This is a genomic window from Roseburia sp. AM23-20, assembly GCF_003470905.1.
Lineage (GTDB): Bacteria > Bacillota > Clostridia > Lachnospirales > Lachnospiraceae > Roseburia > Roseburia rectibacter.
In genome coordinates this window covers 114,292-163,152 of sequence record NZ_QRHS01000006.1, presented here as the reverse complement: position 1 = coordinate 163,152, position 48,861 = coordinate 114,292, and the positions used below count along the sequence as shown (strand labels likewise).

Here is a 48,861-nt window from a genome sequence, read left to right as displayed (position 1 = left end):
ATTCGCACCTACGCCCCCAGTTTTGAGATGAACCGCCCACCCAAATGGTGTTCATAACCTGGAGGCTGGCATCTTGCGCAAAGCCGGAGCTGATTTTGTGACTTTGGGAGAAAATTAGAAAATCTTAGTGTGTCTGTAGATACACAGTGATGTTCTGCCATGGATGGCAGAACAAGGCTTCACGAGCCACGGATGGCTCGTTGAACGCCGGTCACGTCACTCCGAGAAAATCTAACTCAGACACACTTAGACTTTTCTTATTTTCGTACAATGGAACCAAAATTAACTCCGGCTTTGCGCAAGATGCCACTCACAGACCTGCGACACACCATTGGGACGGGCGATTTATTTCATAAACAAACCAGCATTTGGTGAGCATTTTATATTGTTAGGTTATGGATGTTCTGCAGATAACGCTGTGGTGAAATAAGTAATTAGTTAAACAATCAAAAACATAGCTTAATATAAAAAATAATTAATTGTACAAATTAGGCTAAAATAAGCTAAATAACAAAAATAAATGAAAAATAAATGTGAAAAAGTGCACAAAAATCGATAAATAGAATTGTTTATAGTGCCGAAATGCACAATGAAAGCCTTAAAAAAGTTAAAAAACAAGAAAAAAGTGTTGACTAAAAAACAAAACAATATATAATTAAATTAAGTTACAAAACAAAGTAACAAACATCAAAAGGAGGAAAATTCTATGAAATTAAAAAAGGTTTTATCAGTTGCATTAGTAGCAGTTATGACCATGAGCATGGCAGCATGCGGCGGTTCAAACAATGCAGCAGATAATGGGGGAGCAACAAACGGAGCAGCTTCTGATAACAGTGCAGAAGCAACAAATGATGCAGCAGCTACCGAGAGCAGTGATGCAGCAGCATCCACAGACGGATCTTTATCCTATGCAGATATCAAACTTGGTGAGGATTATACAGATCTGACAGCAACAATTTCATTATTCAACCACAGAACAGATCTTGAATCTGACGATTATAACGGAACAACATGGAAAGAGTATTTAGCAGCATTCAATGAAATGTATCCAAATATTACAGTTGAACTTACAACCGATACCAACTATGCAGATGATGCTCTGATGCATTTACAGTCCGGTGACTATGAGACAGTCATGATGATTCCGGCGGTTGATAAGGCAGACTTAAGCAATTACTTTATTTCATATGGTGATCTTGATACCATGAAGACCCAGATCAATTATGCAACTACATGGGAGTATGGCGGACAGGTTTACGGTGTTCCTTCTACAGCAACTACACAGGGTATCGTATACAATAAAAAAGTATTTGAAGAAGCAGGAGTTGCAGAACTTCCAAAGACTCCGGAAGAATTTATCGATGCATTACAGAAAATCAAAGATAACACAGATGCAATCCCACTTTATACAAACTATGCAGCAGGCTGGACAATGGGAGCATGGGATGCTTACATCGGAAATAATGCAACAGGCGACAATACATATATGAACCAGAAGTTAGTTCATACAAAAGATCCATTCCAGAATTATGGCGATGATACACATGCTTATGCAGTTTACAAGATCCTCTATGATGCAGTTGCAGACGGACTGATCGAAGATGACTTTGCAACAACTGACTGGGAGGGCTGTAAAGGTATGATCAACAATGGTGAGATCGGTTGTATGGTACTTGGCTCATGGGCTTATCCTCAGATGGAAGCAGCTGGTGAAAATGGCGCAGATATCGGTTATATGCCATTCCCGATCACTGTAAATGGTGAGCAGTATGCATCAGCAGGTGCTGATTACTCTTATGGTATCAATGTAAATGCAACAGATGATGAAAAAGCAGCAGCTATGGTATTTGTTAAATGGATGACAGAAAAATCCGGTTTCTCATACAACGAGGATGGACTTCCAATCGTAGCCGGCAGCACAGATACAAAACTTTCCTTCGATGGCGTAACATTCTTAGAGGATGAACCTGCATTAGCTGGCGAGGAAGATTTCTTAAATGAGATGAATGCAGAGTCTGAGTTAAATATTAACGCAGGTGGAGACAGTAAAATCCAGGCAATCATTGAGCATGCATCCAATGGCGATAAGACATTTGATGAGATCATGGACGAATGGAACACAGCATGGTCTGATGCACAGGAATCAAACGGAATTGAAGTAACTGAGTAATATAGTTCCACAAAAGGGAAGGGGAGGTTCCCCTTCCCGGATAAAAGACAATGGATGGAGGAATTGTGGATATGGAAGGGAAAAAACCATTCAGTTTTACAAAATGGGCAAAAAGCAGAAAAGGACAGCAGGTGATCATCTGTGTGGCATTTATGACAATTCCGCTGTTATTGCTGTTTGTATTTACTTATCTGCCTTTTGCCGAGATGGTAAAATTCAGTTTTTATAAGATGAAATATTTAACTCCGGTAGATCAGAGAAAATTTGTCGGATTTAAAAATTATATTGACGTATTTCGCAGGGATGACTGCTTTGGAGCATTAAAGCTCAGTCTTTATTATATGGTAGGTGCGATTATTCAGCTTGTACTTGCACTTTATCTGGCTACTATTTTAAGTTTTAAGGTAAAGGGAGGAAACTTCTTCAAAGGATTAATGTTCTTCCCATATCTGATCAGTGGTATTGCAATCGGATTTATTTTTAAATTTTTCTACACCAGAGGATTTGTATTTGATACGATCTTACAGTGGTGCGGATTTGAACTTGACAATCTTCCATACTGGCTGAAAGATCAGTCAATCAACAACTGGTCTTTGGTAGCTACTTCGGTATGGCGTTATTTTGGACAGAACATGGTACTGTTTATCGGTGCAATCATGTCTGTAGATGCAGACCTTTACGAAGCAGCAGAGTTAGATGGTGCAAATAAATTTCAGCAGTTTAAACATATTATTCTGCCGAGTATCAAAACAATTATCACATTAAACGTAATTCTTTCCATTACAGGTTCCTTAAGTGCATTTGAACAGCCTTACGTTATCACAGATGGTGCAAACGGAACCGGAACATACTTTGTAATCATGAATGAGATCGCTCATGTAAGCCAGAAAGTCGGTCTTGCTTCTGCAATGGCAGTTGTACTTCTTCTTATCATTTTTGCATGTACGATTTTACAGAAATTATTCTTTAAATACATCTTCCGTGATGCTGAGAGTGAGGATGAGTCCTATAAAGCAAAACGTGCAAGATTAAAAGCAGAAAAACAGGCAAAGAAAGTCGGAAAGGGAGTGGCATAGGGCGATGAAAAAACATAATGTAAATGTGCAGAAAAGAAAAAAACATTATACCGTTGGTGCAATCCTCTGGCTGATCGTTGAATATGTATCGTTGATCTTCTTTGGACTTTGTGCAGTTGTTCCGGTTATCTCCTGTGTGATTACAGCATTTAAGACACAGGAAGAATATCAGGCGACCAATGTTATGACATTGCCGGAGAACTGGCTGAATTTTGATAATTTTATTAAAGCATTTCAGACAGCGGATATGGGAAGAGCTTTCTTAAATTCCGTGATCGTTATGGTATCTGTCCTGGTTGTTTCCATTATAATCGGAACACAGCTTGCTTATGTGTTAAACCGTTTTAAATTTCCGGGAAACGGACTGATCCGAAACCTGTTTTTGTTTGCTTCACTGCTTCCGGCAGTTGCAATGCAGGTAACTGTATATAATATCATGACAGCACTGCACTTTGTCAATCATTTATATGGATATATTATTCTGATGTGCGGAACGGATGTTATCTCAATTTACATTTTCATTCAGTTTATGGAAAATATACCAATATCTCTGGATGAATCGGCAATCATTGATGGCGCATCCTATTGGACAATTTACTGGAAGATTATGCTTCCATTATTAAAACCGGCAATCGTTACATCCTGTATTTTAAAGGGTGTGGGTGTTTATAACGAGTACTATATGGCAAACCTTTATCTGATGGATAAAAAGTTACATACGATCGCGACATCACTTTATACATTTGTTGGTCCGATGGGAAGTCAGTACAACCTGATCTGTGCAGGTGTTATCATTTCCCTGCTTCCGGCATTGATCGTATTTATCCTCTGTCAGAAACAGATTTACAGTGGAATTGCTGCAGGTGCAGTAAAAGGCTAAAGAGAGAAAGAGGAAACGGTTATGAGTGAGTTAAAAGAACTTGCAGCAGAAGCAAAACACGAACTGCTCACACATATCATTCCATTCTGGAGAGGTATGCGGGATGATAAGTTCGGCGGATATTACGGTTATCTTTCCTATGATCTTGCATTGGATGAAAAAGCAGAAAAAGGATGTATTTTAAACAGCCGTATTACCTGGTTTTTTGCAAATGCGTATTTACTTTATAAAGATGGCGGCATTTCGGAAGAGGAATGTGAGGAAGCAGGTTTTAAGGGAGAAGATCTGCTTGCAGAAGCAAAACATGGTTATGAATTTTTAAGGGATCATTGTATCGATAAAGAATATGGAGGAATCTTCTGGTCATTAAATTATGACGGAACACCGCTCGATACAACCAAGCATACTTACAATCAGGCGTTCTGCATTTATGCGTTGTCTTCTTATTATGATGCAGCCGGTGATAAAGAAGCGTTAGAACTTGCTTTTTCCCTGTTTGATATCATTGAGGAGCGCTGCACCGATGAGATTGGTTACTTAGAAGCTTTTACAAGAGATTTCAAACCGGAATCAAACGAAAAACTTTCTGAGAACGGTGTACTTGCAGACAAGACAATGAATACCCTGCTTCATGTTTTTGAAGCGTATACAGAATTGTACCGCGTGACAAAAAATGAAAAGGTTGGAAAGAGACTGATGTGGATCATGGATACCTTTGCAGATAAGGTATACAATCCGGCAAAACAGCGTCAGGAAGTATTTTTTGATGCAGACTATAACACAATCTTAGACCTTCATTCTTATGGTCATGACATTGAGACAGCATGGCTGATGGATCGCGGTGTCGATGTTTTAAACAATGAACATTACCGTGAGAAAATGACACCGATCACAAAGACACTGACCTCAAGAATTTATCAGGCAGCATTTGATGGTCATTCCCTTGCAAATGAATGTGACCGTGGAGTGGTCAATGCACACCGCGTCTGGTGGGTGCAGGCAGAGACCGTTGTTGGTTTCTTAAACGGTTATGAGAGAAACACAGAACATTCTGAGTACCGGGATGCGGCACTGGCAGAGTGGGAGTTCATCAAAACCTATGTGGTCGATAAGAGAAATGGTTCAGAGTGGTTCTGGGAGGTAAATGAGGATGGAAGTCCGATATTAGACAGACCGATCGTAGAGCCATGGAAATGTCCGTATCATAATGGAAGAATGTGTATAGAAGTCATCCGCAGAATCGGAGCATAAAACAGATTCATTTATTTTTAGAAAAAGAATGGAGATTCGACGAATGTTACATGAGAGATATTATGTAGAAAAAGAAAAGCAGGAAAAACTGCTTTCCCGCAAAAATGTAAAATCGGATTTTTACAATGGTGTATATGACCGTTACGAATATCCGGTACTGACAAGAGAGCACATCCCGCTTACATGGAGATATGACTTAAATCCGGAGACAAATCCATATTTTATGGAGCGCCTTGGCATCAATGCAGTGATGAATTCCGGTGCGATTGAGCTGAACGGAAAATATTATCTGGTTGCAAGAATCGAAGGAAACGACAGAAAATCTTTCTTTGGCGTAGCGGAAAGTGATAACGGAATCGATGGTTTCCGTTTCTGGGATTATCCGATCCTTTTACCGGATACCTGTCCAGAAGAGACAAATGTTTATGATATGCGTCTGACTAAACATGAGGATGGTTACATCTATGGTGTGTTCTGTTCTGAATCAAAAGACACAACCGTAAACGATCTTTCCGCAGCCGTAGCAGCAGCCGGAATCGTCCGTACCAAAGACTTAAAGAACTGGGAGAGACTGCCAAACCTTGTTACTTTAAATTCTCCGCAGCAGAGAAACGTGGTACTTCATCCGGAATTTGTAGATGGCAAATATGCATTCTACACAAGACCGATGGATGACTTTATTGAAACCGGATCAGGCGGAGGAATCGGATTTGGACTTTGCGAAGATATCACACATGCAGTGATCGACGAGGAGAAAATGACAAGTCTTCGTAAATACCACACAATCACAGAGGCAAAGAACGGTGCCGGTGCAACTCCGATCAAGACAGACAAAGGCTGGATCCACATTGCACATGGTGTCCGCAACACCGCAGCAGGACTCCGTTATGTCATCTATGCATTTGCAACAGACTTAAATGATCCTTCTAAAGTGATCGCAGAGCCGTCCGGACTTTTGATCGGACCGAGGGGCGAGGAACGTGTCGGAGATGTAAGCAATGTTGTATTTACCAACGGCGCGATCGTAAATGAGAACAACGAAGTATTTATCTACTATGCATCTTCTGATACAAGAATGCATGTAGCAACAACTACCGTGGATAAACTGGTTGATTATGTATTTAACACACCACAGGATCCGGGCAGAAGTGTTGAGTGTGTGGCACAGAGATGCGGACTGATCGAGAAGAATTTAGAGTTCCTTGCAAAGGAAGAAAAATAAGACAGTTACATAAAATTCTGCATGAAAAGAAAGAGGATTTCTTACATGTAAAATAAAAGCTGAAAAGAAAGAACGAAGAAAATCGGAAATATGCGTGCCAAAACGCAAGGATGGAGGAAGAAAATGAGCAAATATAAAATGATCAGCCAGCCGGTACCAAATGTACCATGGCAGGAAAGACCGGAAAACTTAACAGGAGCACCGGTATGGAGATACAATGAGAACCCGATCATCGGACGTAACCCGGTAAAAGGTGTTGCAAGAATTTTCAACAGTGCTGTTATGCCATATGAAGATGGATTTATCGGGGTGTTCCGTGGAGAGCAGACCAATGGCATCCCTTATATTTATCTTGGAAGAAGTAAAGATGCGATCCACTGGAATTTCGAAGAAAACAAGATCGATTTCGTAGACGAGGAAGGCAAACCATTTATGCCGCGCTACGCATATGATCCACGTCTTGTAAAAGTAGAAGATACCTACTACATTATCTGGTGTCAGGATTTTTACGGTGCAGCGATCGGTATGGCAAAGACAACAGATTTCAAGACATTCACAAGAATTGAGAATCCGTTCCTTCCGTTTAACAGAAATGCAGTATTATTCCCAAGAAAGATCAACGGAAACTTCATGTTATTATCCCGTCCATCTGACAGTGGACATACACCGTTTGGTGATATTTTCGTAAGTGAGAGCCCGGATCTTACCTATTGGGGCAAACACAGACATGTAATGGGCAAAGGCTCTGAGTGGTGGGAGTCCTTAAAGATCGGCGGCGGTGCTGCTCCGATCGAGACATCCGAAGGATGGCTGTTATTCTACCACGGAGTAAGCGGAACCTGCAATGGCTATGTATACTCTATCGGTGGAGCAATCTTAGACATTGACAATCCATCTATTGTAAAATATCGTTGTGAGACATTCTTACTTACACCGGAAGAATGGTATGAGGAGCGCGGATTTGTTCCGAACGTATGCTTCCCATGTGCAACAATCCATGATTCCGAATCCGGAAAAATTGCAATTTACTACGGTGCTGCAGACAGCTATGTTGGTCTTGCATTTACAGAACTTGATGATATCATTGATTACATCAAGGAAAACAGCGTTGTAACTCCGGAAGATACCGAGATCGGAAGACGCTAAAATTGCTGCTATTCATCCTTAATAGCATAAAATTAATTCATAACACAGGCTGCCAGATGCAATGAAAATTGCGGCAGCCTTGTTGCGTAATTCATGAAACGTGTGATGGAGTGTCCGCAGAACGTGCATTTTATCATAATGGAATGTCCGCGGAGCGGGCAGTCTGCTTACATATTTAATTTTTGGAGGGGAACTCAGAACATGATAATTAAACCAGATAATGAGATGTTATCTTACAGCGGAAGAATTGATTTTGATGACAGGCTTGCACCGGTTCTTGTCTATGCGTGCAGCTCAATTGGAATGAAATTTACCGGAACATCCTTAAAGGCAGTGATCGTAAACCACCGTTCCTGCTGGACGAATGAGCTGGGATATTTTATAGACGGGGAACAGAAGCGTTTTACCTTATCGTCCGATGAGGAGAAAAAGACCTATACTTTAGCGGAGAACCTGCCGGAAGGAACACATGAACTGCTTTTATTTAAGAGGATGGATTCCTGTCATACATTTACATTTTACGGATTTGAGATCGAGGATGGAGCTAAAGTGCTGGCACTGCCGGAAAAACCAAAACGTAAAATGGAATTTTTCGGTGACAGTGTTTCCTGCGGAGAGGTTTCAGAGGCTGTGGAATATGCCGGAAAACCGGACCCGGAGCATGATGGGCAATACTCAAACAGTTGGTATTCCTATGCATGGATGACGGCGCGCAAATTAAATGCACAGATCCATGATACGTCACAGGGTGGAATATCACTTTTAGATGATACCGGCTGGTTTGCCGCACCTCATTATAAAGGTGTTGAATCCTGCTATGATAAGATCGAATACCACCCGGATCTCGGACCGACAAAACAGTGGGATTTTTCCCAATATATCCCGAATGTAGTCGTTGTCGCGATCGGACAAAACGATAATCATCCGGTAGACTATATGGCAGAAGATTACGACAGTGAAAAATCCGAAAACTGGAGAAAACATTACCAGGCATTTATCGAAAAACTGATGGAACTATATCCAAAAGCACAGATCATTTTAGCTACCACGATCCTGTGTCATGATAAAAACTGGGACCGCTCCATCGATGAAGTCTGCACCCGTATTGGAAGCAGCAGAGTCCATCACTTCCTCTACACGAAAAATGGCTCCGGCACACCTGGACATATCCGTATCCCGGAGGCAGAGCAGATGTCGGACGAACTTGCAGCATATATTACATCACTCGGAGATGAAATCTGGGAATAAAAAGGAGAACATTAACATGGAATATCAGATCAAATACGAAAACGGCATTGCCAACCACGGCAACTTATACCGCTTAAAAAAAGTTATGGACCGCGCAAAAGCCGGCGAACCATTAAACATTGCATTCTTAGGAGGTTCAATCACCCAGGGAAGTCTTTCCACCAAACCGGAACTCTGTTATGCATATCATGTTTATGAGTGGTGGAAAAAGACATTCCCACAGACAGATTTTACTTATATTAATGCAGGAATCGGTGGAACGACATCACAATTTGGTGTGGCACGTGCAGAAGATGACCTGCTCTCGAAGGAGCCGGATTTTGTGATCATTGAGTTTTCTGTCAATGATGAGAGCACGGAGCATTTTATGGAAACATATGAGGGACTGGTGCGCAAGGTATATACCAGTAAAACAAAACCGGCAGTTCTTTTGGTGCATAATGTATTTTACAATAATGGTGGAAATGCCCAGCTGATGCACGGACGTATTGCAAGACATTATGATCTTCCGGCTGTCAGCATGCAGAGCACGATCTATCCGGAGGTTGTTAGCGGACATATTGAAAACCGTGATATCACACCGGATGACCTGCATCCGAATGATGCCGGACATGCACTTGTGGCATCAGTTATTACCTATTTTCTGGACACAGTAAGAACAGAAGATGTAAAGGAACTGAGTGAACCGGATTATCCGGCACCTCTTACAAAAAATACTTATGAAAAATCCATCCGTCATCGGAACAACGATGAAAAGGCAGTCTGCAGTGGATTTGTGGCAGATACATCTGCGCAGAGAGATATCACGGACTGTTTCAAACATGGATGGACTGCTTCAAAGAAAGGTGATTCGATCACATTTGATATTGAAGGCTGTAATGTTTCGGTGCAGTACCGGAAATCCGTAAAACTTCCGGCACCGGTCGCAGAGATCATCGTAGATGGGGAAACGGATCATGCAGTTCGTCTGGATGCAAACTTTGATGAAACATGGGGCGATAAATTAGAGCTTGACACTATCTTAGAACATGGAGAAAATAAAGTACATAAGGTGGAAGTCCGTCTGGTAGAGACACATGAGGATGATGCGGTGCCGTTTTATCTGGTTTCTGTCATTGGTTCCTCTGAAAAATAGCTCATTGGGAAAGGAAAAGAAAATATGTTTCGGGATGATTTTGTTTGGGGTGTTGCGAGCAGTTCTTATCAGGTAGAGGGAACTGACGCAAACGATGGAAGAGGAAAAAACGTCTGGGATGCATTTACGGAGGCAGGCAGGATATATGAAAATCAGAATGCGTATACGACCTGCGATCATATGCATCATTATAAGGAAGATTATGCGCTGATGAAAAATCTTGGCATCAAGGCATATCGTTTTTCATTAAACTGGGCACGTATTCTGCCGCAAGGAACCGGACGTGTCAATGAAAAAGCAATCCAGATGTACCGTGATATGATCACATGTATGAAAGAAAATGGGATCACGCCATATATTACCATGTTTCACTGGGAGTTTCCGCAGGCTCTTTATGAAAAAGGAGGCTGGTTAAATCCAGAGGTGATAGACTGGTTCGGGGAATATGCCAAAGTTGTTGCAGAGAACTTTTCCGATATCTGTGAGTATTTCATTACGATCAATGAACCGCAGTGTGTGGTAGGACTGGGACATTTAAGCGGTGTGCATGCACCGGGATTAAAGCTGTCGGCAAAAGATACATTCCAGATCGCGCACAACCTCATGAAAGCGCATGGTCAGGCGGTCATCAATCTTCGAAAATATGCAGTCCGTGATATCAAAGTCGGATATGCACCGACCGGAGGAGTTGCTTATCCATATACCGATAAGCCGGAAGATATCGAGGCTGCAAAGAAAGTTTATTTTGGTTTTTATAATCCGATGGATAACTGGACCTGGAATGTGGCATGGTTTTCCGATCCTGTATTTTTAGGACATTACCCGAAAGAAGGACTGGAAAAATTTGCAGAATATCTGCCGGAAATCACAGAAGAAGATATGGAGCTGATACATCAGCCACTTGATTTTATGGGACAGAATATATACAATGGCTATTATATCCGTGCAGGAAAAGACGGTGAGCCGGAATTTGTAGACCGTGCACCGGGATTTCCTAAGACAGGATCAGACTGGCCGGTAACGCCGGAAGCATTTTATTATGGAATCAGATTTCTGACAGAGCGTTATCCGCTGCCGCTTTATATTACAGAAAACGGTATGTCCTGCCATGATAACATCAGTGCAGACGGCAGAGTGCATGATCCGAACCGTATCACATTTTTAGATTCCTATATTGGTGCCATGCAGCGTGCCAGTGACGAGGGTGCGGATGTAAGAGGATATTTCCTGTGGACATTTCTTGATAATTTTGAGTGGTCTGACGGATATAAACAGCGTTTTGGTATCATTTATGTGGACTTTGCCACACAGCAGCGTATTGTCAAGGACTCTGCATTCTGGTATCAGAAAGTAATAGAGACAAATGGAGGAATCCTTAGTATGAATCAGGCAAATAAAGAGATTTTGTTTTTAGACCCGGTATGTACACATAATATCTGGGGCGGAACAAAGTTAAGAGAAGAGTTCAGTTATCCGGTAGAGGGAGATGACATCGGCGAATGTTGGGGTATTTCCGCTCATCCAAACGGAGATGGTACGATCCGCAACGGTGCATTTTCCGGTATGAAGTTATCTGCTGTATGGAAGGAGCATCCGGAAGTATTCGGTAACTATGACTGTGACCGTTTTCCACTTCTCACAAAGATCATTGATGCAAGGGATGATCTTAGTATTCAGGTACATCCAGATGATGATTATGCGAAAGTACATGAAAACGGTTCTTTTGGAAAGACAGAGTGCTGGTATATCATGGATGCGCCGGAAGGGGCAACACTTGTGATCGGTCATAATGCAAAGACGAAAGAAGAACTTTCCGATATGATCCATCAGGGAAAATGGAAAGAGTTTATCCGTGAGATCCCGGTTAAAAAAGGTGATTTTATCCAGATCGATCCGGGCACTGTTCACGCAATTAAGGGTGGTCTTTTGATCTTAGAGACACAGCAGAACAGTGATATCACGTACCGTGTGTACGATTATGACCGTCTCTCTAACGGAAAGCCGAGGGAACTGCATGTAGAAAAGAGTATTGATGTGATCACGGTTCCGGCTAAATCAGTGGATGACAGTGTAAAATCCGCATTGAATCTGCCGGAAAATCAGTTGAATGAACTGTATTCCTGCAAATATTATACGATCTTTAAGGCAGACGTAAATGGAAAGATGGAATTTGAGCAGAAGTATCCGTTCCTGTTAGTATCTGTTTTAGAGGGAGATGGAATCGTGGGCAGCAGCCCGGTGAAGAAGGGAGATCATTTTATCCTGCCGAATGGTTATGGAAAAGTTGAGATGCAGGGGAAGATGAGTCTGATCGTTTCTACTGTAAAATAATTATTTTGAGATGAAAAATCCGCAGGATGTGAGAGCGCACCTGCGGATTTTTTTGATGAACGGGGCAGACTTGGTGAATAGCAATGTTAAAAACGGGGCAAAATATAATTATATTAAATTTAAAAACGGGGCAAATTGCAATGATAATGATTGAAAAAACGGGGCAGATAGTGTATTGTGTAATTGGAGGTATGAATTTATGTACAGAAAAGATTCAATTGCAATTGGCGAATGGATTAAAAATTCAAATAAGGCATTATTAGTGACAGGAGCAAGACAGATAGGAAAAACATGGCTCATAAGAGATGAAATTGAAAAGAGCGGATATACTAAGTTTGAAGTGAATTTTATTGATCAGCCGGATATGGTTTCCTACTTAAATGCAGAGATGAGTGCGGAAGATTTTTTGATTAAATTAAAAATGATCATGCCAGAAGATTGCAAATCGCATGAAACGGTTGTTTTTTTTGATGAGATTCAGAAATGCCCGGAAATAGTAACTAAAATAAAATTTCTTGTAGATGAGGGAAGTTTTAAGTATGTAATGAGCGGATCCTTATTAGGGGTAGAACTGAAAGGTATCGCTTCGGCTCCGGTTGGATACCTGACTGTTTTAAAGATGTACCCTATGGATTTCGAAGAATTTATGATGGCGAATAATGTCTCAGTAACTACATTAGATATGCTAAATGAAAAATTTAAAAACGCCAGTCCTGTGGACGAATTTGTACATCAGAAGCTTTTGTCTATGTTTTTTGTTTATCTTATTGTTGGAGGAATGCCAGATGCTGTAAAAACTTATATAGAAACAAAAGATATTCGAGAGGTTGACAAAGTACAACGTGATATAACAACGCTTTATAAAGAGGATTTTTCCCAATATGAGATTGAGGACAGAAAGCTTAAGTTAAAGTCCATATATGACATTATTCCTGCTGAACTAAATAAGCAGAATAAAAAGTTTGTATTTACGATGTTGGATAAAGAACTGAAATTTGACAGATACGAAAATAGTTTTTTGTGGTTAAAAGATGCAGGTGTGGCGTTGCCGGTTTATAATGTTGAGGCACCAGTTATTCCACTTTTAGCAAGCAAGAGCAGTAATATATTCAGACTTTTTTCGAGCGACATTGGATTGTTGACAAGTGCATATCCGGCAGAAACAAAAATGGAATTAATTAATAAAAACGGAGAAGTGAACAACGGAGCACACTTTGAAAATGCTGTCGCACAGCAATTAACGGCGAATGGTTTTACACCATATTTCTGTAAAAAGAAAAATATTGGTGAAATGGATTTTGTGATAGAAATGAATGGGAAAGTTGTTCCGATTGAAGTTAAGTCTGGTAAGGCATATAAATCACACAAAGCTTTGGATAATTTTATGAACATACCGGATTATCATCTTGAGAAAGCCTATGTTTTTTCCGTTGGAAATGTAGAAACAGAAGGAACTGTGACATATCTTCCAATCTATATGTGTTATCTGTTAAAAGAGCAGAAAATCGGTCAGATGATCGTAGAGTTGGATACTACTGGTTTGTAGATCGAAAAGGTTATTATTATCATAGATGAGTATGACGTCCTGTTAGGCTATAAAAAGGACTGTAAAGTTGTGATTGGAGAGTAGATTTAAAGTCTCAACGTAGAAAGCTATGCCTGCGTTGAGACTTTTTTCTAGTGCAGTGACCTGTTGCTATTTAGAAAAATGATGTACTGGTGCAGCACAATTATAAGATGTCTAATCCAGCCTTTAGGAGAGCAGCATCCACAACATGCTCGATCAGGACAGAAGTTGTGACACTTCCGACACCGCCCGGAACGGGAGTGATCGCATCCACAACAGGTTCTGCGTCGGCGAAGTTTACGTCACCGCAGAGTTTGCCCTCCTCGTTTACGTTGATCCCTACGTCAATGACAGTCTGACCGGCACGCAGATATTTTGCGTCGATGACACCGGCTCTCCCGGCAGCAACGATCACGATGTCTGCTTCTTTTACAACGGATGGCATATCTGTAGTTTTCGTGTGACAGATAGTTACGGTTGCATTTTTCTGAAGCAGCATCATGGCGGCTGGTTTTCCAACGACGGGACTTCTGCCGATCACGACAGCTTTTTTGCCGGAGCAGTTGATGCCATAGTGATCTAAAATCTTCATGCAGGCACTCGGTGTACACGGTGCAAAACCGGTTTGTTTTCCAAGGAAAACAGAGACCATGGATCGGTCAGTGATGCCATCAATGTCTTTTTCTACGGCGAGCGCGTTGATGATCTTATTTTCATCTAAATGACGCGGCAGAGGACGGAAGAGTAATACGCCGTGAATATCGTCTGCCTCATTTACCTGTGCGATCGTATTTAAAACCATTTCCTCTGAGGCATCTTCCGGAAGCAGGAATTTTTTATAGGAAACGCCAAGAGTTTCACAGCGTTTAGTCGCACCGCGCTCGTAAGAAATATCATCTTCTCTTTCACCAATGCGGATGATGCCAAGTTTTGGTGTGATCTGGTGTGCGTTCAGTGTCTCTACTTTTTTACGGATCTCTTCATTTAAAGAAGCGGTAACTTCTTTTCCTGATAATAATTTAGCCATAGGTACCTCCATATAATAATGATGTTTTAATTCTGTTGATTCAGTTGATATCGTCACCAAATAGCGGATGAAAAAATATATGGTTTTCCGATTTAGCGGATCTTTGTGCAGACCAGATTGAAAATCTCATCTGCTTTCTTTTCGTATGTTTCACGCAGTTCATCAGCTTCCTTATTATAGGAAGCGGCAACTTCTTTGTCAGCCATGGATTTTGTGTTGATGTAGATGTTTAAGGATGCCCCCTGAAGAGCAGATTTTAGCAGCGTGGCGCCGACACCGGCATCGCTGATGGCAATTTTACTGCCCTTTTCGGCAAAGGTTTCAATCAGATCGATCGCCTCTGCGCAGGTCCGCATGATCTCAAGTGGAACTTCGCAGGCTCCCACTAAGGCGGCTTCCATTACTTCTGCCTTTTTTTCAATTTCTTCCGGTGTGCTTTTTGGCATGCCGTAGGCGGCACTTAACGGTTCAAAAGCTTTGGCGTCTTTTGCCACGAGATCTAAAAGCCGTGCTGTGATGTCGTCTGCTTTTTTCTTACATTGAATGATATCCTCTTCCACAGCGGCATAGGTCTTTTTTCCAACGGTAAGACTCCCGACCATATTTCCAAGAGCGATACCGATCGCGCCGGCGAGGGCAGCGGCACCTCCGCCTCCCGGAACCGGAGACTTGCCGGATAAAACGGTGATAAAATCTTTACAGGAATAATCTGTAAAGCATGAATTTGTCTGATGTTCCATGATATTCCTCCATTGCACATTATTCTCCATACCTGTACGGTATTTTTTAACCATTTTCATTCGATAAGTTACAGTGATTGCTTTATTCTAACATATTGTAATTTTAAATGAAATAGAAATCCTGTAACCCGGTACTTTCATACATTAAAAAATTAATGTATGAAATCAACGGAAACAGTTGTCTTTTTACCGGTTTTTGTTAAAATATTAGTAGAGTTACCTGGGATAAAGCAATAGCACCTGTGTTATTGATGTACACATGAGGAAAAGGTTATGAAAAATAATAAATGGTATGTGATCAGCACGTTTGTACTTGGATGTATAGTGATAAATTTTGCCGGCAGGATTTTGTCTGACAGGCTGCAGCTGCCGTTGTGGCTTGATTCTTTTGGAACAGTAACGGCGGCGTATGTGCTGGGACCTTTCTGTGCAGCTATGGTCGGGATGACGGTAAATCTTACCTATGGGATTTTATATTCCTGGACAAATATGTTTTACGCAGTGGTCAGTGCCATGGTCGGCATAACGACCGGCATATGTGTGAAAAAAGGATTTTTAAAAAATCTTTATGGAGTACTTTCAACAAGTTTTTTAGTAGCGGTTTTATCGGTGACACTTTCTGTCCCGTTTAACTATCTGTATTGTGATGGTTCTACGCAGAATATCTGGGGAGACGGTGTTATTGAGTCTATGGAAAAAGTTGGATTCAACAGCTTTTTCAGTCACTGTATGGGACAGTTTTATCTTGATTTTCTTGATAAGGTTATAACGATCGTCTTAGTATTTTCTCTTATAAAATTGGTTCAGAAAAAAATTGTATCTAAAAGACAGCATACTTTGCTCATGATGTTTCTTTGTATATTGGTGCTTGGCATGATCCGGGGAGAGACAGTAACGGCAAAAACAGTTACAGAACAGGAAGATTACAGTAGTTATCTTCAGACTGTTTATGGCAGGGAAAATGGAATACCGGGTGGATGTGCCAATGATATTGTGCAGACGAAGGATGGCGTTTTATGGATTGGAACATATGGCGGGCTGTACCGGTATAATGGCACAAAATTTCAATGGATCAATGAATATGAATCGATAAAAACCGTGAACTGCCTGTATACGGATGAGGAAGGCAGACTGTGGGTTGGAACGAATGACAGCGGACTTTCCATCTTTATCAATGATACGGTTGCAAATGTTATTACTGAAAAACAGGGACTTGCATCGGATTCGGTGCGCTGTATTACACAGTGCGCAGATGGAAATTATTATGTTGGAACAGCCGGGGCACTTTCCATTGTTACATTAGCAGGTGGATTAAATGTGAAAAAGACGATGGAAGATATTGTGTATGTAAAAAGTATGGATGCAGATGCAAATGGAACAGTTGCAGCGGTAACCGATGATGGAAAACTGTATTTTATCCGGCAGGGAAAGATCATGGATATTGTGGAGCCATCCGAGGGAGCTGATTTTTCCTGCTGTAAGTTTGATGAAAACGGACTTTTGTATGCCGGAACTTCACAGAATGAGATACTTTGCTATGGCTGTGATACGGGAGAGTGGAAATACAGGGAAACGAAAGGCTGTGAAGAATTATCAAATATAAAGTCACTGTATTTTTTAGATAACGGAGCCATGTTTGTCTGTGCCGATAACGGAGTGGGATATTTTGTAGAACAGACAGATTTTAAAATGATAAATACAGATACATTCAACAGTTCGATTGATCATATGCTGATGGATTATCAGGGAAATCTCTGGTTTACATCGTCAAGGCTTGGCGTTCTTCGTTTATGTAAGTCGGTATTTACATCATTGCAGACAGGAGCTATCCAGGAAAATCAAGTTGTCAATTCAGTTACGAAATGGCAGAACAGGTTTTATATAGGAACGGACAGCGGATTAGAGGTAATGGATGAAGAGACCGGAGAAGAATATACGGATGATGTTACGGAAACCTTAGCTGGCACAAGAATACGATGTATTCGGACAGACAGCTGTGGAAACTTGTGGATCTGCACAACGGGAAAGGGCATTTATGAGATTACAGCAAAAGGAGAGACTTTTGTCTATGATAATGCCAGTGGGGCAAATGGTAATAAATACCGTACCGTCGAAGAACTAAAAAACGGGACGATACTTGCGGCAGGAGATGCGGGACTTACATTTATCCGGGATGGGGAGATTACAAAAGTGACCGGTGAATCAGATGGACTTACGGTACCGAAGATTCTTTGTGTATTAGAACAGGAAGACGGAACCATATTTGCCGGCACGGATGGAAATGGAATCGCGGTGATAAAAAATGGAAAAGTGAATGATGTTTACAACAAAGAGGATGGATTAAGCTCAGAGGTGATTCTCCGTATGGTGAAAAATGAGGATGGAGGTGTATTTATTGTAACAAGTAATGGAATCTGTTACATGGATACGGAAGGAAAAATCAGGAGTCTTGATAAATTTCCTTATTATAATAATTATGATATTGTGGAGGGAATCGACCATACTTTGTTTATACCAGGGTCAGCGGGGATCTATGTTGTGGATAAAGAGGAGCTTTTGTCCGGGAGGAAATTAGAGTATAAACTGTTAAACAGTGATGCCGGGCTTAACTGGGCGCTGACACCAAATGCATGGAATTATGTAGATGAAGATATGAATTTCTATTTTTCCACAGATACGGGAGTGATTTGTATGAATCTTAAAAATTATGAGGTTTCTGTCCGTTCCTACCGTATGCAGATGAAATCCGTAAAAATAGATGATGTATCGCATTTTGTCAGACGTGGAGAGGTGATCTATCTGGAAAGGGGAGCAGAAAAGCTTGAGATATTTCCGGAAATTATCAATTATTCCGTGAATATCCCTTATGTAAGTGTTTACTTAGAGGGGTATGACAGTGAGCCGCAGGTGATGTCCCAAAGTGAGATGTCCAGAGTGATTTATACAAATCTTCCGGTAGGAACCTATAAATTTCATATTGCGGTGCTGGATCATAAGGGACAGAATCCGGTAGTGGAAAGTGTGTATACCATTGAAAAAAAGGCAGAGATCTACGATCACTGGTGGTTTGTGGTTTATATAGTGGCAGTGTTTACGTTAGCAGTAGCTTATCTGACCTGGATGATTTTTCATACACAGGTGCAGAGAGTGATCAATCTTCAGAAAAAGGAGATTGAACTGGTAAAAAAGCAGCTGGAAATGGGGAATGAGACGGTACTTACGATTGCTAAGACGGTAGACGCTAAAGATGTAAGGACGAGTCAGCATTCTGAGCGTGTGGCAGAATATTCCGTACTGATCGCAAAAGAACTTGGGTTTGATGAGAAAAGCTGTGAGGATCTGAAAAGGGCAGCGCTTTTACATGATATCGGAAAAATCGGTATTCCCGACCGGATTTTAAATAAGCCGGGAAAATTAACGGACGAGGAATATGGAATTATGAAATCGCATGTGACGAAAGGTGCGGAAATCTTAAAGAGTTTCACAATCGTAGACCATGTGGAAGAGGGGGCCTTATATCATCATGAAAGATATGATGGAAAAGGATATGTGCACGGGTTAAAAGGAGAAGAAATCCCGATCAATGCCAGAATTATCGGAATTGCAGATACATTTGATGCAATGACGGTGAATCGCGTTTACCGGAAACAGTTGGATATGACCTATGTGATACAGGAACTGAAAAATGGAAGGGGAACGCAGTTTGATCCAGGACTTGTCGATGTTATGTTAGGACTGATTGACAATGGAAAGATTGACATATGCAGTCTGTACAAAGAACATGCACATGCAGATCATAGCAGGGAAAAAGAGGAGGAGTAAGGTGAAAAAAGTATATCTTGTGACATTGTGCACCTGTCTGGTTGTGATTGCTTTTGTGTCGGCATCTGTATACTTTCTGAGAGACGAAGAAAAAGAGATCACTGTTGGTTTTGTGTATGTTGGAGATGCGAGTACCGCATATACCAGCAATTTTATTGATGCGCAGGAGGCAATCCAGACAAAATACGGGGATCAGGTAAAAGTCATTGCACTCAATAATGTTGCGGAGGGAACGGAATCAGAGTACTTACAGCAGCTTGTGGATGCCGGGTGTGACCTGATTTTTACGACCAGTTATAATTATGGAACCGTTACGAAGGAGTTTGCAGAAAAATATCCCGGGATCGAGTTTTGTATGGCAACATGTGCGAATGCAAATGAAGAGCCCCTCTTAAAAAATTATCATACATTCATGGGGAAAATTTATCAGGGAAGGTATACGGCGGGAGTGGCAGCCGGGATGAAAATGAAAGAACTGATAAAAGAAGGCGTGATTACGGAGCAACAGGCAAAGATCGGATATGTTGCAGCCTATCCTTATGCGGAGGTGATCTCCGGATATACGGCATTTTTGCTCGGAGTGAGATCGGTTGTACCGGAAGCGGTGATGACAGTGCGTTATACCAATAAATGGAATGATTACCGGACGGAAAAACAGTATGCCAAAGACCTGATTGATGAGGGCTGTGTGATCATATCACAGCATTCGGATACTGCAGGTCCCGCTACCGCGTGTGAGGAAACTGCTGTGGGAACTCCAGTTTATCTGGTAAGTTATAACCAGAGTATGGAAGATGTGGCGCCGACCACTTATCTTACCGGATGCAAGATCAACTGGGAACCCTATATGATGGGAGCTGTGGATGCAGTTTTAAACGACCGTGTGATTGAGAAAAGTATCAAAGGAACGGTCAATGGAAATGATATTGGTGCCGGTTTTGAAGAAGACTGGGTGCAGATGTTAGAATTAAATGAAATCACGGCTGCTGATGGCACAGCGGAAAAAATGCAGGAAGTGATCCGGCAGTTTGAGCAGGGGAAACTGGATGTGTTCCGGGGAGATTATGTCGGGGCAGATCCGGATGACCCGGACGATACTTATGATCTGAATCAGGGATATACGGAGAATGAGTTTGCGTCTGCACCTTCGTTTCATTATGTGCTGAAAGATGTGATCCGGATAGAAGAATAGGGGATTGTGAGGGAAAAAGTCCTGCGGATGCAGAGCATATCGTATTCGTAGGACAGTTTATATTTTTTTTATAAAATAATTAGCACTCACCTCTTGACAGTGCTAACAATCGGGTGTATAACACAAATTGTAAACGGAAAACAGATATAAATTAAGAAAGAAAACTCATGATGGTCTGCCATCATTTGATATAGATGTCCAGTTTGGACCACAATAGAATAAGAGGGAGGAAGATATATGAACATTCAGAAATTTACACAGAAGTCCGTAGAAGCGATCAATGATTGTGAAAAACTTGCATATGAATATGGCAATCAGGAAATCGAGCAGGAACATCTGCTTGTTGCATTGCTGCAGCAGGAAGACGGACTGATTTTAAAACTGATAGAAAAAATGGAAATCCAGAAAGAGCATTTTCTGGATAACGCAAAGAAACATCTTGCTGCAAGGGTAAAGGTATCCGGCGGTCAGGTCTATGTCGGTCAGGATTTAAATAAGGTGCTGATCCATGCAGAGGACGAGGCAAAGCAGATGGGAGACGAATATGTTTCCGTGGAGCATCTTTTTCTTGCATTGTTAAAATACCCGAACAAGGCAATGAAGGAGATCTTCAAAGAGTACGGAATCACGAGAGAGCGGTTTTTACAGGCACTCTCAACGGTGCGCGGCAATCAGCGTGTTGTTTCGGACAATCCGGAAGCTACTTATGATACTCTTGAAAAATACGGTTACGATATGGTAGCGCGTGCGAAAGAGCAGAAACTTGATCCTGTTATCGGACGTGATGATGAGATCCGGAATGTAGTCCGTATCCTTTCACGTAAGACAAAAAATAATCCGGTGCTGATTGGTGAACCTGGTGTAGGTAAGACCGCAGTGGTAGAAGGACTTGCACAGCGTATCGTAAAAGGTGATGTGCCGGAAGGCTTGAAAGATAAAAAATTATTTGCACTGGATATGGGTGCCCTGGTCGCAGGTGCGAAGTATCGTGGTGAATTTGAGGAGCGTTTGAAAGCGGTTCTTGATGATATCAAAAATTCTGACGGACAGATCATCCTGTTTATCGATGAGCTGCACACGATCGTCGGAGCCGGAAAAACGGACGGCGCAATGGATGCCGGACAGCTGTTAAAACCTATGCTTGCGCGTGGTGAACTGCATTGTATCGGTGCAACGACACTTGATGAATACCGTGAATATATCGAAAAAGATGCAGCGTTAGAGCGAAGATTCCAGCCGGTTATGGTGGATGAGCCGACGGTTGAGGATACGATTTCCATTCTGCGTGGTTTAAAGGAGCGCTACGAAGTGTTCCACGGTGTAAAGATCACAGACTCTGCGTTAGTATCGGCAGCAGTGCTCTCAAACCGTTATATTTCCGACCGTTTCCTGCCGGATAAAGCGATCGACCTTGTGGATGAGGCATGTGCCCTGATCAAGACAGAACTTGATTCCATGCCGACAGAACTTGATGAATTAAACCGTCGTGTCATGCAGCTTGAGATTGAGGAAACCGCATTAAAGAAAGAAACAGACAGGTTAAGCCAGGAGCGTCTCGCTGACCTGCAGAAAGAATTGGCAGAACTGCGCGATACGTTTAATACGAAAAAAGCGCAGTGGGAAAATGAAAAGAAATCGGTAGAAAAAGTCCAGAAACTGCGTGAGGAGATCGAGACAGTCAAAAATGAGATCAAGACCGCACAGCAGAATTATGATCTGGAAAAAGCAGCAGAATTGCAGTATGGCAAATTACCGCAGTTAGAAAAACAGTTGGAAGCCGAAGAAGAGGAAGTAAAGAACCGTGATCTTTCCCTGGTACATGAAAATGTCAGCGAGGAGGAGATTGCACGTATTATTTCCCGCTGGACCGGTATCCCGGTTGCAAAACTGACGGAGAGTGAGAGAAACAAGACACTTCATCTCGATGAGGAACTACACAAACGTGTCATCGGACAGGACGAGGGTGTCACTAAGGTTACAGAAGCGATCATCCGTTCCAAAGCAGGTATCAAAGATCCGACAAAGCCGATCGGTTCGTTCCTGTTCTTAGGACCTACCGGTGTTGGTAAGACGGAGCTCGCAAAGGCACTTGCGGCAAGCCTGTTTGATGACGAGTCTAACATGGTGCGTCTTGATATGAGTGAGTATATGGAGAAATATTCCGTCTCCCGTTTAATCGGAGCGCCTCCAGGATATGTCGGATACGATGAGGGCGGTCAGCTCACCGAGGCAGTCCGCAGAAAACCATATTCTGTTGTACTGTTTGATGAGGTGGAAAAAGCACATCCGGATGTATTCAATGTGCTGTTACAGGTACTTGATGACGGACGTATCACAGATTCGCAGGGCAGAACCGTTGACTTTAAGAATACGATCATTATTATGACGTCAAACCTTGGTTCGGCGCATCTGCTCGAAGGAATTGATGACAACGGAGATATCAATCCGGAGTGTGAAGAGGCAGTCATGAATGAACTGAGAGGACATTTCCGTCCGGAATTTTTGAACCGTCTCGATGAGATCATCATGTTCAAGCCGCTCACAAAAGGCAATATCGGCAACATTATCAACCTTCTGATCACAGATCTCAACAAACGTCTCTCTGACCGTGAGATCACAGTAGAGCTGACAGATGCGGCAAAGCAGTATATCGTGGACAACGGATACGATCCGGTTTACGGTGCAAGACCGTTAAAGCGTTTCTTACAGAAACATGTGGAGACACTTTCTGCAAAACTGATTCTTGCAGATGAGGTAAGGGAAGGCGATACGATCCTGATTGACGTGGAAGGAGACCATCTGACTGCGCGCGTAAAGTGACAGATTGTGGATGGTAGCGAGAGAATCAGACAATGTGCCTGAAGAGATAATTGCATAGATACAAAATAGAAAAAGAAGGACTTTATCCCCAAAACGGATAGAGTCCTTTTTTCTTGTTTATTTGCTGTGTACTTTGCGCAGCAAAAGCGGTAACTCCACGATCAGCATGGCGATCCAGCCTGCAAGATAGGAATATGGAAGTGCCTCAATACCAAGATGCATTTTAAAGACGAGAGGTGCGGCGGCAAGCACGCGGATTCCCATATTTACAAAACTGCTGATAAGTGTGATCTTTAAATCGCCGATACCGCGGAAATACCCCTGGATCCCGTTTGTGACAGCCGGCAGTATATACATCAGGGAGATCAGATGCAGGTAGATGACACCGTGTCCGATGACTTCCTCATCTTTGATAAAGCAGAGCATAAATTCTCTTGCAAATAAAAAGCAAAGTGCAAATACAATAAGCCCGTATATAATTTCAAGAATCATACCGCAGCGGAATCCTTCCCGCATGCGGTCTTTTTTTCCGGCACCTTTATTCTGTGCCATCAGGGCAGTCATGGCATGCGCAATATTCTGTTCCGGTGTGTAGGCAAAGTCGTCAATTCTGTTTACGATCGCAAATGCGGCTGCAACCGAAACACCCATGGTGTTAACGATTGCCTGGATGCCGAGTTTTCCAAGCTGTACAGTTGCCTGCTGTAATGCGGATGTCCAGCCATAGGCGATCGTGCGCATTAAGAGCGAGCGGTCAAATACCAGCCATTTTTTTCCGAGTCTTAATAAGGGCACTTTTTTCTGGATATAGATGACACAGAAAACGCAGCATAAGGCTTCACTCAGCACGGTAGATACCGCGCAGCCGTTGCTGCCGGCTTTCAACACGACAACAAAAAACAGATCCCCTAAAATATTTAAAACGGCACTGATCATCAGAAAATAAAGCGGGGTATTGCTGTCACCGAGTGCACGCAGTGTGCTCGAAAAAAAGTTGTACAGAAAAGTAAAGACCAATCCTAAAAAGATGATCTGTAAGTATTCTGTTGTGAGGGATAAAATACCTGCATCCGCCTGCATTAAGATCAGGATCGGTCTTGCAAACAGGATACATGCTGTGGATAAGATCAACGAAAAAATAACGCCGGAGAGCATGGTGGTACTGATCTGGCGGTGCAGCGTGTCGTAATCTTTTGCCCCATACTGCATTCCCATTAAAATGCTGGCACCCATGCACAGTCCGTTTAAAAACAGGATCATCAGAGTGGAAATCGGATTGCAGATGCCGACAGCGGCAAGTGCTTCTTTTCCGACAAAATGCCCGACAATGATACTGTCTACGGCATTGTAGGTAAGCTGGAACAGGTTGCCGAGCACGAGCGGGATCGTAAAGCGGATCAGGATCGGCATGATTTTTCCGGTGGTAAGATCTTTGGTCATAGTGGTAAAAGTCCTTTTATTTGTAAGATAAATTAGTTCAAAAAATATTTCAACTCTTCTGCGCGGGCTTCATAATCTGCAACTCCGAGATCATAAAGATCCTGTTCTAAGGCAGCATCCTTGGAGAAAGTGCTAAGCGGCATATGGCGGCTTGGCGCAAAGATAAAAACATAGCCTTCTTTTTCTAGCCGGCAGGCAAGGTCGATGGATGCCTGATAATTAATATGCCGGTTGTCGATGCTTTGGATTGTTTTCGGATATTTATGCAGCATATGTTTATACAGCGGGCGGTGTGCCTCTGGTTTTTTTACGAAGTCCCTTGGATTTGAGAGGATAACGACCATTTTGGTACAGCCTTGTTCGATCGCATGGTGCAGCGGAATCGAATCGGCAACACCGCCGTCATAATAAAAATGTTCCCCTACTTTTACAGGACGGCAGAAACCGGGAAGAGCGCAGGTTGCCATAACCGTGCGGTAATCGTCGCGGATAATGTCATATTTGGAAAAATAAGCTGCACGCCCGGTTGCTGCATCGGTTGCAGTCATATAAAATTCAGCCGGATTTTCCATGACGGCAGAGTAATCAAGCGGATCTGCCCCATCGGAATTTGTCAGTGTCCCGTAAATATACTGCAGACCGAATAAGTTTCCAGTATGTACTAAACTTCGTACGCTTAAGTAGCGCGGATCACTTAGATGTTCCGTATAAAAACGGAGATTACGTCCCCGCTGCCCTGCAAGATAAGACAGCGTATTTGCAGCACCCGCAGATACGCCGATGCAGTAGGAAAATGTGATATCATCGTCTAAAAATTTATCCAGAATGCCGGCACTGTATGCGCATTTCATACCACCGCCTTCTACTACAAGTCCTGTTTTCATAGTGTTCCTTTCTTTGTATTTTGATAGGTGTCAAAATGAGCTTATGGACATTATACTTTATTTACTACAAATCGTTCAATACCAATATAAACAGATTTGCCGGTGTTTTTGTTTCGCCGGATGGAAGTATGGAAAGAAAGGCTTGTCTGCTGTAAAATTCAACCGCAGTTTTTGCAGTACATGAATTTTATTGACAATTTACCAAAACGTTGTTGATTTTTAAAATAGAGGATGATAATATAAATTTACCAAAACGTTTTGGTAACTGGACGCATGAACATAGACAAGAGAGAAAACACACAGGATGATATCGGAAAACTAAGAGCGAGAGAAAGTATGGAGGTGTAGAAATGTCATTAAAAGGACTTATTTTTGATCTGGACGGGGTGATCGTGTTTACAGATCAGTATCATTATAAAGCATGGAAACAGATGGCTGATGAGAAAGGTATTTATTTCGATCAGGAGATCAATAACCGGCTGCGCGGAGTGAGCCGTATGGATAGCCTGGAAATTATTCTGGAAAGATATGAGGGACCTCTGTTAAGCGATGAGGATAAACAGAAGATGGCGGTTGAGAAGAATGATATTTATAAAAAACTTTTAGAGCAGATGACACCGGCAGATGTCAGTGATGAAGTGAAAGAAACTTTAGATGAGCTGCATAGAAGGGGTTATCTGCTTTCAATCGGATCATCAAGCAGGAATGCAAAATATATTCTTGAGAGAACAGGAATTATCGACAAATTCGATGCAATTTCGGATGGAACAAATATTAAAAAATCCAAACCAGATCCGGAAGTTTTCTTAAAAGCAGCAGAGTTTCTTGGCTTGAAGCCGGAAGAGTGCGGTGTTGTGGAAGATGCATATGCGGGAATTGATGCAGCAGTTTCCGGTCATATGACAGCAATTGCGATCGGCGATGCGGCAGGTTATGACAAAGCAGATTATAAGCTGTCTACATTTAAAGATTTACTGGACATTGCAAAATAAGAATTACAAGTAATATAAACAGGAAAAATATGGATGGAATTGCTTACTTTGCAGTTGGAATATCATGATAAAATGTGATAAGATGGTTACAAACCACTGAAAAATGTAATGCAATGGGGGATCATATGGCGAAAGACAGAAAGTTATATCTGAATGAAAGAACGACGATACGTGATGTCGCACAGGAGGCAGGAGTATCACTGACTACGGTATCCCATGCACTGAACGGCTATAAAGATGTGAGTGAAAAGACCAGACAGAAAGTCATGGAGGTGGCAAGACGACTGGATTATATGCCGGATGAGGCTGGCCGTTCACTAAGAGGCATACAGAAGAAGACAATTGCACTGCTGCTTGCCGGAGAATTGCCGGAAGAAGATCCGAGCGGTATTATGTTTGGACTTACGAGTGGGATTTATAAGATTGCCCAGAAAATGGAGTATGAATTTACGATTCTTACAATGCCGACAAACAAGCAGATAAAAATCAGTTTTGGGCAGATCTGCAAGAAAAAGAAACTGACTGGAATCATAGTTGACGGGCTCGCTATGGATATGCCGTACTATGAGCAGATTAAAAACAGTGAGATTCCCTGCGTCCTTGTGGATGTTGCGCTGGAAAGCGATCATGTATGTGAGGTTTCCGTTGATAATGAGAAAGCATCTTTTGAAGAAGTAGAGCATCTTATTGAGAATGGATGCCGTAATATTGCAATGCTTTCCGGTAAGAAGATGGCGCAGGTGTCAGAACGCAGAGAGTGTGGATACAGGCGTGCATTAGAGAAACACGGACTCCATATCCGGGAAGAATGGATCGAGGACTGTCTGTTTGAGCAGAAAATAGCTGTTCAAAAGTCAATAGAATTAAAAAAAAGTTATCCGGAGATTGATGCTTTTTTTTGTGTGAGTGACGGCATTGCGATTGGAGCAATTGAAGGCATGGGACAGCTTGGAGTACGGGTGCCGGATGATGTAGCAATAGCAGGGTTTGATGATTATACGGTTTCACAGTATATTCACGGAGGGATTACATCGATTAAGCAGTATCCTTACAAAATGGGCGTAGCGTGTGCGAATACGGTCATCAGCATGATTGAAGGAAACCGTGTACCAGACTGGATACCAATGGAATACAAACTTATGAAACGCGCATCAACAAAGAAATGAGCTTGTGAAAATTATATAAAAGTAAACAATAAAATTCGTGAAACATGATGAAAAAACAAAAAAATGCACAAAAGACTTGAAAACCAAAACGTTTTGGGATATGATTCATTTATCAGTTACCAAAACGTTTTAGTTTTTTACTTTATACTAATATTTCAGGAGGAATACATATGAAGAAAAGATTTGTATCTATTTTACTTGTGGCAGCAATGACAGCGTCCCTTGCAGCATGCGGTGGCTCAAACGGCGGTGATAACAGTGCATCAGCAACCGAAAAGGGAGGAAAGACAGAGAGCGCATCTGACGGTGGTGAGATCACACTTACAATCCCGACCTATTTTGTCGGAGAGAATGTGGGTGCTATATATTTTGAACCTGCCGTTGAGAGATTTAATGAGGCAAACAAAGGAAAATATCATATTGAATTAGAAGAAGTCGTTGAGGCATCTTATACAGACAAGATCAGCCAGTTGGCACAGTCTGATGCACTTCCGGCACTGATCCAGACACCTGACAAAGAATGGATCCAGACAGCAATGATTCCGGGAAAACTGTATTATCCGATGAACGATTTTCTGGATGAACATCCGGAGATCAAAGAGCTTTGTGTAGATTCTTCTGTGGAATATTGTACACAGGAGAACGGAGATATCATCAGTGTGCCGGCGGTCACACTTTCTAACGTGGGTTTATACTATAACTCAGCACTGTACTCACCGGAGAAAACAGTTTCATCCATGACAATGGATGAATTTATCAGTTCTCTTGGTGACAACAAATTAGCGTTCCAGACAGTTGACGATGCATGGACATCAGCATTGTTTTTAACGGCATTGATCGCAAATGAAGATGGCGGTAAAGAATGGCTTCAATCGAATGAAGGAACCAAATGCTACGATTACACAGAGCCGGCATTCGTAAATGCTGTAACAAAATTAACAGAGATCTGGAAAACAAATGCATCCTCTAATGCAGTTGGTGCAGCATATGCAGACGCAGCCAATGCATTCATGTCTGATCAGGCAGCCGTTATCTGCAATGGTCCCTGGATGAACTCCGAATTCGTGGACAGTGCTTCTGATAACTGGTCTAATGGATTTAATGGAGCGGATGTAAATGCGGATTATTATCCTGGCAATGTGTCAATCTGTGATACAAAAGTATTTGGCAGATGGACGCTTACCAATGGTGGTACGGATGAAGAGAGAGAATGTGCAGAAGCATTTCTTGCATTTATTTATTCAAAAGATGAGTTAGAGACATTTGCACTTACAGAGGGATGCCAGATACCGAATCTTACCTATAGCGATGAATTTCTTTCGAAGTTAGATGAAAAACCATTGGTAAAACAGCAGGCCGAGTTACTGACATCTGATACAAATATCGTTCCTAATGTAAAAACTATTATGCCTGATTCCGTAGCAACCAGTGTATTTGGTACCAATCTTGTGCAGTTAGTAAATGGACAGATTACTCCGGAAGAGTTCTGTGAGACTCTTACAACAAAAGCCGCTGAAGCTGGCGACAAATAATCGATGAAATCATGGAGGGGGGATCATTTACGGACAAATTGATTCCCCCCTTTTCTTCAGAAGATTGCCTTCTGAACGCGGAATGTATCTGAAAATAATGGATATTTCTGAAAGGAAAGGAAATATTATGACAAAAAAGAAAAAATACGGAAAAGTGCAGGTTAAAAATTTTAAATGGATTTACGCATTCCTTCTTCCGACAATCATTATATTTGTGATGTTTTATGTACAGCCGATCGCTGTGATGCTTACAACATCATTTACAAAATGGGATGGATTTAATGATCCTTCTTTTAATGGGATCAGTAACTATATAAAACTCTTTACCAACAGTGCTTCTGCAGCATCGATCAAAAACCTGATTTTATGGTCGGCTATTGCAATGACGTTCCATGTAGGATTTGGTGTGCTCACGGCATTTGTTTTATATCTGAAGCCTCACGGATGGAAATTCACACGTTCTGTATTTATGATACCAAATATTATTTCAGCAGCAGCGTGGGCATTGATCTACCGGTTTATTTTCAATGACCAGATGGGTGTTTTAAACTCAGTGATACGTGTATTTGATAAAGATTTTTCGGCGCAGTGGTTCTACCAGAGTCCATATGCATTCTGGGCAGTTACCCTTACATGGCTGTTTTATGCAGTTATTGTCACATTGATCGTATTGAATGATTTAATGGCGATTCCAAAAGAACTGATCGAAGCAGCAAAACTTGACGGAGCGAATGGATGGCAGCTGATCCGTTTCGTGGAACTTCCTCTTTGCCGGATCTCCATAGGAACCGGAATGTTATGTTCTATCACATCACGTATCTCCATGTATGAAGCGATCGCACTTACGACAGCCGGAGGACCTGGTGATGATACGATGAGTTTATCTGTACTGCTGGTACGTGCGATCACAGATTACAACTACGGATTTGCCAATGCGATCGGTGTGATCATGTTCCTGATCGGTTTACTGGTTATGTACATTGTAACAAAGGCATTCCGTATGAATGATTCAATCTACTAGGAGGAACAATCATGAATGTGATAAAAAAAATATTAACAAATATCCTGATTTATGGAACAGAATTCATTGTTATTATGCTGAGTGTATTCCCAATCGTATGGGTGGCATTATCCTCCTTTAAAACGAATGCACAGATTCTGGAGGGACCATTTACACTGCCAACAGGTATTACAACAGCAAAAGAGGCATACACATATCTGTTCCAGAAATATGATTTCTTTAGTTATTTTGGCAATTCGCTGATGATATCGCTGATATCTACGGTGATATCCCTGGTCTGTTTTGCAATGGCGGCCTATGTATTGGCGAAATATGAGTTCCCGGGAAGAAATCTTATTTTTGCACTATTTACAATTACAATGCTTGTTCCGGGTCATGCAAAAGCACAGCCGATTTTTTCGCTGATCAATTCCATGCATCTGTATGATACCAAAACAGGTTTGATCCTTGTATATCTGGGAAGCGGTATTGCAATGTCGATTTTCATTTTGAAATCGGCATTTATGGGAGTTCCAAAAGAATTGGATGAGGCTGCTACGATTGATGGTGCAGGGTTTTTCCGTACATTTTTTATGATCAATCTTCCACTTGCGAAATCAGGTCTCTCTACCGCTGGAATTTTAATGTTTCTCGGCAATTGGAATGAATATTTCTATGCATCACTTCTTACATCATCAGAGAAGAACAGGACGCTGCCGGTTGCATTACAGTTTTTTAACCAGTCATTATCGTACGATTACACGAAAATGTTTGCGGCACTCACACTCGTAGTGGTTCCGGCAATCATTGTATATTGCTTTGCACAGGAGCAGGTACAGGAATCTGTTGCTGCATCCGGAATTAAAGGTTAATAAAGGAGAATGAAGCTATGCCAGTTATGAATTACAGAAAAGGAACAGGGGCAGAGACAAGCTGGATCATTGAGGAGACCAGCTTTCATGAGAAATATACTGGAAAATGTGAGTCCATCTTCACACAGGGGAATGGTTATTTAGGCCTCCGCAATTCGCTGGAAGAAAGATATGTGGATACTGTCAGGGGTATGTTCATCACAGGAACATTCAACAAAGCAAGCAAAGAGGAAGCAACTGAACTTCCGAATGTTTCTGATATTGTGAATATGGAAATCGAACTTAATGGTGAACGTTTTTCCATGACAGAGGACAATCTAAAAGAGTATTCAAGAACATTAAATCTTTATACGGGGGAAACCTGCCGTAATGTCCTGTGGGAAGGAAAAAACGGGAATGTCGTGCAGCTGTCTTTCCATCGTTTTGTGTCTTATAAGAACGTACATGTGATCGGTGCATATGTTGAGATCAAACCTGTAAACTGCGACGTAAAAGCAACGGTTGTGAGCGGAATCAACGCACAGGTAACAAATCATGGGGCACAGCATCTCACAGAATTTTCCAAGCGTGCATTTGAAGAAAAATTTCTTCAAATGGGTATGGTCACGACAGAATCGGCAGTTTCAATTGCAGTCAGCACCGTACATAAAGTATTCCAGAGCGGAAAGTATACAGAAGATGCGGCATCTAAGATCATTGATGACCGAAGAAAAATCCACGCTGAAATTCAGCTTGTCATTCCACAGGGAGAGACTGCAAGAGTGGAGAAGATTTCAACGGTCCATTCCAGCAGAGATCTGGAGTATGTGGCATCAGGGAAAGAGCCGGAAGGAGAGAATGTCTGCAGGGATGGTCTTGATAATTTAAAAGAAGCAGAAGAAAAAGGCTATGAAACTCTTTTGGAAGAAAGTAAAAAAGTCTGGGAGAAAATCTGGAAGAAACAGGATATTCAGATTGATAGTAAAGAAGATGATGCACAGATAGCGGTGCGTTTTGCACTTTATCATCTTCAGATCATGGTACGCAGGGAAGATAACCGGGTTGGTATTGGTGCAAAGGCACTTAGTGGAGAAGGATATAAAGGACATTCTTTCTGGGATACAGAGACATTTATTTTCCCATATTTCCAGATGGCAGAACCGGAGACGGCAAGAACTCTTCTGGAATTCCGTTATAAGGGACTGTACGGTGCAAGAAAGAAAGCGATCGAAAATGGTTACAAAGGAGCCATGTACCCGTGGGAAGCAGCATGGGTCAGTGATGGTGAAGTTACACCGTATGTGACCGGTGTCAATGTTCATACCGGAGAGCCGATGATCTGTTTAACCGGAGTGATCGAGCAGCACATTACGTCTGATATTATTTTTGCACTGTGGCAGTATTATGCTGCAACAGATGATCAGGACTTCATGGATAGATATGGCTATGAGATGACGATCGAGACTGCCAGATTCTGGAACAGCCGTCTGGAGTGGATTGAAGAAAACAACAGATATGAAATCCGTGATGTTATAGGACCGGATGAGTACAAAGAACATGTGGATAATAATGCATATACGAATTATATGGCATATGAAAATATGAGACTTGCAGCACAGGTAATTGCATGCATCCGTGATGAGAAGAAAGATATCTACGGGAAAATGCAGAAATTAATGCAGGAAGAGGGTACATCATTAGAACAGTTAGAGGAAGAACTGAAAGATAAAATGAAGAAACTTTATCTGCCGCAGCCGGATGAAAAAACAGGGATTATTCCTCAGTTTGACGGATACTTTGATCTAAAAGAAATAGATCTTTCTGTGTATAAGAATGCATCTGTTGTGGGAACGGTCTTTCATGATTATTCAGGGGAAGATGTACAGGGAATGCAGGCAGGTAAACAGGCTGATATTGTAGAACTTCTGTATCAGATGGAAGATATCACAACACCGGATAATAAGGCAAAGAACTATGTATACTATGAAGCAAGAACACTGCATGATTCATCTCTTTCCAAGGCGATCCACAGTATCACTGCATGTGATCTTGGTATGGAGAAAGAGGCTTATGATATGTTCATGAGTGCTGCACTTACCGATCTTGGACAGGAGATGAAATCCTCTGATGCAGGAATCCACAGTGCAAATATGGGAGGTGTATGGCAGGATGTGGTAATGGGATTCGGTGGAATAAGAATCCGTGACGGACATCTCCGTATTGCTCCAAATTGTCCAAAACAGTGGGAGAAGTTTACATATCCTCTTTACTGGAAAGGAAACGAACTTCATATCACAGTCTGCAAAGATGGTGTGGAAGTTATAAACGAAGGGGAAGATTTCGAGGCAGAGATCATGGGTCAGACAGTAACTGTCAGCAAAGGAAAAAACGAATTTCGGGCATAAGAGCATAGGAGAGAAAAATGCTGCAGAATGATGGAAAGTTTGTAAAGGTATTAAACCGGATCGCAGATCTGGTTGGATTAAATCTTTTAGCAATCCTCTTTTGTATTCCGATCGTTACGATAGGGGCATCCATAACAGCCGTTTATGGATGCATCTTTCGCATACAGGAGAAAAAAGAAGGATATCTGATAAAGGATTTTTGGAAGTTGTTTAAAGCAAGTTTCAGGTCATCTACGATCATTTATCTTGTGGGTGTACTGGTGATCGCAATGCTATATCTGGATTATCATATTTTTGCTGCAGACAGAACGATGAATGCTTTGCAGATACTTGTGATCGCAGCCGGGATCATAGTAGCAGAGATTTTTACTTACGCGTTTCCAATGGAATCTTACTTTGAGAATACTGTGAAAGCAACTGTGAGGAATGCCGTATTGCTCGGAATCTCGAATATTCCATATACATTGCTTATGCTGGGTTTGAATACCCTTCCATTTTTTATTATTTCAAAAATTCCAATTGCATTTGGTATCTGGTTTCTGATCGGTATCTCAGGAATTGCATGGATCAACAGTTTTTTCTTAAAGAAGATTTTTCAAAATGTAAAAATACGAAAGGATGTGTAATAGACGATGAAACAGCAGTTTATATGTGAAAGAAGACCAAAAGCAGATCCGCGGAATATTGTTCTTGGAAAAAATTACCGTATTACATTTCTGACGGACAGGCTGGTCAGATTTGAATATAATGAATCCGGTGCATTTGTGGATGAGGCTTCGCAGGTAATATGGTACAGGGATTTAGAAGAGGTTCCTTTTGAGATAAAGCAGAAAAACAACTTTCTGGAGATCCAGACAAAAAGCATACGGATACGCTATGATGAGAGAGCATTTGATGAGAGCATCCTGAGTGTGAAACTGAAAAAACCGGACAATGGATGTGATCTGGAATGGTATTATGGCAGAAAAGAGGATCGTAATCTTTTCGGAACTGCCCGTACGCTCGATGAAGCAGACGGCAGGATCAGACTGGAAAAAGGAATTCTTTCCAGGGATGGATTTGCAGTATTAGATGATTCAAAAACGATTTTACTTACCGAGGATGGCTGGATCAAAGAGAGAAAACAGGGAGGAGAGGATTTCTATCTGTTTGCCTATGGTCATGATTACCGGGGCGCGGTAAAAGATTTTTTTAGGGTTACCGGCCGTGTCCCAATGCTTCCAAAATATGCACTTGGAAACTGGTGGAGCAGATATTACGAGTATTCACAGGATGAGTATCAGAGACTGATGGATCGTTTCTTAGCGGAAAAAATCCCGTTTTCGGTGGCAGTCATTGACATGGACTGGCATATCACAGATATTGACAAGAAGTATGGTTCCGGCTGGACCGGTTATACATGGAACAGGGATCTGTTTCCGGATCCGGGGAGTTTTATGGATAATCTGCATGACAGGGGAATGAAAGTGACTTTAAATGTGCATCCGGCACTCGGTATCCGGGAATGCGAAAGTATGTATAAAGAAATGGCAGAGGCAATGGGAATGGATCCGGCAGCCGGAGAACCGGTTGAATTCGATATTACAGATCCGGAGTTTCTGGAAAATTATTTTGAGATCGTACATCATCCGCTTGAGGAAGAGGGGGTTGATTTCTGGTGGCTGGACTGGCAGCAGGGGGGACATACGGCAGTGAAAGAGTTAGATCCGCTTTGGATGCTGAATCATTACCATTATCTTGACAGTGGACGGGATGGAAAAAGAAAAATGACATTTTCACGTTATGCAGGTCCTGGTTCTCACAGATATCCGGTAGGTTTTTCCGGGGATACGGTTGTAACGTGGGAGTCTCTTGATTTCCAGCCTTATTTTACAGCAACGGCATCAAATATCGGATATGGATGGTGGAGTCATGATATAGGCGGACATATGCTTGGAATCCGGTCAGATGTTATGGAGGCACGCTGGTATGAGTTAGGGACATTTTCCCCGATCAACAGGCTGCACAGCACTAAAATGTCGTTCAGTGGAAAAGAACCATGGAATTTCAGACCGGAAGTAGAACATGCGATGGGAGAAGCCCTGCGCTTAAGGCACCAGTTACTGCCTTATCTTTACACTATGAACTATCTGGCATACAAAGAATACCGGCCGGTCATTGCGCCAATGTATTACGATTATCCGGAAAAGGAACAGGCATATCCGGTTCAGGATCATTCTTTTGTTGAGGGAGTAAGCAACAACCAGTATCTTTTTGGAACAGATATGATTGTTGCACCGATTACAAGTGACCAGATAGCGAGTTTAAATCAGGGAAAAGTAAAAGCGTGGATACCGGAAGGCTGTTACCACGATTTCTTTACCGGATTGATCTATAAAGGTGAGAAAGTAATGTGGATGTTCCGCGGCATTAACAGTATTCCGGTGCTTGTAAAAGCAGGGGGCATCATTCCGATGCAGAAAGAGCTGTTCGGAAAGGATTTTCTGAAAAATCCGGAAGAACTTATCATAAGAGTCTATGGCGGAGCGGATGGCAATTATACACATTATGAGGATGACGGTGAGACCGAGGATTATAAAGATGGCAGGAGCTGTTGCTTTACATCCATGCATTTTGACTGGGAAAGAGGGGCGTTCACAATCGAAGGGGCAGCCGGACAGACAGATCTGATCCCGGAATTCCGGGATTATACAGTGGAACTGTGTGGAGTGAAAGAGGCAGTGCCTAAAGTATACATAAGTGGAAAAGAAATCAAAATAACGTATGAATATCAGTGGAAGAAGGGATGTATCAGAATCCGCATTCCGAAAGTGTCAGTGGATGAAAAAGTGGAAATTATTTTTGAACAGAAACTGACATTAAATGACAACCATACACTGGAGCGTGTGTATGATCTGCTGAATCAGGCACAGGACAGTAATCTTGCAAAAGAGTCTGCATACCGGCTTTTAAGTAGTGGAAAAAATCTGGCAGATATCTTAGGCGAGCTTGAGACGACGAATTTAAAAAAAGAGATCAGACTGGCAGTCATTGAGATCATGACCGCTGATTTATAAGGAGAAAAAAGATGCAGAAAGCATGGTGGAAAGAAGCAGTTGTTTATCAGATTTATCCAAGGAGTTTTATGGATAGTAACGGAGATGGAATCGGAGACCTTCAGGGGATCATAAAAAAATTAGACTATATAAAGAATCTCGGTATCACAGTTATCTGGGTATCCCCGATCTATAAATCTCCAAATAAAGATAACGGATATGATATCAGCGATTATCAGGATATAATGGATGAGTTCGGGACAATGGAAGATTTTGATGAATTATTAAAAGAAATTCATCAAAGAGGAATGAAACTGGTAATGGATCTGGTTGTCAACCATACATCTGACCAGCATAAATGGTTTCTGGAAAGCAGAAAATCAAAAGATAATAAATACCGCGATTATTATATCTGGAAAGATCCGGTAGATGGTCATGAACCGACAAACTGGGGATCATATTTCAGTGGATCTGCATGGCAGTTTGATGAGACAACCGGACAGTATTATCTGCATCAGTTTGTGCCGGAACAGCCTGATCTTAACTGGGATAATCCTGTGGTAAGAAAAGAAGTTTTTGATATGATGACATGGTGGTGTGAAAAAGGCATTGACGGATTCCGGATGGATGTGATCAGTCTGATCAGCAAGCCGGAAGAATACAAAGATGGTCCGGTAAAAGAAGGGGAAAAATATTCTTTTTGTGGTGCAGTCACAGCCAATGGACCTCATGAACATGAATATCTTCAGGAGATGAACCAAAAAGTATTAAGCAGGTATAACCTTCTGACAGTGGGTGAAACATCATGCGTTACGCTCGAAGAGGCAAAAAAATATGCGCGAAGCGATGGAAAAGAGTTAAGCATGGTATTCCAGTTTGAGCATATGGATGTGGATTCGGATGAACATGGAAAGTGGACAGATAAGAAACTTTATCTTCCGGATCTCAAAGAAGTTTTAAACCGCTGGCAGAAAGGGTTAGAGGAAGTAGCATGGAACAGTCTGTACTGGAACAATCATGACCAGCCAAGGGTTGTTTCGAGATGGGGAAATGATTCCGGGGAATACAGGGAACTTTCAGCAAAGATGCTTGCAACCTGTCTTCACATGATGCAGGGAACACCGTATGTATATCAGGGGGAAGAACTTGGAATGACCAATATGCATTTTTCGGATGTGTCTGAATGTGACGATATAGAGGAAAAAAATATTTATATAGATCTTGTTACCGATACAAAAGTATATACGCATGATCAGATGATGGACATTATCAGTAAGAAAGGACGGGATAATGCAAGGACACCTATGCAGTGGGATGATTCAGAAAATGCAGGATTTACCACGGGAACGCCATGGTTTGCCGTGAATCCGAATTATAAAACGATCAATGCGGCTGCTCAGGTGGAAGATCCGGATTCCATATACAATTACTACAGGAAACTCATAGAACTGCGCAAAGAGGAAGAAGTGATCGTTTATGGAACGTTCGACGGACTTGAAGATGCAGATGAAAATCTTTACATTTATACAAGATCATCCGAGAATAAAAAAATACTGGTAATCTGCAATTTCACGGAAAAAGAACTGGATGTTCCGGCTTCTATTGCGGATATGGTAAAAGAAAACCGGGGAATTCTGATAGGAAACTATAAAGATATTTCAGAAAAAATCCGTCCGTATGAAGCGGTAGTATACCTGACAAAATAGGACATTTTACGAAAAAAAACGAAAAAATTAACTGGACGAACTGAAAAGGGAGAGGTATACTAGGCGGGTAACAGGATGATTCTTTGAACAGACAAGGCTATTAAGGATGTATGGTATCGATGAAAAGAAAGATTGGTGCTACTTATTTTAATGATGAATTGGTATATGACGGTAACGATCTGGGGGCTGTATATACAAAAGAAAAGACAACATTTCGTATATGGACACCTGCTGCCGGGAAAGTATCGCTTAACCTATATGAGCAGGGCGATGGTGACAATTTGATAGAAACAATTCCAATGACAGCAGATGTCAAAGGAACCTGGGTGTGTGAAAAGACAGGAGACCTGAATGGTGTATATTATACTTATTCAGTACAGATCGGTAATAAAGTAAATGAAGTTGTTGATTTATATGCAAGAAGTGCAGGCGTAAATGGCAACAGAGGTGAGATCCTTGATCTGAAAGCTGCCGATCCGGATGGATTTGATTCAGATGTCAGACCGGCATTTAATAATGCAACAGATGCAGTGATTTATGAAGTACATATTCGTGATCTGTCTTCCGATGCTTCTTCCGGGATTCGGAATACAGGTAAGTTTCTTGGACTGACAGAGCGCGGAACAAAGAACAGGGAAGGGCTGGCTACAGGACTGGATCATATTCTGGATCTTGGAGTGACTCACGTACAGATTTTGCCGAGTTGTGATTATGCTACTGTAGATGAAACAAAGCCAGATACAGCGCAGTTCAACTGGGGCTATGATCCTAAGAATTATAATGTGCCGGAAGGTTCTTACAGTACAGATCCATATCATGGGGAAGTACGTGTCAATGAAATGAAGCAGATGATTAAGACACTTCATGAAAATGGAATCCGTGTGAATATGGATGTTGTATATAATCATACTTATCATCTGGCAGATTCATGGTTTCAGAAGACAGTGCCAGATTATTACTACAGAAAGAATGGCGATCATTATTCAGATGGTTCAGGCTGTGGTAATGAAACAGCCTCGGAGCGTGCCATGATGCGCAAGTATATCGTAGATTCTGTTGTATACTGGGCAACGGAATATCATATAGATGGTTTCCGGTTTGACTTGATGGGCGTACATGATCTGGATACCATGAAGGCTGTCAGAAAAGCACTGGATCAGGTGAGCCCTGACATTATGGTATATGGTGAAGGATGGACTGGAGGAGAATCTGCATTGCCGGCAGCACAGCTGGCAACGAAGAACAATATTTACCGGCTGGATCGTGTGGGTGCTTTCAGTGATGATATCCGTGATGGGATCAAAGGCAGTGTATTTGATTTTCTGGACAAAGGTTTTGTAAGCGGCAAAGATGATATGGAAGAAAACATTAAATTCAGTGTTGTAGCAGCGACCCCGCATTCGCAGGTTACGCTCACAAAGGCTGGTGATAAGTGTACGAACTGGTCGGGACAGCCGGGACAGAGTATTAATTATATATCCTGCCATGATAATCTGACATTCTGGGATAAGCTTGCCATTTCCAATGCAGATGACAGTGAGGCTGACAGAGTGAAGATGAATAAGCTGGGAAGCGCGGTTCTTTTTACTTCGCAGGGTGTACCATTTATGCAGGCTGGTGAAGAGATGCTTCGCTCTAAGCCAAATGAGAAGTCTGAGACCGGATTTGATGAGAACAGCTATTCTTCCCCTGATGCAACGAACAGCATTAAGTGGGATAATAAAGGTAACGTAATGGATGTTTATGAATATTATAAAGGTCTGATCGCATTCCGTAAGGCACACAGTGCACTACGCATGACAACAGCCGCTGCAATTCAGAATAATCTTACCTTTATGACTGGACTTGATGCAAATGTCGTAGCCTATACCATTCAGGGTGAGGTACAGGGAGAAACGGCACAGAATATTGCAGTCATCTATAATGGAAATCCGGATGCAGTCACAGTAAACTTACCTGCCGGGACATGGGATATCTGTGTCAATGGTAAAAAGGCAGGATGCAGATCTCTTGGAAAGGCGGAAGGTTCTGTTACTGTCGAAGGTATCTCTGCGCTGGTTCTGGTACAGGGAGATGATACCGTAAGCAAAGTGCCGGCAGAGGATGCATAGGCAGACACGGCAGTCAGATAGACAAAGAGAGAAAATTGTTACTGTTCACAGGCAGGCATTTTCTGAACTGAAAATGCCGTATGATACAGTGGTGGTAGCAGATTTTGCCGATTTAGAATGCGAAGCATCGGCAAAATCCGTTACTGGAACGAGGTACGAGTGAACAGTAACAGAAAATTGTATGAGATTGTATGAGATGTGCGAAAAAAATTGAATATTTATCAGGGAGACGATATAATAGAATGCGGAGGAAACAAAGCATGTCATTTACACATCTGCACGTCCATACAGAGTACAGCCTTTTGGACGGTTCAAATAAGATAAAAGAATATGTTTCAAGAGTCAAAGAACTTGGGATGAACAGCGCCGCCATCACAGATCATGGTGTGATGTACGGCGTGATTGATTTTTATAAGGCAGCAAGGGCAGCCGGAATCAAGCCGATCTTAGGCTGTGAGGTATATGTAGCGCCTGGATCGAGATTTGACAGGGAGCTTTCCCATGGAGATGACCGTTATTATCATCTGGTACTTTTAGCAGAGAATAACAAAGGTTACCAGAACCTGATGAAGATTGTTTCCAAAGGATTTGTGGAAGGATATTACTACAAACCACGTGTGGATATGGAAGTTTTAGAAACTTATCATGAGGGAATCATTGCCTTAAGTGCCTGTCTTGCCGGTGAGGTGCAGCGCTATCTGGTACGTGGACTTTATGAGGAAGCAAAAGAGACTGCATACAAATATGAAAAATGTTTTGGAAAAGGCAACTTCTTTTTAGAATTGCAGGATCATGGAATACCGGAACAAAAGACAGTCAATGCAGGACTGATGCGGATGAGCCAGGAGACAGGTATTGAACTGGTGGCGACGAACGACGTGCATTATACTTATGCCGAGGATGCCGAGCCGCATGATATTTTACTCTGTCTGCAGACAGGAAAAAAACTGTCCGATGAAAACCGCATGCGTTATGAGGGCGGGCAGTATTTTGTGAAATCTGAGGAGGAGATGCGCGCGCTGTTTCCGTATGCGGCACAGGCGATTGACAACACACAGAAGATCGCGGACCGCTGCAATGTGGAGATCGAATTTGGAGTGACCAAGCTGCCGCATTTTGACGTGCCGGAGGGGTATGATTCGTGGACTTACCTGAACAAACTCTGTCATGAGGGGCTGGTAAGACGTTACCCGGACAAGCATGACGAGCTTTTGCCGAAGCTTGATTATGAGCTATCTGTCATCCAGAAGATGGGGTACGTCGATTATTTCCTGATCGTATGGGATTTTATCAACTATGCGAGAACGCACGGTATTCCGGTTGGCCCTGGAAGGGGAAGTGCGGCGGGAAGCCTTGTGTCTTATACAACGGGTATTACCAATATTGATCCGATCCGTTATAACCTGCTGTTTGAGCGGTTCTTAAATCCGGAACGTGTGACCATGCCGGATATCGATATTGACTTCTGCTATGAGAGACGAAGTGAAGTCATTGATTACGTTATTGAAAAATACGGAAAAGACTGTGTAACGCAGATCGTTACCTTCGGTACGTTAGCGGCGCGCGGTGTCATCCGTGATGTCGGACGTGTCATGGATCTGCCGTATAATTTCTGTGATACGATTGCAAAAAATATTCCAAACGAGCTCAATATCACGATTGACAAAGCACTCATAATGAACCCGGAACTGCGTTCCATGTACGAGTCGGATGAGACGGTAAAAAGACTGATCGACATGGCGAAAAGACTAGAAGGTCTGCCGCGCCATACCTCCATGCATGCCGCCGGAGTCGTAATCTCCCAGAAGGCAATGGACGAATATGTGCCTCTGTCGAGAAGTTCCGATGGCACGATCACAACACAGTTTGTCATGACAACGATCGAGGAACTCGGACTTTTAAAAATGGATTTCCTTGGACTGCGTACCTTAACTGTCATCAGTGATGCAGTCAAACTTGTGGAAAAAAATCATGGAATAAAAATTGATGTGGATAACATTGATTATGATGATAAAAAAGTATTAGACTCGATCGGAACCGGAAAATGTGATGGTATCTTCCAGTTAGAAAGTGCGGGCATGAAAAACTTCATGAAGGAGTTAAAACCGCAGAGTTTAGAGGATGTTATCGCCGGTATTTCCCTTTACCGTCCGGGACCGATGGATTTTATCCCGAAATATATCAAGGGAAAAAATGAACCGGAGAGTGTAACCTATGTCTGCAAAGAATTAGAGCCGATCTTAGAGCCGACCTATGGCTGTATCGTCTATCAGGAACAGGTTATGCAGATCGTACAGAACCTTGCCGGTTATACAATGGGACAGGCAGATAACATCCGCCGTGCCATGAGTAAAAAGAAGCAGTACGTCATCGACGCGGAACGTCAGAATTTTGTTTATGGAAATGAGGAACAGGGCATCAAAGGCTGTATCGCAAATGGGATCAGTGAGCAGGCAGCAAACCAGATCTACGATTCCATGGTTGATTTTGCAAAATATGCGTTCAATAAATCACATGCAGCCGCTTATGCAGTGGTTGCCTATCAGACGGCATATTTAAAATACTATTATCCGGTTGAGTTTATGGCAGCACTCATGACGTCAGTGATCGACAATACAAGAAAAGTCGCCGAGTACATTTATTCCTGCCGTCAGATGGGGATCAAAGTGCTTTCCCCGGATATCAATGAGGGAGAAGGACGCTTTTTGGCAACGAAAGATGGAATACGCTATGGCATGTATGCGATCAAGAGTATCGGCAGACAGGTCATTGATATCATTTTAGCAGAAAGAGAGGCAAACGGTAAATATATCACACTTTCTGATTTTTTAAGCCGTGTTGCCGGGCGGGAGGTCAATAAGCGTGCGGTCGAAAACCTGATCAAAGCCGGAGCCTGCGATGGATTAGACGGCAACAGACAGCAGATGCTCTTAGTATATAATACGCTGATCGACAACCTGAACCAGGAAAAGAAAAATTCACTTGCAGGGCAGATGTCTTTATTTGACCTTGTATCCGAAGAGGAAAAAAAAGCGTATGAAGTCCGTTTCCCGAATGTGGAGGAATACAGCAAAGAGATCAAACTTGGTTTTGAGAAAGAAGTCCTTGGAATTTACCTAAGCGGTCATCCTTTGGAGGAATATGAGGAAAAATGGCGCAAAAATATCAGTGCCGTGACGGCAGATTTTATGCTGGATGAAGAAACAAATGCGGTAAAGATTAAAGATAACCAGAGTGTTGTCATCGGCGGCATCATTACTGAAAAGACGATCAAATACACAAAGCAGAATAAAGCGATGGCATTTATCACGATCGAGGATCTGTTTGGAACTGTGGAAGTTATCATTTTCCCGCGTGATTACGAGAAATACAGCCGCTATTTAAACGAAGATGAAAAAGTATTTGTCGCAGGACATGCCAACGTCGAGGAAGATAAAAACGGAAAACTGATCTGTGAAAAAATCTATTCCTTTGATGATACAAAACGGGAGCTGTGGCTTCAGTTTGCGACAAAAGAATCATATGAGGAAAAGGAAAAAGAACTGTATTCCCGGCTCTATGGTTCGGACGGAAATGATGAGATTGTGATCTATATTGCCTCGCCGCGTGCCATGAAAAGATTAGGCCAAAATTACAATATTCATATCAATCCGGAGCTTGTCGGTAACTTGACGGAATTTTTGGGCGAAAAAAATGTAAAAATTGTTGAAAAGAGCATTGAAAAGAAACAATAAAGAGATTAGAATAATAAAGATTAGAAAAATGGGTATATTATTTTAGGAGGGAACGATAAATGGCAAAAGAGATTAATACAATCGGTGTGCTGACAAGTGGTGGCGATGCGCCGGGAATGAACGCAGCCATTCGTGCAGTTGTAAGGGAAGCAATTGCAAAGGGAAAGAAAGTAAAAGGAATCAAGAGAGGTTATGCAGGACTTCTTCAGGAAGAGATCATTGATATGGAAGCAAAAGATGTTTCCGATATCATCCAGCGTGGTGGTACGATTTTACAGACAGCCCGTTGTATGGAGTTTACAACAGCAGAAGGACAGAAACGCGGTGCAGAGATCTGTAAGAAACACGGCATTGACGGAATCATCGTTATCGGCGGTGACGGTTCTTTTAAAGGTGCCCAGAAGTTGGCAGGACTTGGAATCAATACGATTGGTCTTCCGGGAACGATCGATCTTGATATCGCATGTACTGAGTACACGATTGGTTTTGATACAGCAGTAAATACAGCAATGGAAGCAATTGACAAAGTCCGTGATACATCAACATCCCATGAGCGTTGCAGTATCATTGAGGTTATGGGACGTGGTGCAGGTTATATCGCATTATGGTGTGGTATTGCAAACGGTGCCGAGGATATCCTGCTTCCGGAAAAATATGACTATGACGAGCAGAAATTAGTCAACCACATCATTGAGAACCGTAAACGTGGTAAACAGCATCATATCATTGTAAATGCTGAGGGAATCGGACATTCTTCCAGTATGGCAAAGAGAATCGAGGCTGCAACCGGTATCGAGACACGTGCAACTATCTTAGGTCACATGCAGCGTGGTGGAAGCCCGACATGTAAAGACCGTGTATATGCATCAACCATGGGTGCTTTAGCAGTAGATTTACTTTGCGAAGGCAAGACAAACCGTGTTGTTGGATACCGTCATGGTGATTTCGTTGATTATGATATCGACGAGGCACTTGCAATGACAAAGGAGATTCCGGAATATCAGTACGAGATCAGCAGAAACCTTTCTCTGTAATACAAGACAATAGATCGTTGATCTATTGTACATGACAGTAGATGATGAACTATACAATCTGATGTTATATTACATAAATTTGATAGTTTTTGCATTTTAGAGAGAAATCCGTTATACTTAGCGACAGGTATAACGGATTTTTTAGTGAGGGAAATTATGATTACAAGTACATCAAACCAGCAGATGAAAAATTTGACACTGCTCATGAAAAAAGCAAAAGCCAGAAATGAACAGGGTGTTTTCGTGGCAGAGGGAAGAAAAATGTTTTTAGAGGCCCCGGTGGAATGGGTGAAACAGGTTTATGTTTCCGAGAGTTTTTATGAAACATGTATGCAGGGCAATATGCAGGATTGCATGAAATCATGCACACCAAAACATGGGGAAGAAAAACTGAACCGAAAAGTTCTGGAACGTCTGGATAAAACCGGATATGAGGTTGTCGCCGACAATGTGTTTAAGAGTGTTTCCGACACACAGACCCCACAGGGAATCCTCTGTGTGATCAAAAAACCGGAGTATGAATTAGAGGAATTATTAAAAGGGGAACAGACACATCTTCTGATCTTAGAGAGCATCCAGGATCCGGGAAATCTCGGCACGATGGTGCGTACCGGTGAGGGGGCAGGCATCACAGGGGTGATCATGAACCAGACGACTGTGGATCTGTTTAATCCGAAAACCATCCGTTCCACGATGGGAAGCATTTACCGGGTTCCTTTTTTCATCACGAAAGATCTTGCGGGGACGATTTCATCACTCAAAGAGCAGCAGGTCAATGTCTATGCGGCGCACCTTAAGGGCACACTTTCCTATGATGAGCCGGACTATAAGAAAAAGACGGCGTTTCTCATCGGAAATGAGGGAAACGGATTGTCGGATGAGATCGCAGATTTGGCAGATACTTATATTAAGATTCCAATGCAGGGACAGGTGGAATCCTTAAATGCGGCAATCTCCGCATCACTTCTGATGTATGAGACGGGACGGCAGAGAAGACACGGATCAACAATAAAAATGGAGAGATAACAATTCATGAGAATCTGGTTTAAAATGATGAAGGGTACGCACCTGATCAAAGACATGACAGTGACAGATGAGTCAGATGATACGAGAACGCACAAAATTTTCAAGGCGTTAGATGAGGTATGTTATGCATTTGACCTTGGAAAACCGATCTGGTTAGATGCGAATGTGGAAGAGTTTAAGAGGCATGCAAAGACACGTTTTACGCAGGATTGTTTTATTGAGCATGTGGATTTTGATTTTCTGGAGATGCATGTGATCGAGGAGGATTAAAGGGAGAACATCCCAATATGGAGGACATGTTGTATGGCACTGGAAAATAAGCTTGGAATTAAAAGTTCCGCGGAACTCGCGCGTGAAGAGGAACGTATCAGTAAAAAGAAGGCAGTAGAACTGTTTGAAAATGGTATGCTCGAGAACCTTGAGGCGGGAAAGTTTCAAACGTTATGTGAGATTCATAAATATTTATTTGATGATATCTATGACTTTGCAGGAAAAATCCGAACCGTAAATATATCAAAAGGCAATTTCAGATTTGCACCGCTTATGTATCTTGAAACAGCAATTAAAAATGTAGACAAAATGCCACAGAACACATTTGATGAGATTGTTGAAAAATATGTGGAAATGAACATTGTGCATCCGTTCCGTGAAGGAAATGGAAGAGGCATGCGCATCTGGCTGGATATGATGTTAAAAAAACAGATCGGACAGGTAGTAGACTTGAGTAAGATAGAAAAAGAAGACTATCTGATGGCGATGGAACGCAGTCCGATCAAAGATATTGAAATTAAATATATTTTAAAGGCAGCACTTACCGATCAGATTAATGACCGGGAAGTTTATATGAAAGGCATTGACCATAGTTATTATTATGAGGGATATGTCACGTATAAGACGGAAGAATTGTAGGGTGGCTGGCTTATGAAAAGGCAAGGGAGAGATCTCTTGCCTTTTGGTTATTTATGTCAGATTATGAAATAGAAAAATAAATATTTTACGTTAATATATGAAAATTTGGAAGATGCATGTTACAATAGTAAGTAAATAAAATATAAAGGCATAAAATAACAGATGGAGAAGGGGAATGTTAGCAAAATTAGAATTAAAGTTAAAATGTGAAAAAGAATTGACATATCAGATGTCATCATTGTTTCATGGGGCACTTATGGAATTGCTGCCAGAGGAATATGCAGATTATCTGCATATTTCAAGCCTTCATCCATATGCACAGCATTTAGAATGCAGAGAGGGGGACTGGTACTGGGTAATTACAGGACTGAATAAAGAAGCAGTGAAGATTATTATACAGGATACGTTGTGGAAAATAGAATACATTCTGATAAAAAAACATGATCTTAAAGTTTTGATAGTGAAGAAAAATTATATGGAAACAACATATAAAGAATTAATGGATCATTTTTATGAGGATGATGGGAAAAGGTATATTCAGATTCATTTTCTATCTCCGACTGCATTTAAACAAAATGGAAGGTATCTTTTTTATCCGGATCTTCGCTGTGTTTTTCAGAGTCTGATGAATAAGTACGACAGTGCCACAGCAGAAAATACAATGCATGATGAAGATACACTCGAACAGATATGTGAGCATGCACAGGTGATCAGGTATGATCTGAAAAGTGTAAGTTTTTCTTTGGAGGGTGTCAGGATTCCATCCTTTATCGGAAAAATAACCATAAAGCTGCATGGCACAGATACAATGGCAAATTTTGTAAACATGCTGTTCGAGTTTGGAGAGTATTCCGGGGTAGGAATCAAAACTTCCCTCGGAATGGGATATATGAAAATCATAAACGAAGGGGGAAGAAAATGATAACGGACGATCAGATAAAATTAATGATTGGAAGTCTGCTTCATGACATAGGAAAAGTTGTGTATAGAAGTGGGGATGGAAGAAATCACAGTCAGAGTGGATATGAGTATCTGAAGAATGAAGCACATATTTCAGATGATGAAATTTTAAACTGTGTGAGATATCATCATGGAATGTATTTAAAGAACGCATCCTTAGCAGAAGACGATAAGGCATATGTTGTTTACTATGCAGACAATGTGGCAGCATTTTCGGATCGCAGAGAGGCGGAAGCAGGAGAAGGCGGATTTGATAAAGCGATGCCGTTAGAGAGTGTATTTAATATTTTAAATGGAAATCACGGACAAAGTCATTATGCCATGCAGGTTTTAAATCCGAAGAATGGAATTAATTATCCGACAGAAGATGAAATATCTATGGATGAACATTTTTATCAGTCCGTCATTCAAAATATTACAGATAATTTAAAGGGCATCACGTTAGACGA

The 48,861-nt window shown here is 41.8% G+C and carries 34 protein-coding genes (1 of these 34 only partly in view); 30 read left to right on the top strand and 4 right to left on the bottom strand.

All coding sequences use genetic code 11. From position 1 onward, the window contains the following. The first annotated feature begins 706 nt into the window (after positions 1-706). The 10 genes from DW650_RS07315 to DW650_RS07270 all read left to right on the top strand — a co-directional run bounded on the left by DW650_RS07315 (position 707) and on the right by DW650_RS07270 (position 14,005). Positions 707-2,170 (top strand): ABC transporter substrate-binding protein, encoded by a 1,464-nt coding sequence (locus tag DW650_RS07315; protein WP_118209490.1) that lies wholly within the window; start codon positions 707-709, stop codon positions 2,168-2,170. Between the two features lie 50 nt (positions 2,171-2,220). Then, positions 2,221-3,246: a carbohydrate ABC transporter permease gene (locus DW650_RS07310; protein ID WP_118209489.1), complete on the top strand. Its 1,026-nt coding sequence runs from the start codon at positions 2,221-2,223 to the stop codon at positions 3,244-3,246. Positions 3,247-3,250: 4 nt separating this feature from the next. Further along, on the top strand, positions 3,251-4,126 hold the full coding sequence (locus DW650_RS07305; RefSeq protein WP_015520959.1) for a carbohydrate ABC transporter permease: 876 nt from the start codon (positions 3,251-3,253) through the stop codon (positions 4,124-4,126). A gap of 21 nt (positions 4,127-4,147) precedes the next feature. Then, positions 4,148-5,377: an AGE family epimerase/isomerase gene (locus DW650_RS07300; RefSeq protein WP_118209488.1), complete on the top strand. Its 1,230-nt coding sequence runs from the start codon at positions 4,148-4,150 to the stop codon at positions 5,375-5,377. 43 nt (positions 5,378-5,420) lie between these two features. After that, on the top strand, positions 5,421-6,599 hold the full coding sequence (locus DW650_RS07295) for a glycoside hydrolase family 130 protein (RefSeq protein ID WP_055196106.1): 1,179 nt from the start codon (positions 5,421-5,423) through the stop codon (positions 6,597-6,599). A gap of 123 nt (positions 6,600-6,722) precedes the next feature. Next, positions 6,723-7,745 (top strand): glycoside hydrolase family 130 protein, encoded by a 1,023-nt coding sequence (locus DW650_RS07290; protein ID WP_118209487.1) that lies wholly within the window; start codon positions 6,723-6,725, stop codon positions 7,743-7,745. Between the two features lie 201 nt (positions 7,746-7,946). Then, entirely contained in the window at positions 7,947-8,993 is a 1,047-nt protein-coding gene (locus tag DW650_RS07285; RefSeq protein ID WP_118209486.1) for a GDSL-type esterase/lipase family protein, read from the top strand. A 16-nt stretch (positions 8,994-9,009) separates the two neighbouring features. Next, positions 9,010-10,128: an SGNH/GDSL hydrolase family protein gene (locus DW650_RS07280; RefSeq protein ID WP_118209485.1), complete on the top strand. Its 1,119-nt coding sequence runs from the start codon at positions 9,010-9,012 to the stop codon at positions 10,126-10,128. Between the two features lie 24 nt (positions 10,129-10,152). Then, entirely contained in the window at positions 10,153-12,459 is a 2,307-nt protein-coding gene (locus DW650_RS07275) for a GH1 family beta-glucosidase (protein WP_118209484.1), read from the top strand. A gap of 199 nt (positions 12,460-12,658) precedes the next feature. Next, positions 12,659-14,005 carry an ATP-binding protein gene (locus DW650_RS07270; protein WP_118209483.1) on the top strand — a complete coding sequence of 449 codons (1,347 nt, stop codon included), beginning with the start codon at positions 12,659-12,661 and terminating at the stop codon, positions 14,003-14,005. Positions 14,006-14,189: 184 nt separating this feature from the next. On the opposite strand, the gene DW650_RS07265 is transcribed toward DW650_RS07270, so the two are convergent. Next, positions 14,190-15,053: a bifunctional 5,10-methylenetetrahydrofolate dehydrogenase/5,10-methenyltetrahydrofolate cyclohydrolase gene (locus DW650_RS07265; RefSeq protein ID WP_118209482.1), complete on the bottom strand. Its 864-nt coding sequence runs from the start codon at positions 15,051-15,053 to the stop codon at positions 14,190-14,192. A gap of 92 nt (positions 15,054-15,145) precedes the next feature. Beyond that, a complete protein-coding gene (locus DW650_RS07260) occupies positions 15,146-15,793 on the bottom strand; it encodes a cyclodeaminase/cyclohydrolase family protein (protein ID WP_199654212.1) in 648 nt (215 codons plus the stop codon). 273 nt (positions 15,794-16,066) lie between these two features. Here DW650_RS07260 and DW650_RS07255 point away from each other — a divergent pair, with 273 nt between their 5' ends. The 3 genes from DW650_RS07255 (at position 16,067) to clpB (ending at position 23,627) form a co-directional block, all read left to right on the top strand. Then, positions 16,067-19,615 (top strand): HD domain-containing phosphohydrolase, encoded by a 3,549-nt coding sequence (locus DW650_RS07255; protein ID WP_118209480.1) that lies wholly within the window; start codon positions 16,067-16,069, stop codon positions 19,613-19,615. 1 nt (position 19,616) lies between these two features. Beyond that, positions 19,617-20,807 (top strand): BMP family ABC transporter substrate-binding protein, encoded by a 1,191-nt coding sequence (locus tag DW650_RS07250; RefSeq protein WP_158576218.1) that lies wholly within the window; start codon positions 19,617-19,619, stop codon positions 20,805-20,807. Positions 20,808-21,044: 237 nt separating this feature from the next. Beyond that, complete coding sequence (gene clpB, locus DW650_RS07245) at positions 21,045-23,627, top strand: ATP-dependent chaperone ClpB (protein WP_118209478.1); 2,583 nt, start codon at positions 21,045-21,047, stop codon at positions 23,625-23,627. 117 nt (positions 23,628-23,744) lie between these two features. On the opposite strand, the gene DW650_RS07240 is transcribed toward clpB, so the two are convergent. Next, positions 23,745-25,067 (bottom strand): MATE family efflux transporter, encoded by a 1,323-nt coding sequence (locus tag DW650_RS07240; RefSeq protein ID WP_015521452.1) that lies wholly within the window; start codon positions 25,065-25,067, stop codon positions 23,745-23,747. A gap of 32 nt (positions 25,068-25,099) precedes the next feature. Continuing rightward, on the bottom strand, positions 25,100-25,951 hold the full coding sequence (locus DW650_RS07235; RefSeq protein WP_117921972.1) for a patatin-like phospholipase family protein: 852 nt from the start codon (positions 25,949-25,951) through the stop codon (positions 25,100-25,102). Positions 25,952-26,301: 350 nt separating this feature from the next. Between DW650_RS07235 and pgmB the strand changes: the two genes are divergently transcribed. The 17 genes from pgmB to cas10 all read left to right on the top strand — a co-directional run. Next, positions 26,302-26,943: a beta-phosphoglucomutase gene (pgmB, locus tag DW650_RS07230; RefSeq protein ID WP_118209477.1), complete on the top strand. Its 642-nt coding sequence runs from the start codon at positions 26,302-26,304 to the stop codon at positions 26,941-26,943. A gap of 125 nt (positions 26,944-27,068) precedes the next feature. Next, on the top strand, positions 27,069-28,109 hold the full coding sequence (locus DW650_RS07225; RefSeq protein ID WP_241070727.1) for a LacI family DNA-binding transcriptional regulator: 1,041 nt from the start codon (positions 27,069-27,071) through the stop codon (positions 28,107-28,109). A gap of 170 nt (positions 28,110-28,279) precedes the next feature. Continuing rightward, the gene (locus DW650_RS07220; protein WP_118209475.1) at positions 28,280-29,641 is read left to right on the top strand and encodes an ABC transporter substrate-binding protein; all 1,362 of its coding nucleotides are present in this window, start codon (positions 28,280-28,282) and stop codon (positions 29,639-29,641) included. A 127-nt stretch (positions 29,642-29,768) separates the two neighbouring features. After that, a complete protein-coding gene (locus tag DW650_RS07215) occupies positions 29,769-30,662 on the top strand; it encodes a carbohydrate ABC transporter permease (RefSeq protein WP_118209494.1) in 894 nt (297 codons plus the stop codon). A gap of 11 nt (positions 30,663-30,673) precedes the next feature. Further along, the gene (locus tag DW650_RS07210) at positions 30,674-31,513 is read left to right on the top strand and encodes a carbohydrate ABC transporter permease (protein ID WP_055195443.1); all 840 of its coding nucleotides are present in this window, start codon (positions 30,674-30,676) and stop codon (positions 31,511-31,513) included. A 17-nt stretch (positions 31,514-31,530) separates the two neighbouring features. Beyond that, the gene (locus DW650_RS07205) at positions 31,531-33,897 is read left to right on the top strand and encodes a glycoside hydrolase family 65 protein (protein ID WP_118209474.1); all 2,367 of its coding nucleotides are present in this window, start codon (positions 31,531-31,533) and stop codon (positions 33,895-33,897) included. Between the two features lie 17 nt (positions 33,898-33,914). Beyond that, a complete protein-coding gene (locus DW650_RS07200; protein ID WP_006855578.1) occupies positions 33,915-34,523 on the top strand; it encodes a YesL family protein in 609 nt (202 codons plus the stop codon). A gap of 6 nt (positions 34,524-34,529) precedes the next feature. After that, positions 34,530-36,953, top strand: coding sequence for a glycoside hydrolase family 31 protein (locus DW650_RS07195; protein WP_118209473.1), 2,424 nt, complete (start codon positions 34,530-34,532; stop codon positions 36,951-36,953). Between the two features lie 11 nt (positions 36,954-36,964). After that, entirely contained in the window at positions 36,965-38,638 is a 1,674-nt protein-coding gene (locus tag DW650_RS07190) for a glycoside hydrolase family 13 protein (RefSeq protein ID WP_006855576.1), read from the top strand. Between the two features lie 119 nt (positions 38,639-38,757). Beyond that, the gene (pulA, locus tag DW650_RS07185; RefSeq protein WP_243102884.1) at positions 38,758-40,749 is read left to right on the top strand and encodes a type I pullulanase; all 1,992 of its coding nucleotides are present in this window, start codon (positions 38,758-38,760) and stop codon (positions 40,747-40,749) included. A 260-nt stretch (positions 40,750-41,009) separates the two neighbouring features. Further along, entirely contained in the window at positions 41,010-44,483 is a 3,474-nt protein-coding gene (locus DW650_RS07180; RefSeq protein ID WP_118209471.1) for a DNA polymerase III subunit alpha, read from the top strand. A 59-nt stretch (positions 44,484-44,542) separates the two neighbouring features. Then, positions 44,543-45,517 carry a 6-phosphofructokinase gene (gene pfkA / locus DW650_RS07175; RefSeq protein ID WP_117921978.1) on the top strand — a complete coding sequence of 325 codons (975 nt, stop codon included), beginning with the start codon at positions 44,543-44,545 and terminating at the stop codon, positions 45,515-45,517. Between the two features lie 156 nt (positions 45,518-45,673). Beyond that, a complete protein-coding gene (locus DW650_RS07170) occupies positions 45,674-46,543 on the top strand; it encodes a TrmH family RNA methyltransferase (protein ID WP_118209470.1) in 870 nt (289 codons plus the stop codon). 6 nt (positions 46,544-46,549) lie between these two features. Then, on the top strand, positions 46,550-46,813 hold the full coding sequence (locus tag DW650_RS07165) for a hypothetical protein (RefSeq protein WP_006855571.1): 264 nt from the start codon (positions 46,550-46,552) through the stop codon (positions 46,811-46,813). Between the two features lie 33 nt (positions 46,814-46,846). After that, positions 46,847-47,452 (top strand): protein adenylyltransferase Fic, encoded by a 606-nt coding sequence (gene fic / locus DW650_RS07160; protein ID WP_118209469.1) that lies wholly within the window; start codon positions 46,847-46,849, stop codon positions 47,450-47,452. Between the two features lie 175 nt (positions 47,453-47,627). Next, positions 47,628-48,374, top strand: a complete 747-nt coding sequence (gene cas6 / locus DW650_RS07155) for a CRISPR-associated endoribonuclease Cas6 (RefSeq protein ID WP_118209468.1) — start codon at positions 47,628-47,630, stop codon at positions 48,372-48,374. Next, on the top strand, positions 48,371-48,861 hold the 5' portion of the coding sequence (gene cas10, locus DW650_RS07150; protein ID WP_118209467.1) for a type III-A CRISPR-associated protein Cas10/Csm1. 1,819 nt of this gene lie beyond the right edge of the window; only the first 491 of its 2,310 coding nucleotides appear in the window; the start codon lies at positions 48,371-48,373; the stop codon falls past the right edge of the window. Before cas6 ends, cas10 begins: the two co-directional genes overlap by 4 nt.

Coding starts and splice junctions, on each gene's coding strand:
- DW650_RS07315 (WP_118209490.1), top strand. CDS start 707: ATGAAATTAAAAAAGGTTTTATCAGTTGCATTAGTAGCAGTTATGACC.
- DW650_RS07310 (WP_118209489.1), top strand. CDS start 2,221: ATGGATGGAGGAATTGTGGATATGGAAGGGAAAAAACCATTCAGTTTT.
- DW650_RS07305 (WP_015520959.1), top strand. CDS start 3,251: ATGAAAAAACATAATGTAAATGTGCAGAAAAGAAAAAAACATTATACC.
- DW650_RS07300 (WP_118209488.1), top strand. CDS start 4,148: ATGAGTGAGTTAAAAGAACTTGCAGCAGAAGCAAAACACGAACTGCTC.
- DW650_RS07295 (WP_055196106.1), top strand. CDS start 5,421: ATGTTACATGAGAGATATTATGTAGAAAAAGAAAAGCAGGAAAAACTG.
- DW650_RS07290 (WP_118209487.1), top strand. CDS start 6,723: ATGAGCAAATATAAAATGATCAGCCAGCCGGTACCAAATGTACCATGG.
- DW650_RS07285 (WP_118209486.1), top strand. CDS start 7,947: ATGATAATTAAACCAGATAATGAGATGTTATCTTACAGCGGAAGAATT.
- DW650_RS07280 (WP_118209485.1), top strand. CDS start 9,010: ATGGAATATCAGATCAAATACGAAAACGGCATTGCCAACCACGGCAAC.
- DW650_RS07275 (WP_118209484.1), top strand. CDS start 10,153: ATGTTTCGGGATGATTTTGTTTGGGGTGTTGCGAGCAGTTCTTATCAG.
- DW650_RS07270 (WP_118209483.1), top strand. CDS start 12,659: ATGTACAGAAAAGATTCAATTGCAATTGGCGAATGGATTAAAAATTCA.
- DW650_RS07265 (WP_118209482.1), bottom strand. CDS start 15,053: ATGGCTAAATTATTATCAGGAAAAGAAGTTACCGCTTCTTTAAATGAA.
- DW650_RS07260 (WP_199654212.1), bottom strand. CDS start 15,793: ATGGAACATCAGACAAATTCATGCTTTACAGATTATTCCTGTAAAGAT.
- DW650_RS07255 (WP_118209480.1), top strand. CDS start 16,067: ATGAAAAATAATAAATGGTATGTGATCAGCACGTTTGTACTTGGATGT.
- clpB (WP_118209478.1), top strand. CDS start 21,045: ATGAACATTCAGAAATTTACACAGAAGTCCGTAGAAGCGATCAATGAT.
- DW650_RS07240 (WP_015521452.1), bottom strand. CDS start 25,067: ATGACCAAAGATCTTACCACCGGAAAAATCATGCCGATCCTGATCCGC.
- DW650_RS07235 (WP_117921972.1), bottom strand. CDS start 25,951: ATGAAAACAGGACTTGTAGTAGAAGGCGGTGGTATGAAATGCGCATAC.
- pgmB (WP_118209477.1), top strand. CDS start 26,302: ATGTCATTAAAAGGACTTATTTTTGATCTGGACGGGGTGATCGTGTTT.
- DW650_RS07225 (WP_241070727.1), top strand. CDS start 27,069: ATGGCGAAAGACAGAAAGTTATATCTGAATGAAAGAACGACGATACGT.
- DW650_RS07220 (WP_118209475.1), top strand. CDS start 28,280: ATGAAGAAAAGATTTGTATCTATTTTACTTGTGGCAGCAATGACAGCG.
- DW650_RS07215 (WP_118209494.1), top strand. CDS start 29,769: ATGACAAAAAAGAAAAAATACGGAAAAGTGCAGGTTAAAAATTTTAAA.
- DW650_RS07210 (WP_055195443.1), top strand. CDS start 30,674: ATGAATGTGATAAAAAAAATATTAACAAATATCCTGATTTATGGAACA.
- DW650_RS07205 (WP_118209474.1), top strand. CDS start 31,531: ATGCCAGTTATGAATTACAGAAAAGGAACAGGGGCAGAGACAAGCTGG.
- DW650_RS07200 (WP_006855578.1), top strand. CDS start 33,915: ATGCTGCAGAATGATGGAAAGTTTGTAAAGGTATTAAACCGGATCGCA.
- DW650_RS07195 (WP_118209473.1), top strand. CDS start 34,530: ATGAAACAGCAGTTTATATGTGAAAGAAGACCAAAAGCAGATCCGCGG.
- DW650_RS07190 (WP_006855576.1), top strand. CDS start 36,965: ATGCAGAAAGCATGGTGGAAAGAAGCAGTTGTTTATCAGATTTATCCA.
- pulA (WP_243102884.1), top strand. CDS start 38,758: ATGAAAAGAAAGATTGGTGCTACTTATTTTAATGATGAATTGGTATAT.
- DW650_RS07180 (WP_118209471.1), top strand. CDS start 41,010: ATGTCATTTACACATCTGCACGTCCATACAGAGTACAGCCTTTTGGAC.
- pfkA (WP_117921978.1), top strand. CDS start 44,543: ATGGCAAAAGAGATTAATACAATCGGTGTGCTGACAAGTGGTGGCGAT.
- DW650_RS07170 (WP_118209470.1), top strand. CDS start 45,674: ATGATTACAAGTACATCAAACCAGCAGATGAAAAATTTGACACTGCTC.
- DW650_RS07165 (WP_006855571.1), top strand. CDS start 46,550: ATGAGAATCTGGTTTAAAATGATGAAGGGTACGCACCTGATCAAAGAC.
- fic (WP_118209469.1), top strand. CDS start 46,847: ATGGCACTGGAAAATAAGCTTGGAATTAAAAGTTCCGCGGAACTCGCG.
- cas6 (WP_118209468.1), top strand. CDS start 47,628: ATGTTAGCAAAATTAGAATTAAAGTTAAAATGTGAAAAAGAATTGACA.